We start from the raw sequence: 56482 nt of genomic DNA, 5'->3' as shown, positions 1-56482 counted from the left end.
GTTTTCCATATGGCAAACTATATCATCATGGTTCTCCGATTGGCAAACTATTTCTAGCGACTACGAAAAAGGATCCCAGCGAGGCAATCGGGAGGGAACGGCGCCTGCGAGGATCAGCCGGGGAGGCTGAATCGACGGCAGGCGACGTAATTTCATTCTGTCTGCGAGAGTGGGCTTATTGGAAAACGAAAGCGTGCCGTTTGACGAAATTGGCGAAAGATGTTGGCGTCACATTGAATTCCTGATGGCTCTCCAAGTGCACAATGGCTTGGGGATTACGCAACCGCTCAGTGGCCTGCTCGAAGAGCGCATCTGCAAAATAAGGGGATGCGCCTGCGGCCAGCATTTCCTGGCGACGTTGTTCCGGCGTAATCGGAACGTAGTCGATGGTCCGGCCCGCAACAATGGAAATAAGCGCGGCGATCCGGGACATGGGCAGCGCCTCCGGCCCTGTCATCAAATGGCGACGGCCGTCCTGCCTTGGCGCTTGCAGCACGGCGGCGCTTATCCTGGCGATGTCGAGGACGTCAATGGGAGCGAGCGTAATATCCCCCGCCGCCAGACGCAATTCGCCGCTTTCCATGATGGATCGGGCCTCGCGCAGGTAGACCTGCATGAAGCCGCAAGGCTGCAAATGCGTCCAGCGCAGCCCTGATCGTTCAAGGTAGAGCTCGGCTTGCGCGTGCATCTCCGTGAAACGAAATCTGGAGCGATCGAAGCCCGTTTCATTGCCCGAGAATTTCACGACATGCTCCACCCCGGCGCGCTTGCAGGCGTCGATGAAACTGCATTGGGTCTCCAGCATGCGCTCGTCGCCCGATGAAATCAGCAGGACTTTGTCGATGCCTTCCAACGCCGGACCAAGCGTCTCGGGCCGGGACATGTCGCCTTCGGCAATGTCAACGTTGTCCGGCAAGAGAGACGATGCTTTTGCGCGGTCTCTCACCAGCGCACGAAACGGCACCCGTTGCTTATGCAACTGGTTGACGATATGCGCACCGTTCAGCCCTGCGGCGCCCGTGATCAGGATCATGCGTTGCCCCCCATGGCCGCGTGCCAGGGATCGGTGGCGATGAAACTGGCGCGGGAAGAATGCAACTCCAGGTAGCGCGCGAGATGCGGGGCGCCGGCAATTGCCTGCGCGCCCTCGGAAAACAGGCGCACGGCGGCCAAGGTCGACAGAAGAAGCGCATCGGCGAAGGTAAAGCGCGCAGCGGCGAGGAAAGCTTTCCCAGCCAGGGCGCCGTCAAGCAGGACGATGAACGCCTTCAACTCCGGCAGCGCAGCGTCGACGGTAGCGCGGTCAACCGTTCCATCCGCTGTCTTGGGGAAGAGATTGGCAAACACATATTGCCTGATCAATACCGGATCCATGGCGGTCATGACGATCGACACCCATTGCTCGGCTTCCGCTTCCGCCGCCGGCGCCTCGGGACTTGCCGGCATCATCGGCGCTTGCGGATGAAGGCGATCGAGGTAAGCCACGATTGCCCGGGACTCTCCCAGCCTTACCTGACCGTGACGCAAACCCGGGACTTTTCCCAGGGGATGGATTGCGCTCGCTTCGCCAGAGTGCGGATGGACAGGAAAATGATCGTAGTCGATCGCTTTCTCCGCACATACCATTCTGACTGCGCGCGTAAAGTTGCTTTGCGGGATGCCGTAAATCTCGATTCTGTCCTGGCTCATTCGACTGCACTCCTTCACTGTTGAAAAAAGGAGGAGGCAGCGTCAATCGCAATGGCGGCCTCCCCATTTCCTTAAGACGAATCGCAGCAGGAAAAGGATGCGCATGGTGACCGCCGCGAAAGTGTCAGACCGTTTTTACCGTCACGGCGCGCATGTCGCCAGACGCTATCGGCACCGAAGTATGTTCGTGGACGATAAGCCAGTCCCGCCCCTCTTTCGCCAACGCCACGCTCATCCGGTTTTGTATGGATCGCAATGCCTGGCCGGATGGAGAGAACGCCGTGTAAGTGACCAGCGCGCTGGCTATCGCCAGATCTGCCCCGACCGTCACCTGAATTTGTTCCAAGCCGACCGAGACGGTTTCCTCGCCGAGCGAGGAAAACCAGTTCGCGACCACGCGGCGCCAGGCATCCTTTCCTTCGTGGGACCAGTTTTCCCATGTGTCGAAGATGCGGATGTCATCACTGTAGAGGCGAAGGAATCCCTCGAGGTCCTTGGCCAGAACAGTTGACTGGTAACGTTCAAGAACGTGATGGATTTGCATTTCAGGATGGCTCATCAAGTTTTCTCCGATAGGTAAGCGAAGTCATCTCAGCACATTCGGCAGCGTAGCGCGCATGTCGAAAATCCCGTATCCCCGTGATATGTCCACCCTCCCATTCGATGGTCACGAAGTAGAACGGTGGTGCTTGCGGCATGCCCGGATTGAATACAAGCAGAGCCGGCCGGCCGTCAACCAATCCGGGGAGCAATTTCCAGTCGTTGATACCGGCGTAGTTGCCGAAGTAGCGCGATACTTCCTTGCGACCGCTCATGCGGGTGCGACTGACTAGCTCCAGTGCAACGTCGTCGGCCAGCATGTTGCGCACGGCATCGAAGTCATGGGCATTGAAACGGTCGGCGTAAGCCGCCAGGCGATCCAAGTCCGCATCGTCCAGAGCCGGGCGCTCGCCCGGGTTGTCGACCAGCTCACGCAGACGGCCCCGTCCGCGATGCAGCGCAGCCTTGACCGCGGGAATCGTCAGGCCGGTAATGTCCCCTACTTCCCGCAACGAATAGCCCAGTACATCCATCAGGATGACCACGCCGCGCTGGGCGACGGGAAGGTGCATGAAGGTGCGCAAGGCGGCTGCCGCTGCATGCCGGGAAACGGCCGATGCCGTTTCGTCGACTGCCGATTCCGGATCTTCTTCGGAATGAACGGCTTCTTGCCGGCGGCGTCGGCGCAGGAAATCCATCGCGGCATTGTGCGCAATACGGAAGAGCCAGCTTTCCGCATTGTCGATCGGCGTGCGGCCATATGCCTCGACCGCCTTGATCAGCGCCTCCTGAACGATATCTTCACCGTCGACGGCGGAACCCGCCATGCGTGCGCAATAGCGATGAAGCTTGGGACGCATGTCACCGAGCTTCCGGTCGAACAACAGTCCCGCCTCTTGCTGGTCTGAAATGAAAGCCATGTCTCTTGTTTCCTGACGCTCAGGAATCATCATCCGTCATGCCGTAACTACCGACGACCGTCACGTCGAGTCTCTGTGCGGGCGCAAGCAAACGTGTTCTGATATCCCATTGAAAGGATGCGAACGCCTCCGATTTCGCAAACGGCTCGACACCCTCGGGGGCTTGCAAAAAATGAAAGAATTGCCCGTTCGCTGCGCGCAATGCCATGTAGCGAAGCCTCTCCGGCGCCGCCTTCCGGAGCTCATCGAAGACGTCCCGGATCAGATCGGCATTCTCGTCCGCGCGTTCGGGCCTGGTGCTGTAGCTTATCAATATTTTCTGCATGAAATGACTCCGGGGAAAGTGCCGTGCCTGACGGCGTTGATCTTAGCCCGCTGCGACGTCTTGTCAGCGGCGCCTGGCTCACGCTGATAAGACGTTGCGGAAAGCAAAAAGGATGCGCTGCGCTCATGCTTGCTGCGACATTTTGCCGCAAACCTGCATCGTCAAATCAGAGGATAATGAGAACTATTATTGATTGACCTTGCAGAGTTGCGTTGCTGCACGGACACCAGGCAGCTCATGACTTCCTCCTCAGCCACTGCAGCATCTGCTGCCCTATCCACTACCCTTGCCGATCTCGCCAAGGGTGAGCAAGCCTGCATCCGTTTCCTCGCTGCGCCGCAAGGCGCCGAACAATCTGCGCTGCGTGAACGGCTGGAAGAACTCGGCTTCCTGCCCGGCGAAATCGTGCGTGTTGTGGCGCTGTCGTTTCCGGCAGGCGATCCGATCGCGGTGCGCATCGGCAACACCACCTTTGCGTTGCGCCGCCATGAAGCGGAGTTGATCCACATCGACCGCCTGGCCTGACTCATCCGCCCCAAGACATCCACCATGCAGCATTCCGACACGCTCACGCCCCCACTTAACCTTGCCCTGGTGGGCAATCCCAATTGCGGCAAGACCGCGCTGTTCAATCGCCTCACCGGCGCGCGCCAGAAAGTCGCCAACTACGCCGGCGTGACGGTCGAGCGCAAGGCCGGGCGCTTCGTCTCCGGCAGCGGCGCGGCCTATCGGCTGGTCGACCTGCCCGGCACCTACAGCCTCAGCGCGCTGACGCCGGACGAAGCGGTCACGCGCGCAGTGCTGCTCGGTGAACGCGCGGACGAAGCGCTGCCCGACCTGATCGTGCTGGTGGCCGACGCCAGCAAGCTGCGCCTGAACCTCAAACTGGCCATCGAAGTGCTGCGGCTGCAACGCCCTGCCATCCTGGCGCTCAACATGGGCGACGTCGCCCGCAAACGTGGCGTCAACGTCGACGCCGCCCGGCTCAGCGCCGAGCTCGACATTCCCGTGGTTGAAACCGTCGCTGTGCAGCAGCAAGGCGCGAGCGCCCTGGCCGATGCCGTCGATGCCTGGCGCAACCGCCATCCGGACAGCAATCCCGATGCCTGGATTTCACGCCGCTTCGGCGATGCGGCCACGCCGATGAGCGCGACCGAACGCCAGCAAGCCGTGCGCAACATTCTCGACGCCACCGTCACCGAACGTGCGCAGGCGCGCACCGCCGAAGACCGCATCGACGCCTGGGTGCTGCATCCGGTGTTCGGTTATGTGCTGTTGCTGGTGCTGCTGTTCACGATTTTCCAGGCGGTGTTCAGCTGGTCTGCGCTGCCGATGGACATGATCAAGAGCGGCGTCGACGGCATCGGCGCGCTGGTCACGCAGTACATGCCGGAAGGATTGCTGCGCAGCCTGATCGTCGACGGCATCATCTCCGGCGTCGGCAGCGTGCTGGTGTTCCTGCCGCAGATCCTGGTGCTGTTCTTCTTCATCCTGCTGCTGGAAGATTCGGGCTACCTGCCGCGCGCCGCCTTCCTGCTCGACCAGCTGATGGGCAGCGTCGGCTTGTCGGGACGCGCCTTCATCCCGCTGCTGTCAAGTTTCGCCTGCGCGATTCCCGGCGTGATGGCCACGCGCACCATCCAGAATCCGCGCGACCGCCTCGCCACCATCATGATCGCGCCGCTGATGACCTGCTCGGCGCGGCTGCCTGTATATGCGCTGATCATCGGCGCCTTCATTCCGGATCGCGCGGTCGGGATTTTCAATTTGCAGGGGCTGGTGCTGTTCGGCTTGTACGTGCTCGGCATCGTCTCGGCGATGGCGGTGGCTTACGTGTTCAAGCGCGTGATCGCCAAAGGCCGGCAGCAACCGCTGTTGCTGGAGTTGCCCAACTACCACGTGCCGCACTTGCGCAACCTGGCGCTGGGCATGTGGGAACGCGCGCGCATTTTCATCACGCGCGTGGGCACCATCATCCTGGCGCTGATGGTGATCCTGTGGTTCCTGTCGACCTTCCCCGGTGCGCCGGACGGCGCCGTCGGCCCGGCCATCCAGTACAGCCTGGCGGGACGCATTGGCAGTTTCCTCGAACCGCTGTTCGCGCCGATCGGCTTCAACTGGCAGATCGCCATCGCGCTGATCCCGGGTCTGGCCGCGCGTGAAGTCGCGGTCGGCGCGCTCGGCACCGTGTATGCGCTGTCGGCCAGCGGCGACCAGCTGGCCTCTGCACTGGAGCCGATGCTGACGCAGACCTGGAGCCTGCCGACGGCGCTGTCGCTGCTGATCTGGTATGTGTTTGCACCGCAATGCATCTCGACGCTGTCGATCGTCAAGCGCGAAACCAATTCGTGGAAACCAGCGCTGGCGATGGCCGGCTACATGTTCGCGCTGGCCTATCTGGCTTCGCTGGCGACGTTCCGGCTGGCCACGGCCTTCCTGTAAAAACGAGGACCATCATGCAAAACCTCATCGTCGCTGCCATCGTGTTGACTGCCTGCTGGCATGTGCTGCAGCGCTATCTGCCGAAATCGGTGAAGCACGGCATGGCGACTGCCGTTGCTGCATGGTGCCGGGATCGCGGCTGGCACGGCATGGCTGCGCGGATGCAAGCGACGGAGCATGCGCCGGCGACCGGCTGCGACAGTTGCAGCGCGTGCGCGGGTGCTGAAGAAAAGGGAAAAGACAAAAAAGGAAATCAGGCCGTCCAGAAAATCTCAGTGGACAGCCTGAAGCGCAGTCTGCGCCGTTAGGTTTCTACAGCAGAATGCAAGCGGCAAGGAGCGCCGCAACAACATCAATCGCCGTCATCGCAACGACGCCGATGCGACGCTGCATGAAGGCGCCCAGCGCCCAGAACGCCGCCAGCAAGGCGCAGCACAGTTCCAGCAGGCGCGCGTAGGAAAGATCGTCCGACACCCACATGCATGCCGCACTGGCCGCCAGCAACAGGCTGAATTGAAGCACCGCCAGCATACCCGCGCCGCGCGACAACTTCGGATCATAGCGCTCGCGCGCCGCTTCCAGATCGAACGCCGGCCCGTCCGCCGTCACCCCGGCCGGCAGCCAGCCGGGCGGCTTGAACCACAGCTTGAGCTTGTCCTGCCAGCGCGGCAGGCGCGCCGCGGTTTGCGCCAGCTGCCAGTAACCGCTGGTCACTGCCCACAACGGATCCCAACTCTTGAGCGGCGTGCGCGTGCCGTAGACGCAGGCTTCTTTCTCTTCCGCGAAGGTGCCGAACATCCGGTCCCAGATCACCAGCATGCCGCCGTAATTCTTGTCGAGGTACTGGTCGTTGACTGCATGGTGCACGCGATGGTTGGACGGCGAGGAGAATATTTTGTCGAACCAGCCTAGTTTGCCGACGTGTTCGGTATGAATCCAGAACTGATACACCAGCACGATCAGGCCGGCGATGGCGAACTGCTCGGGCGGCACGCCCAGCACCGCCATCGGCAGGTAGAACAGCCAGCCGATGAGGATCACCGTGCTCTCCTGGCGCAGCGCCGTCGACAGGTTGAAATCCTGGCTCTGGTGATGCACCGCGTGCGCGGCCCACATCACGGCGTTCTCATGGCCCATGCGATGCAGCCAGTAGTCGAAGAAATCGAACAGCAGGATCGCCGCAATCCAGCCGGCCGCACCATGCCAGAAGCGCGCATGCGGCGCGATTGCCACGAAGCGATAGGCGAAGGTGTAAAAACCGATCTGGAACAATTGCGTGACCAATCCCACCAACTGGCCGATCAGGCCCTGGCTCAGGCTGCTGATGGCGTCGTTGAGGCGATAGGTATTGCGCCCGCGGAAATAGCCGTAGGCGAGCTCCGCACAGATCAGCACAAGGAACAGCGGGATGATGTAGACGACGAGTTGTTCCATGGGATATTTCTGATGATTTCAGGCTGCAGCGTCACGGCGAATGACATGTCAATGCGCGTGGGTGCTGGCGTTCAGCGCATCTTGCAGCGCACAACGAATTGTACGGCAGATAGCGAAAACGCGTCGGGGATGCCTTGCGGAAATAGCGCGTGGAGACAGCTGGAAATGAAAAACGAGCATGCCCCCTGAGATCATGCCCGCAATGCCGACGCGAATTTTCCCGTGAGAAATATTTTGAATTTATGCAGGCTGCAGCGCATCCCGATACGCGTACAACGCGGGCGTGCCACCAGTCATTACAAACAAAATATTAGCGCCCGGTTGGTAACGCCCTGCCCTGATCGCCGCCAGCATGCCGGCGAAAGCCTTGCCCGAATACACCGGGTCGACCAGGATGCCTTCGGTGCGCGCCACGGCCAGCAAGGCTTCCCGCATGGCGTCGGTGGCGATGCCGTAACCCGGACCGCGCTGGCTGCCGTCGACCAGGATGTCGGTGTCGGCAATAATGCTGTCGTCTCCCAGCAGCGCCAGCGTCTCGCGCACCAGCGTCAGCGTGGTGGCCTGCGCAGTTGCCGCTTCCGCCAGGGTGCTGTAGGCCTGCACCAGCGTCGCCGGTTTGCCGGCGTGCACCAGCCCGGCGGCCAGGCCGGCGTGGGTTGCGGAACTGCCATTGGGCACCACGATGCCGTCGAACTGCACGCCCAGCGCGTCGCCCTGTTGCAGCAACTCTTCCGCGCAAGCGACATAACCGAGGCTGCCCACCGCAGTCGAGCCGCCGGTCGGGATCAGGTAGGGCTTGCGGCCGGCTGCGATCAGTTCGGCGACGCGTTCGCGCGCACGTACGATCGGCGCCACGCCATCAGGCGCGATCTCGACACGTGCGCCAAAAATGTCGTTGAGCAGCACGTTGCCGCCCAGCGCATATTCTTCGTTGGTGCGCGGCACCAGGCGACCGAGCACGATCTCGCAATGCAAGCCGGCTTTTGCCGCCGCAGCGGCAGTCAGGCGCGCGTGATTCGATTGCAGGCCGCCGACGGTGACCAGCGTGTCGGCGCCTTCGGCCAGTGCGGCGCCGATCAGGAACTCCAGCTTGCGCAGCTTGTTGCCGCCGCCGCCCAGCGACATCAGGTCGTCGCGCTTGACGAAGATGTTGACGGCCGCCGTTTCCGGCAACAGGCGGCGCAGATTCTCCAGCTTTTCCACTGGCGTGGCCTGGTCGAGCAATCGGTAGCGCGGAAAACGATCAAGTGAAGACGTTTGGTTCAGGGCCATGGATTCCTCATTGGTCTGGTTTGTTCTGATTGTGCAAATTCCAAGTACGCCGATAATACGACGCCCGGTATATTCATGCCGCCGGCCTCCGGTGGCCGGACGGCAATTGGTTTACCATCCGGACTATTCCATCAAGAAAATATCTCCGTACAGGACCCTCGCATGAAAACCGGCACCAGACGCCCCTTCGACGATCTCCAGATCGGCAGCATCGAGTTGTTCTGCCTGGCTGCGGAACTGAGCAGTTTCAGCGCCGCCGCCGTGGCCGCCAGCGTGACGCCGGCGGCAGTCAGCCGCTCGGTCTCGCGCCTGGAAGAGCGCCTGGGCGTGCGCTTGTTCGTACGCACCACGCGCCAGATCCGCCTGACAGAAGAAGGCCAGCTGTATTTCGAGCAATGCCGCGACGCGCTATCCACGTTGATCGACGCCGAACGCCGCGTCAGCGGATTACATGGCAAACCGGCCGGCACGCTGCGCATCAGCCTGCCGACGCCGTATGCGCATTACCGCGTGTTGCCGATCCTGCCGGAATTCCGTACACGCTATCCCGACGTCGCCGTCGAAACCCACATCAGCAACCGCAACGTCGATTTCGCCGATGACGCCTACGACCTGTCGGTGCGCGGCAAGGCGCCGGATGACTCGAACCTGATCGCACGCACGCTGGAGGATGCCGAACTCGTCATCGTCGCCAGCCCGGACTACCTGCACCGGGCCGGTACGCCGCGCACCATCGACGAACTGCATGCGCACGAGTGCATCCAGTTCGATCTGCCGAGCAACGGCCGCCGCCTGCCGTGGACGCTGCGCCAGGACGGCGCCGACATCGACGTGCCCACCAGCGGCAACTACGGCTGCGCCGAAGACGTGCTCGGCGGCGTCACGCTGGCGCGCGCCGGGGCCGGACTGTTCCAGACCTATCGCTTCGTGGTCGCGGAAGACTTGCGCGCCGGCGCCCTGGTCGAGGTCCTGACCGGAAACGGCGGCGTCACCCGCCCCTTCGTGATGCTGTATCCGCATGCGCGCCACATGTCTTCACGCGTGCGCGCCTTCGTCGATTTCCTGATGGAAAAACTGCAGCGCTAGGGTGAACGTCCTTACCAGCGACCGGAACTGGCGCCGCCATCAACCGGCAGAATCGCACCGGTGGTGAAGTTGGAATCGGTCAGGTATTGCACCGCGCCGATGATGTCGTCCACCTGGCCGATCTGACCGGTCGGCTGCAGGGCCTTCAGGAAATCATGGCTGCCCGGGGCATGCAACGGCGTCTCGATGATGCCGGGCGCGACCGCGTTGACTTTGACGTTGTGCGCCGCCAGTTCCAGCGCGAGTGCACGCGTGGCCTGGTTGAGGCCGCCCTTGATCAGCACGGGCAACAGCGCCGGCACGGTGGTAGTCGGCTGCATGGCGATGCTGGCGGTGATGTTGATGATGTGGCCGCTGCGATGCTCGACCATGTGGCGCACCGCTTGCTGGGTGATGTAGAAGAAGCCCTTCAGGTTGGTGCTGACGATGCTGTCGACGTCCTGTTCGGTGTAGTCGATGGTCGGCTTGGCGATGAAGATGCCGGCGTTGTTGATCAGCACGTCGACCTTGCCGAAACGGTCCAGCGCTTCCGAAAAGATTTCCTCCGCGGTCGCCGGCAGCGCGATGTCGCCCGCCACGCCGAAGAAGTTGCCGGCGTTCTCGAACTGGGCGGCCGCAGCCTGCAGACGCTCTTCGGTGCGCGCATTGCCGACGACGTAGTCGCCGCGCTTCAGATAGGCTTGCGCCAGGGCGAAGCCGATGCCGCTGGAAGCGCCGGTGATGACGATGGTTTTGGGTTGATAAGACATGATGTTTCCTTCAAGAGTGATGGACCGCAAATAGTGCAAATAAGCATGGTGTCGGCGTGCGGATCGGGGTGATCTCGCGTTGCCTTGGAATGCACTATAGGGATTCACGCTCTGGGGAAAAAGCGGCCGGGCCGCATTTGACTTGATACATGGTGGAACAGATGGCGATGCGCCGGCCGCGTTGCACGGACCGGCGCATTTGCTGTCGCCGTCAGCCAGGTTGGCGCGGAATCGTCACCGTGAAGACGGTCTTGTCGCCCGCGCCGGACTGCACGTCGATGTCGCCCTGATGGGCCTGCACGATCTGCTGCACGATGTAGAGACCGAGTCCCAGCCCTTCATTCTGTCCGCCACGCGGTGCGCCGCTGCGGAACGGATCAAAGATGTTGGGCAGCACCTCCGGCGGAATGCCGCCGGCGTTGGCCACGGAGAACATCGCCTGCTCCGGCTCGCGGCCGTCCAGCACCACCTGCACCGTTTCACCAGGCTTGCCATGGCGGATGGCATTGCCCAGCAGATTTGCCGCCACCTGGCCCAGGCGATCGGGATCCCAGTGACCGGCCGGATCACCCTGGATCTGCAACTCGATGCTGCTTTCGGGAAACGCCGCCTGGTGCTCCTGCACCACGCGCTGCATGACCTCATCCAGGCTGACCGGTTGGCGTGTCAGCGGAATGCCGCCCGCCAGGCGCGCACGCGCCAGGTCGAGCATACCGTCGATCAGGCGCCCCATGCGCTTGCCGCTGTTGATGATCTGCGCACTGGCCTTCTGGGCGACCTCTTCCTTGTATGCGCGCTGGATCAGCGACGCTGCGGTCAGCACCGCACCAAGCGGATTGCGCAGGTCGTGGCCGAGGATGGCGACGAACATTTCATTGAGGCGCAGGGTCTCGGTGCGTTCGCGCAACTCCAGCGCCAGCTGCTGCTTCTGGCGATACAGCTGGAAAAACACTTCGGCCTTGTTGCGCAGGATATGCGGCTCGATCGGTTTGTAGAGGAAGTCCACCGCGCCGCTTTCATAGCCCTTGAACATGCGACGCTCATCGCGCGCACCGGCGGTGACGAAGATCAGCGGTACGTTGCGCGTGCGCTCGCTGCCACGGATCAGCTCGGCCAGTTCGAAGCCGTCCATGTCCGGCATCTGCACGTCGATGAAGGCCAGTGCGACGTCATGCACCAGCAGGTATTCCAGCGCTTCGAAACCGGAGCGCGCCTGCAGCAGCTCGACGTCGTCGCGTTGGAGCAGCGCCGACAAGGCCAGCAGGTTTTCGTCGAGATCGTCGACCAGGAGAAACTTCACGCGGGGCAGCATGGTTTCCTTGTTTTGATTGTTCATTTTTTCTTTTTCCCTTACAGGGTTCCCAGTAACGCGGCAATCTGCTCCAGCGTCAATACGTAATCCACTGCTCCACGCTCCAGCGCCAGTTCCGGCATGTACGGCACCTGCGCGGTCTCCGGTTGCTGCACGATGCTCATGCCCCCGGCCGCGCGAATCGCCTGCAGGCCGGCGGCGCCGTCCTGGTTGCCGCCGGTGAGCACGATACCGAGCAGGCGCTCGCCGTATTCATCGGCTGCAGACTCGAACAGCACGTCAATCGCCGGCCGCGAAAAATTGACCAGTTCATCCGACGACAGCGCCAACTGCGGACCTTCGTCGACCAGCAAATGATAATCGGGTGGCGCGAAGTATATCGTGCCGGCTTCGACCGGCTCCTTGTCGGATGCCTCGCGCACCGTCATCCTGCACTTGGGCGCGAAGATGTCGACCAGCAGGCTAGGCCGTTCACGCGGCAAATGCAACACCACGAACACCGCCGCCTGTGCGCCGCGCTGCAACGCCGGCAACAGATGCGACAGCGCTTCCACACCACCCGCCGAGGTGCCGATCACGACCGCGTCGACGCGGCCTGCAAGCGAAGCGATGGTGCTCATAGCGCGTTCTTCTTCTGAAAAATACGGTCCTCACGGACCACGTCATCGAAGGCCGCCGCATGCTCCGAAAAACGCAGCGACTCCTTCGATCCGAGGCCGAGGAAACCCTTGCGGCACAGCGATTCACGGAACAGCCCCAGCGCGCGCTCCTGCAACTGACGATTGAAGTAGATCAGCACGTTGCGGCACGACACCAGATGCATTTCCGCAAATACGCTGTCGGTCGCCAGACTATGGTCGGAAAACACGATGTACTGGCGCAGCGACTTGTCGAACACCGCCCGGCCGTATGCCGCCGTGTAGTAATCCGACAGCGAGGTGCGGGCGCCGGACTTCTGATGGTTGCTGGTGAAGCCGGCGATGCGGTCGAGTTCATAGACGCCGGCCTCGGCCTTCTGCAGCGCGGTCGGGTTGATGTCAGTCGCATAGATCAGCGAGCGCTCCAGCAAACCCTCCTCGCGCAGCAGGATCGCCAGCGAATACACTTCTTCGCCGGCGCTGCAACCGGCGACCCAGATCTTCAGCGACGGATAGGTACGTAGCAGCGGCACCACCTTTTCGCGCAGCGAACGGAAATAGCTCGGATCGCGGAACATCTCGCTGACCTGCACTGTCAGGTATTCCATCAGCGCAGGAAACACCTCCGGATCGTTAAGCACCTTGTCCTGCAGCTGCGACAGCGTCTCGCAACGGAAGCGGCTCATCGCCGTCACCAGCCGGCGCTTGAGTGAAGCCCCTGCATAACCGCGAAAATCGCAGTGGTACTTGAGGTAGATGGCGTCCAGCAGCAGCTGCATCTCGATATCGAAGTGGCGTGTCGGCATCCGGTGCTCAGCAATCAATTTTCGTGGCGTTCACAAGGTTCACGCGCTTCATTTCGGCATCCACACGCGCACCAGCGACAGCAGCTTCTCAACGTCGAGCGGCTTGGCGATGTAGTCGTTGGCGCCGGCGGCCAGGCATTTTTCCTGGTCGTCCTTCATGGCCTTGGCGGTCAGCGCGATGATCGGCAGCTTCTTCCATTCGGGCTGGCGACGGATCTCGCGCATCGCGGTCATGCCGTCCATCTCGGGCATCATGATGTCCATCAGCACCAGGTCGATATGCTGCGCGCCCGGCGTCAGGCTGCGCTTGAGCGCTTCCAGCGCCTCGATGCCGTTGCGCGCGATCTCGACCTTCATGCCCTTCGGCTCGAGCACGCTGGACAGCGCGAAGATGTTGCGCACGTCGTCCTCCACCACCAGCACGCGGCGTCCCTGAAATACCGATTCGCGATCGCGCGCCACCTTGAGCAGGCGCTGGCTTTCCGGCGGCAGCGTGGTTTCGACCTGATGCAGGAACAGCGTCACCTCGTCGAGCAGGCGCTCGGGCGAACGTGCATCCTTGATGATGATGGAACGCGAGAAGCGGCGCAGGCCCTGCTCTTCCTCTCCGGTCAGCGAACGACCGGTGTAGACGATCACCGGCGGGAAGGCGACGTCTTCCTGTTCGGCCATCTTTTCCAAGAGCTCATAGCCGCTCAGGTCCGGCAGGTTGAGATCCATCACCATGCAGTCGAAGGTGGTGGTGCGCAATTGTTCGAGCGCCTGGGCGGCCGTCTCGACGCCGATGATGTTGACGTCGTCGTTGCCCAGCAACTGACGGATGCTGTCGCGCTGGCGCGCATCGTCCTCGACCACCAGCACGTGATGCAGGCTTTGCGAGAACTTGGCTTCGAGCTTGCGGAAAGCGTCGATCAGCTGTTCGCGCTGAACCGGCTTCAGCGCGTAGCCGACGGCGCCGCGCTCCATGGCTTCCTGGATGTAGTCGGCGACCGACACCACATGCACCGGGATATGGCGCGTGCGCGGATTGCGCTTGATCTGGTCGAGCACGCCGAGGCCGGAGAAATCGGGCAGGTTCATGTCGAGCAGGATTGCGCTCGGGTGATACAGGTCGGCCGCGGCCACGCCTTCGTTGGCGGAATGCGTGATGATGCACTGGAAGCCCATTTCATGCGCCAGGTCGCGCAGGATCAGCGCGAACGCGGTGTCGTCCTCGACCACCAGGATCAGGCGCGAAGCCGGCTTGAGACGGTTGCGGTCGTCATCGATGGCGATCGGATGCAGGCCTTGCGCCGCACGCGACGGCGCCTGCACATCGGGCGCCGCCGTGGCGGCCAGCGAAGCGCGCGCGGCCGAGATCACCGACGAAGCATGGGCGCCATGTCCGACCGGGGGCATCGCCGCGACGTTGGCGTCGCCCGGCGTCGGCAACGTCAGGTTGGAGGCCTCCGGCGAATACGCCAACGGCAGCGTCAGCGTGAAGATGCTGCCTTCGCCCAGACGGCTCTGCACCTGGATGTCGCCGCCGAGGATGCGCGCCAGGTCGCGCGAAATCGACAGGCCGAGGCCGGTGCCGCCATATTTTCGATGCGTGCTGCCGTCGGCCTGGCGGAACGCCTCGAAGATGAAATGCTGCTGGTCGTCGGCGATGCCGATGCCGGTGTCGCGCACCGAGAACGCCACGCGGCCCTCCGCATTCGGATAAATCGTCAGCGTGACCTCGCCCTTGTCGGTGAACTTCACCGCGTTGGACAACAGGTTCTTGAGGATCTGGCCGAGACGCTGCGCATCGGTGACGATGCGTTCCGGCGTGCCGGCTTCGACAATGGTGCGGAACGACAGGCCTTTCTGCTGCGCAGTCGGCAGGAAAGTTGCGGCCAATTCATCCGTCAGCTTCTCCATCCGCACCTGCTCGGAAATGATCTCGATCTTGCCCGCTTCCATCTTCGACAGGTCGAGGATGTCGTTGATCAGCGCCAGCAGATCGTTGCCCGCCGAGGAAATGGTCTGGGCAAAACGCACCTGTTCTTCGGTCAGGTTGCCGGCCTTGTTGTCGGCCAGCAGCTTGGCCAGAATCAGCGTCGAGTTGAGCGGCGTGCGCAGCTCGTGGCTCATGTTGGCGAGGAACTCGCTCTTGTACTGGTTGGAGCGTTCCAGTTCGGATGCCTTCTCCACCAGCACGGTCTGCGCCTTGGAGAGGTCGTCCTTCTGCGCTTCCAGCTGTTGCGCCTGCTCTTCCAGCTGGGCGTTGGTCTCTTCCAGTTCGCTCTGCTGGGTTTCCAGGCGTGCCTGCGAAGCCTTGAGCGCCTGGCTCTGTTCTTCCAGCTCCTCGTTGTTGACGCGCAGCTCTTCTTCCTGCGTTTGCAGTTCTTCCGCCTGGCGCTGGGTTTCTTCCAGCAGCTCTTCCAGTCGCGTGCGGTCCTTGGACGAGCGCACGGAAACGGCGATCAGCTCGGCGGTGCGCTCCAGCAACTCCAGTTCGGCAGCGTGCAGCGGACGGAAGAAGCCGAGTTCGATCACCGCCTGCACTACGCCGTCGACGCTGGCCGGCGCAATCAGCAGCTCGCGCGGCTTGCTGGCGCCAAGGCTGGAAATCACCGGCAGGTAACCATCCGGCACGTCGCGTATGTGCATCGTGCGATTGATCTTGGCGGCCTGCCCGAGCAGGCCGTCGCCCGGTTGCAGCAAGGCATGGCCGGAGCGCTCGCCGATGGCGTAGGAGCCGAACCGGCGGAACGCGTCGGCGTCGTTGTGGATGTAAATCGCACCCACCTGCGCGCCCAGGTATTCGGCCAGAAAAGCCAGCGCGTTGTCGCCCAGCACGTCGAGCCGCTGCTCGCCCTGCAGACGGCCGGCCAGTCCGATCTGTCCGGCACGGATCCACACCTGGCGCTCGCGCGCGCGGTAATCGCGCGACGTCATCACCGCAGCCGCAACGATCAGCACCAGCAGTACGCCCGAGCCGATCCAGGTCACTGCGGAGGCGAACACCACCGCATCGCGCCACTCTTCCTGGCGGCTGGCCAGCAGGTTGCGTTCATGCAGCTCCATCTCATCGGTGATCGCGCGCAGACGATCCATCGCCACCTTGCCGCGGTTGGTGCGCACCACCGCCAGTGCCGCTTCCGCACCGAGCGAGCGGCGCAACTCAATGCTTTCGGCCAGCTCGTCCATCTTGTCCTTCGCCATGGCTGCGGCGGCATCCAGCCGCTGGACCTGTTCAGGATTGTCGCTGATCAGACTGCGCAGGCGTTTCACCTGTCCCGGCAACGCCGCCTTGGCGTTGGTGTACGGTAGCAGGTAGGTTTCGGTATTGGTCAGCAGGAAGCCGCGCTGGCCCGTCTCGGCATCCTTGAGCACGGACACCAGCGCCTGCAGCTGCTCCCGCACTTCGATGGTGTGCGACACCAGTTCGGCGGTACTGGCGCGCACTTCCTGGGCGCGATAAGAGAAGAAAGAGATCAGGATCACCGCAAAGATCGCGACAGCGAAACCGATCAGCGGTCCCGGCGGCAGCGGCGGACCGGAAATGGCGCCGCCGGCGCGTGTTGGTTTTGCATCGATGCGTTGATCAGCTGGCATGGGAAAACCTGGCACGTTGTGCTCCGTTACGTAATTTGTGGGGCAAGGAAAGGGCAAGACGATTGCCGGACGTTCGGCCCGGCAACGCGACATATGTTCTTTTTCTTATAGGAGAAATCGCGCAAAAATTATACTTGAATCCCTCTGTACGCAGGGACTGCACAGCAGTTCTTGCGCCACCCTTTTAATGTTGCCTTTTAGGCATCATCAAACTGAATCAACGTACTGCCTCCAGTGCGAAATCGATGAAGGCGCGAACTTTGGCCGGCGGCCGGTGACGCGAAGGATGCAGCGCATAGAGCGGAAAGCGTTCGTCGGGCCAGTCCGGGAAGATTTCCACCAAATGCCCCTGCTTCAGCACATTCTGCGCGCCCAGCGCCAGGATCTGGGCGATGCCGGCGCCGGCGCTGCATGCCAGCAGCATGGTGCCGGAATCGTTGAGGACGAGCCGGCCCGGCGGATTGACCTCGACTACTTTGCGTCCCTTGTGGAACACCCATTCATACGGCCGGCCGGTGGTCGGGTCGCGAAAATGGATGCACTGGTGGTTGATCAGCTCGGACGGATGCGACGGTTTGCCGTGCTTTGCCAGGTAAGCCGGCGACGCCACCGTGAGGATGCGCGTCTCCAGCAGCTTGCGCGCCACCGTGGTCGAGGTCGGCGGTTTGCCGAAACGGATGGCGACGTCGATGCCGTCGGCGACCAGGTCGCCGAGATGTTCGCGCGTGGTCAGCTCCAGCGTCAGGTCGGGATATTTTTCGAGGAAGGCGCCGAGATGTTCGGCCAGCAGCAGCCGCGAGAAGAAGGGATCGAGGTCCACGCGCAGCCGGCCGCGTACGGCGCTGGCCGAGCCGGAGGCGTCGATGGCGGCTTCTTCGATGCCCGCCAGCAGCGGCGCGACCTGTTCGTAAAAGCGCCGGCCTTCGTCGGTCAGGTTCATCGAGCGCGTGGTGCGGTCCAGCAGGCGCACTCCCACGCGCACTTCCAATCGGGCGATGGCGCGGCTGACACCGGAGTCCGACATGTTGAGCGCCTCGGCCGCGCGCGCAAACGTGCCGCGCTCGATCACCGCCGCCAGCACGCTGACGCCGGCCAGCAGGCGTCCGTCAAAGGACATGGCTTGCTTCCGGCCGATCAGCCGCGCGCAGGAATCGCCAGTCCCTTGATCACCGCAGGACGGGCGACGAAGGCGTCGAGTGTGCGCTTGATGTTCTTGAAATCCTGGAAGCCGACCAGCTCGCCTGCTTCATAGAAACCGATCAGGTTGCGCACCCACGGAAAGATCGCAATATCGGCGATGCCGTAGTCGCCCATCACCCATTCGCGGTCCGCCAGGCGCTGGTCGAGCACGCCGAGCAGGCGACGGGATTCGGCGACGTAACGGTCGCGTGGACGCTTGTCTTCGTATTCCTTGCCGGCGAAGCGGTGGAAGAAGCCGAGCTGGCCGAACATCGGACCGATGCCGCCCATCTGGAACATCACCCATTGGATGGCTTCGTAACGCGCGGCCGGATCCTGCGGCAGGAACTTGCCCGTCTTCTCGGCCAGGTAAAGCAGGATCGCACCCGATTCGAACAGCGCCAGCGGCTTACCGCCCGGACCGTCGGGATCGATGATGGCCGGGATCTTGTTATTCGGATTGAGCGACAGGAATTCCGGCGACATCTGGTCGTTGGTGTCGAAACTGACCAGGTGAGGCTCATAGGCCAGGCCGGTCTCTTCCAGCATGATCGAGGCCTTCACGCCATTGGGCGTCGGCAGCGAATACAGCTGGATGCGCTCGGGATGCTGCGCGGGCCATTTAGCGTTGATGGGGAAATCGGCAATCTTGGAAGCAGCGTTGGAAGAAGCTGACATGAGGTTACTCCATATCTAAAATCGGATCGAAGGCCTGGACGAATTGCTCGAATCCGTCCAGCGGCAGCGGCCGGCAGAAAAAGTAGCCCTGATAGGCGTGACATCCTGCATCGGCCAGGAAATTGCGTTGCGCGTCGGTCTCGACACCCTCGGCGATGACGCCAAGGCCGAGACTTTGCGCGAGTGCGACGATGGTCTTGGCGATGGAGGCATCGTTGGGGTCGATCAGGACATCGCGCACAAACGACTGATCGATTTTAAGCTGATTCAGCGGCAGGCGTTTGAGATAGGACAAAGACGAATAACCGATGCCGAAGTCGTCCAGCGAAAATTCGACGCCCTTAGCCTTGAGCGCATACATCTTCTGGATGATGTCCTCGACGTTGTCGACCAGCAGGCTTTCTGTGAGCTCGAGCTTGAGACGCTTGGGATTGGCGCCGGTGCGTTCGATGATGCTGCAGACGGTCTGGACGAAATCGGCTTCGCGGAATTGCTGCACGCTGACGTTGACGGCGATGCTCAGGTGCGAGGTCTCGGCGCGCAAAGCCCAGCGCGCCAGTTGCGTGCAGGCGGTTTCCATGACCCAGTTGCCGAGCGAGAGGATCAGGCCGGTCTCTTCGGCCAGCGGGATGAATTCCGACGGCGGCACGGTGCCGCGTTGCGGATGCTGCCAACGCACCAGCACTTCGGCGCCGGTCACGCGGCCGCCTTCGACCACTTGCGCCTGATAGTGCAGCACCAGCTGGCCGCCATCGATGGCCTTGCGCAGGCCGGCTTCCAGCGCAGCGCGCTCCAGCACCACGGTCTGCATGGCAGGATCGAAGAAACTCATGGAATTGCGGCCGGTTTCCTTGGACTTGTACATCGCCAGATCGGCTTGCTTGAGCAACTCGTCAATCGAAGCCTGGCGGCCACGGAACACGGTCGCGCCGACGCTGGCGGTGGTGCGGTATTCGATCTCGCCCAATTGATACGGCGAATCGAGCACGCTGAGGATTTTTTCGCCGATGGCCTTGGTCTGGCTGGCCGCTTCCTGCGGATTGCGGTGCAGACTTTCCAGCACCACCACGAATTCGTCACCGCCCACGCGCGCCACCGTATCGTTGGCGCGTACGCTCAGCGCCAGCCGCTGCGCCACCTGCTTGAGCAGCAGGTCGCCCTTGTCGTGGCCAAGCGTGTCGTTGAGTGTCTTGAAGTGATCGAGATCGATGAACAGCAAGGCGCTGCTGGTCTTGTTGCGCGTGCTGGCTGCAATCGCCTGCTTGAGGCGGTCGAGCAGCAGCGTGCGGTTCGGCAGGCGCGTGAGCGCGTCGAAGAAGGCCAGCTCCTTGATGCGCTCTTCGGCGATCTTGCGTTCGGTGATGTCGTGATGGGTGCCGACGTAATGCGTGACCACGCCATCATCGCCCTTCACCGCCGAGATGGTCAGCCATTCGGGATAGACCTGGCCGTTCTTGCGGCGATTCCAGATTTCGCCCTGCCAGCCGCCGGAGTGACGCACGCTTTCCCAGATGGCGCGATGGAAGGCCGGGCTGTGTCGGTCCGAGCGCAGCAGGCGCGGCGTCTTGCCGATGACTTCGTCGGCATCGTAACCGGTGATCTTGGTAAAGGCCTGGTTCACGCGCAGGATCCTGCTGTCGGCGTCGGTGACCATCATGCCTTCGAGCGAATCGAAGGCCACTGCGGCGATGCGCAGTTCGGCCTCGGCCTGCTTGCGCTCGGTAATGTCGCGGCCGCTGGTGCGAAAACCCGTGAACACGCCATTGGCGTCCGTGATGGGCAGCCATGACACCGACAGCCAGAACAGCGAGCCGTCCTTGCGCACGCAGCGGAACTCAAGGTCGTCACCGCGTTCGCCCAGCAAGCCCTTGTCGAGCTCGGGCACCACGCGCGGCAGGTCTTCCAGGTAAATGAACTGCGCTTTGAAGTTCGGCATCGCCATGCATTCCTCGACGGTGTAGCCGGTGTAATGGAATACCGAAGGATTGATCCAGCGCGGCTTGCCGTCCAGGCCCCACCAGACTTCCCAGTTGACGGTGCAGTCGGCGATGGCGCGGAATTGTTCTTCGCTGGTGCGCAATTCACTGGTCATCTTGTTGGCCAGGCGGATCGCGCGGCGCCGGCTCGACATCAGCAGCCAGGCCAGCAACGCCAGCAGCACGCTCAGGCCGACGCCGGTCAGCGCGGTCTGCACTTCGGCGTTGCGGCCGAAGCGCGTGGTGAAGTCGTCAAGCGTGTTCATCGACAGCGTCCAGTTGTGGCCGGCCACCACCAGGTATTCGGTGGCGCTGATCAGGGTTGGTTTCTTCTGGTCGAGTCCGACTGCCGAGTGATACAGCAAGGCGTCGGTCGACGGTTCGACGCCGTCGTAGATCGCGAACGCCACGCCCATCGGCTGTTCGCCGTACAGGCTGGCGACCACATCGCTCATACGGAACGAGGCATGCACCCAGCCGATCAGGCTGGCGCGGCGCTCGGCGATGGTCGATTGAGGCATGCCGCGCGCATAGATTGGCAGGTACATCAGAAAGCTGGGCTGGCCCTGGCCGTCGGCGTCGAGGTCCAGCTTGACCTTGCCGGAGATCGCCGCCATGCCGGAGTCGCGCGCTTTTTCCATGGCGCGCCGGCGATTGGGTTCGGCCCAGGGATCGAAGCCGAAGGTGACGCGATTGCGACCGACGTACGGCTCGCGCATGATGATCGGTGCGTAGTCGGGACGCTCGCCGGCGGGCCGGATGGCGTAATCGGTGAAACCGAGCTCGTGCATGCGCGCGATGTGCGCGGTCTTGTCGGCGCTACTGATCCACTCTTCCGCGCCGATGGCCTGGATGCCGGAAAAATTGGCGTCGAGATTGAGCGACGCGACATACTCATGCAGCGCCGTGCGGTCAAATTTGCCGTTGGCGGTGAACAAACCCTGCACGCCGTGCAGCATCTGTTCATAGCTCGAGACGCGCTGCTCGACGCGGCTGACCGCTTCGCGCAGGGAGAAATCGAATTGCGCGCGCAGCTCTTTCCTCGAGGCGTCGCGCTCGTGATCCCAGGCGACCCAAGTCACGCACAGGCCGGCGACCAGGATGGTCAACGGCAACAGGATTTGCCGTATCCAGTTCACGGCTCGGCCTTGAAGTCGACCATTGATGCCGCCAGCGAGGGTGGGAAATATTTTTCAAAGATGCGGCGGACAGTGCCGTCGGCGCGCATCTCCTCCACCAGCGAGCGCCACTTGTCGCGCTCGCTCGGCGGCAAGGCCTTGTTCGACATGATCAGCCCGTGCGGGATCGAGGGGTCATTGAATTCGATGATCGCGGTGACGTCGCGGATGTGCTTTTCTTCCACCACCGGATAGTCGAACGGCTCCATGATCATTCCCTGGATGCGATTTGCCATCAGTGCCTGGTATAGCGGATCGAGGCCGCCGGCCTGGGTCACGCGATTGGCGCTTGCCAGCTTGTCGACCAGGCGGTTGGCCGAGGCGCTGTAGCGGAAACTGCGGATCACGCCGAGCCGGAAGGTCCCGCTGCGTTCGAATTCGATCAGTTGGCGCATGCCCGCATCCTTGCGCACCAGCAAGTAATACTTGTTGCTGAAGTACCAGGCGAAGGAAGCGAAGCGGCGCCGCTCGGGACTGGCAATGCCTGACAGGCTGAAGTCGAGCGCGCCCGATTCGATCAGCTGCCAGATGCGCGCACGCGACATCAGGCTGACGCCGACCTTGCAGCCGCTGCGGCGAATCAGTTCATCGGCGAAGTCCTTATCGATGCCGGTGTCGGTATCGGCGGAATACAACAGGCCGTGGTCGTGCAGAGCGAGGGTATATGGGCGGGAGCAATCGGGACCGGCTGCCTGGGCAGCGCCCGCGACGCAGGTCATGAACAACATGCTGCATGCACAGACGATGCCGGCGAAGCGTCGGCGGATCACCGTTCCCCCGGCGGTAAGAATGACTGAAATACGGCCCCCTTCATGTGCACCGTGTACTGATTAAGTATTCTTTTGCGCGGCTTGCGGACGATTGTTTTTATTGCCGCAAACCAACAATGCGATGTTGTGCAAATGCGCGTACGAATTTGGTCCTGCTGCCGGTTATTTTCCTGATTCGTCCGGCATGGCGGACGAATGATGTTACCCGACGCCTATTGAAACTGCAACCGAGGAACACAGCCGGGAAAGGGGTGCTGAAGCACGCTTTGAAGTCGGCTTGGAAGTTCGCGTGGACGCTCTATTTGCGGCGCGCCGGAAGCCCGCAGAATGTCAGCGTACAATTTGCATCATCCACCATCATCATCCAAAAGAGGCCGCCATGCACTACGCCCTGTTTTATCGCTTCGTCAAAGACAGCAACACCGCCAAGCAGCCGTTCCGCAGCGAGCATCTCAAGTACGCCTGGGAAGCCAGCGCTCGCGGCGAACTGATCCTCGGCGGGGCGCTGGCCGATCCTGAAGACGAAGCCTTGCTGCTGTTCACCGGCGCTTCGCCGGAAGTCGCCGAGAATTTCGCCAACAAGGATCCCTATGTCCTCAACGGCGTGGTGACGCAATGGCAGGTGCGACCGTGGACCACAGTAGTGGGGAAAACTGCGGCGACGCCGGTACAACCGGTTTGAGGCAAAAAAAAAGAGGACCCCGCGGTCCTCTTTTTTATTGATCTTCAGGGAAGCAAAATACCCTTATCTGCCGACCTGATGTCCGATCACGCCGCCGACTGCAGCGCCGCCGGCGGTGCCAATGCCGCTGCCGCCGGTCAGGACCGCGCCGGCCACCGCGCCGATGCCGGCGCCCACGGCCGTGTTCTTGTCGCGTCGCGACATGTTGCTGCAACCGCTCATCGCCGCCAGCGCGCAGACCGTGATGGAAATGACTGTGATTTTTTGGATTGTTTTCATGATGAGAGTCCCTGTAAAAATAAGGTCGCTGCGTCGGTGGCTACTTTCGCAGCAAGTGGAATGTGGACGGCAGTTCGAGCCGCATTCTCGCCGAATAGTTTCGATCCCTCGATGCCCTTAAACAATCCCTTACAGTTGTTACACACCTCTCGATGAAAGATTGACTATCCGTCAACTACTCCATCCCAAACCCAACGCCTTCTGAATGCCGACGAAACTCCGCGTCAGCGCCGCCTCGGCCTGCGACAGGTTCTGTTGTGCGGCGATTTGCTGGCGGGTAGTGTCCAGCACTTCAATCAGGGTGCCGGTGCCGGCCCGGTAGCGTTGCTGCGCAAGGTCCAGCGCACGGTCGGCCGAGGCCTTGGTGCGCGCTACCGTGGCAACGGTCACGCGGCCGTAACGGAAACGCGACAGTGAATCCTCGGCATCGCGTAAGGCTTCGAGCACCGATTGCCGGTACTTCATCTCGGCCTCGTCGCGTACGCGTTCCGCTTGCGTGACACGCGCCTTGGCGCGCCCGAAGTCGAGGAAATTCCAGCTCAGCATCGGCGCCGCCACTGCCGTGAAATCGTCCAGCTTGGTCAGGTCGGATGGATGCGTGCCGCCCAGACCGATGACGCCGAAGAGTTTCAGGCTGGGATAGCGCGCCGCTTCGGCCTGGCCGATTTTGGCGGTGTCGGCAGCCAGCGTGCGCTCAGCGGCGCGGATGTCGGGACGCCGCCGCAACAGGGTCTGCGGATCGCCCACCGCGACTTGCGCCGGCGGCAGCGGCATCTCGCCAGCCGCTTTTGCCGCGAGCATGTCATCAAGCGTGCCGGGCTCCTGCCCCACCAGCGTCGCCAGTTGATTCAGATAAGACTCGAGATCGGCCTGCAGCGGTACCTGGTCGCTGCGCGTGCCGTCGAGCTGGTTCTGCACACGAATCAGGTCGAGATTGGAGGCCGTGCCACGGTCCAGCCGCTGGCGCGTCAGCGTCGCCATCTGCTCCTGTGCGCGGATCGATTCGTCGGCCAGCTGGATACGGCGCTGACGATCGCGCAGGTTGATGTAAGCATTCGCGACTTCTGCTTCGAGGCTGACCTGGACGTCGGCCAACGACGCCTCCGCGGCCTCGGCGGTGGCGGTGGCGGACTGCACCGCGCGCCGGTGTCCGCCGAACAAGTCGATTTCCCAGGTGGCGTCGAAACCGAGGCTGTACAGGTTCAGGCTGGTGGATGAGCCGGATGAGCCGGATGAGCTCGATGATCCTGAAGAACCCGATGAACCGCCCAGATTGATCGGCGGCAGGCGCGCATGTCCGGCCAGCGCAGAGGCGCCGACGCTAGGGAGTGAATTGGCCTGTTCCAGGTTGAGCGCGGCGCGTGACTGCTGCAGTCGCGCGCGGGCGATGCCGAGATTGGGATTGGCGTCGAGTGCGCGCTGCACGAGGTCATTGAGCACCGGATCGCCGAGCGCCTCCCACCAGCGGTTGACGGGTGCGTCCGCGCTGGCGGTATCCTGGCCGCGTACGAAGTGGCCCGATTGCGCCGCCACGGGAGCGGCATCGGGCGGACCGGAATAATCCGGGCCGAGCGCGCATCCGGCCAGTGCGGCGACGCACGCCAGTGAAACAAGTCGGAAGAGAGGAAGTGTTCGCATGATTTTTTTCAGTGAGCCGCAACCGGTGCGGCGTTGGTCGGCAGAGGCCGCAGGAACAGCACCAGCGGCGTAATGCACAGGATCGCCACGCCCAGCAGCCAGAACAGGTCCGCATAGGTCATCGTCAGCGCCTGCATCTGGATGCTGGAGCCGAGCAGGCGTATGGCGGTGTCTTGCCCGCCCAGCAGATGCGCTTGCGCCGCCATGCTCGACTGCACCAGCTCTGAATTGGCGGAAATGCTTTCTTCCAGGCGGCGACTGTGCAGCCACAAGCGCTGATCCTGGATCACGGCAATGCCGGCCAGCGCCAGCGAGCCGCCCAGATTGCGCGCGGCACTGTAGATACCCGCCGCGTCGCCGGCCTGCGACGCCGGCAGCGAACGGATCGCCGCCTGGTTCAGGAACAGCATCGCCAGCACCGTACCGACGCCGCGCATCAGTTGCGAGGCGACGAACGAACCACCATAGGACAGGGGGCTGAGGTCAGTTTCAAGGAAGGCGCTGGCCGCCAGCAGCAGCAGTCCGAACCCGACCGCCAGCCGGATGTCGACGGTACGCATGAGAAAAGGCGTGAACGGCATCATCAGAATCATCGGCACACCGGACAGCAGTACGATCACCCCCGACTGCAGCGAGTTGTAGCCGGCGATGCCGGCGAGGAATTGCGGGATCACATACGCCGTGCCGTACAGCGCTACCCCGACCGCCATCGCCATCAGCGCCACCGAACCGAACTGTCGATCGCGCAGCAGCCGCAACTGGATCACCGGATGCTTCGCGCGCCACTGGCCGATGGCGAGCAGGATGAATCCGAGCAGCGAAACCGCCGCCAGCCAGCGGATGTCCGGCGAAGAGAACCATTGCTCGCGCTCGCCCTCCTCCAACACCACGGTCAGGCCGCCGAGGCCGAGCGCCATGCCGGCAATGCCGAACCAGTCGGCCTCGGCCAGTTGCTCGAACTTCGGCCGCGCATACGGCACCGCCACCAGCAGCAAGGTGACCAGCGCGATGCCGACGGGCACGTTGATGAAAAAGGAATAGTGCCAGCTGACGTTCTCGGTCAGCCAGCCTCCCAGCACCGGACCGAGCACCGGACCGAGGATCGCGGTGGCGCCGAACAGCGCGTTGCCGACCGGCTGCTGTTCGCGCGGCAGGCGTGTGGCAATGATGGTCATGGCGGTCGGGATCAGCGCGCCGCCGGTGAAGCCCTGGCCGATGCGGCCGACGATCATCATCGGCAGCGTGGTCGACAAACCGCACAGCACCGAGAACAGTGTGAACAGGCTCGCCGCCGCCAGCAACAACGTGCGCAGGCCGAGCAGTTTTTCCAGCCATGAAGACAGCGGGATGATGATGATTTCCGCCACCAGATAAGCGGTGGCGATCCAGGTGCCTTCGGTGCCGCTGGCGCCGATCTCACCCTGAATGGTGGGCAGCGATGAATTGACGATGGAGATGTCCAGCGTCGCCATCAGCGCGCCGAGCGTGCCGGCGGCAACTGCCAGCCAGGCACTGGCATCGGCTTTCTGGCTGGAGGCTGAGCTCAATGCGTGCGCTCCGTCGCGGCGGTATCGACTTCGGCCGTGACCGAGAGGCCTGCGACGAAGACCTTGCGGTCTTCCGCCGAGGCGTCAACAGCGATGCGCACCGGCACGCGCTGGACGATCTTGGTGAAGTTGCCGGTCGCGTTCTGCGGCGGCAGCAGCGAGAATTGTGCGCCGGTGCCGGGGGAGATGCTTTCCACGTGGCCCTTGAATTTTGTGCCCGGCAAGGCATCCATCTTGATCGCCACGGGCTGGCCGTTGCGCATGCTGCCGATCTGGGTTTCCTTGAAGTTGGCGACCACGTAGAAGTCGGTCGGCACCACCGTCATCAAGCGTGTCCCGGCCGACACGAATTGACCGACGCGCACCTGCTTGTCACCGACGCGGCCCGCCACGCTGGCGGTGACCTGGGTGGAGCCGAGATTGACGTTGGCGGCGTCAAACTGCGCCCGCGCCGTCTCGCCTTGGGCTTGCGCCTGGCGTACCTGCGCCTCAATCGAATGCACGCGCAACTGCGCCGCTTCCAGCGCCGCGCGACGCGAGGCCACGGTGGACTTCGCCTGCGCCGCCTGGTTGCGCAAGGTGGTCAGCCGTTCACGCGTTTCGGCGCCGCTGGCGGCCAGCGGCGTGTAGCGCTCCACTTCGGACACGGCAAAGCGCGCATCTTCCTCCGCCGAACTCAGTTGCGCCTGGGCCTGGCTGATGGCGGCCTTCTGCTCCTGAAGCTGCGCCTTGGCGGCGTCTTCGCTGGCGGTGGCGGCATCGATCTGCGCCTTCGACTGCGAGGACTGCGCGGCGTAGTCGCGCGCGTCGATGCGCACCAGCGGCTGGCCGGCCTTGACGTCCTGGTTGTCGATGACGAAGACCTGCTCGACATAGCCGGAAACCTTGGGCGCGACGGTCACGCTGTCGGCATAGACGAAGGCGTCATTGGTGCTCTCCAGATATTTTCCGCGCAGTTCGTAGTAGATGAACCAGGCGACGATGACGATCAGCACAACCACCAGCAGCGAGCGCAGGATCAGCCTGGCGCGCAGGCTCATTTTTTTCTTGGGCTTGTCACTCTTGGGATTTGCCTCTTTCGGATTTGCATCCGGAGGGTTCTGCGTCGCATCGGGGCGATTATCTACCGCGTCGGTCATGTTTGTTTTATCCTGAACTGGTTTCATAAAGCAAAGCCGGCGTCAGTCGGTCAATGCTTGCAAATCGGCTTGCCGAAAAAATTAGTGAGGTACCATATAATATGGCATTAACAAAAAATATGTCCACCACCTTTACAAACGACTACACCGAAGCCGCGGAAGCCCTGCGCGACTTTTACCTGCGCTCGCACCGCGCGCTTGACAAGCGCCTCGCCGGCCAGGGTGCGACCATTGCACGCATCAAGATCATGAGCCTGATCAAACGCGAGGGGAAAGTGCGCTCGACCGATCTTGCCGAAGCGTTCGGCTTCGCGCCGCGCACGATTACGGAAGCCGTGGACGGCCTGGAACGCGAGGGACTTGTCGAGCGAACAACAGACGAGAGCGACCGCCGCGCCAAATTCATTTCTTTGACAGCGTCGGGCAAAAAAGTGCTGCGCGCCTCCGAGCCGGTGCGCAAGCAGTTTGGCGATCAGTTGTTCGAGGCCTTGAGCAGGGAAGAGATTGCGCAGCTGACGCTGCTGCTGGGCAGGCTCAATGCGCGCTTGCTTGAATTGGAAGAAGAGAAGTAATCCGCTGACGCGAAAATCAGCAATCCATCACCGGGGGAATCCGCCGCACTCTGACGAAGACGATCCCCTGGGTGCATTCAAGAACGCGGACAGGCATGCAGATGCCTGCCGCAAAAAAATCAACCGCGCACGGCGGCTTCAATCGCTGCAACGTCGATTTTCCGCATTGTCATCATGGCGTCGAATGCGCGTTTGGCCGCAGCCGGGTCAGAACCCATGACTGCATCCGTGAGCACGCGCGGCGTGATCTGCCACGACAAACCCCACTTGTCCTTGCACCAGCCACAGGCGCTCTCCTGGCCACCGTTGCCGACGATCGCATTCCATAGGCGGTCAGTTTCTTCCTGGTCGTCGGTGGCGACCAGGAAAGAAAAAGCCTCGCTATGCCGGAACGCCGCACCGCCGTTCAGGCCGAGACAGGGAATGCCCAATACCGTGAACTCGACCGTCAGAACGTCGCCCTGTTTGCCGGAAGGATAGTCGCCGGGCGCACGATGGACCGCGCCGACCGCGCTGTCGGGGAAGGTTGCGGCGTAGAACTGCGCGGCCTCCAGCGCGGCGCCGTCGTACCAGAGGCAGAGTGTGGTTTTACTGGTCATGGTGGAGTCTCCTGAATGGGGGCGGATAGATAACTCGGGGCGATCTTGCCGATGATATTTTGCCAAGCTGCCGGCTGGCTGTCCCGTGTGTTTTCGATCCGGCTTCTCAGAAATAGTGCCGACGAATTCGCCTGAAATATCCGCCCTATTCCCTTTTCCCGCCCATTCAACGTCCCTCACATGGTGCTAACCAACTTCGTTAAACCATTCAACCGCATCCGCACCGGCCGGAACGCGGAATCCGCTCTGACCGTCTTGCACGACCTGCCAGACTGCTTCCGCAACATCCACCGAATGCGTCACCGGACCAGAATAATTCTGGAATCCCGACAGCACCGCATTCATCGTCGCGGCGTAATCCTCGGGGAACACTTGCGCCACGCGCGCATGGGCGTTGCTGGCAAAGGCTGTTTCCGGCGCCATGCCTGGCAGCACCACGCCGACGCGTATGTTGAACTCGTTCAGTTCCAGCGCCAGGGATTTGGTGAAGGCGACAACCGCTGCCTTGCTGGCGGTGTAGACAGGCAGCAGCGGCAAGGCCTTCAGCGTCACGGACGAAGCCACATTGACGACAACACCCGACCTGCTTGCCCGGAACTGCGGCAAAAATGCCTGCGTCACCGCCATCGTACCGAAGGTATTCGTTTCAAATACTTCGCGTACCGCATCCATCGAGGTGCTTTCGAACGGCCCCAGCATGCCGACGCCGGCATTGTTCACCAGAACGTCGATGGCCCCGGCTTCTTCGACCAGACGACGGATGCTTTCGGCATCAGTGACGTCCAGCTTCAGGACGCGCAGATGTTCAGACTTCGGCAGTACATCGTCGTTCGGTGTGCGCATGGTGGCGATAACTTTCCAGTTGCGGTCCAGGAAATGTTTGGCGATTTCCAGACCGAAGCCGGAAGAGCAGCCAGTGATCAAAACGGTTTTCATGTGCATCCTTTCATTGTCAGGGGAAGCATGACAATAACTGGCATGAACAAAACCATCTACAATCCAAAGTCCTAGATTTGTTTGCGAGAGTCCAGCATGGTGGATCCCCTGACGTCCGTTGTCACCCTACTCCAGCCCAAGATGTCCTATACCAAAATCGTGACCGGGGCAGGACGTTGGGGAGTGCGCGGCAAACTTGAAGAAGCGCCGTTGTGCTGCTGCGTGGTGTTGGAAGGAAAGATCCGCTATACGGTCGATGAGTCGGAGCTGGTTGCCGAAGCGGGCGATTTCCTGCTGATTCCGTCGATGTCGACATTTTCGGCGAGCAGCTTCGAAGCCCCTCTTGAGAGCGAATGGCAATCCGAACCGGTGGTGCTGGAAAACGGCGAACATCGCAACGGCGCGGTATCGGCCGAGGCCGATGTGCGATCGCTGGTGGGCTTCTGTCAGCTGACGTCGCCGGACGCCGCGTTGCTGTTGACGCTGCTGCCGAAGGTGATCCTCATTCGCGGCGATGCCCGCCTGACGGCGCTGGTGCAGTTAGCCATCGACGAAGCGCGTTCACAGCGCCCGGCGCGGGAAGTGGTGATCGAACGCCTGCTGGAAGTTTTGCTGATTGAGGCATTGCGCTCTTCCAACAACGCGGTGACGTCACCCGGCCTGTTGCGCGGTCTGGCCGATATCCGCCTGGCGAACGCGATCCGGCGCATCCACGAAAGTCCCGAGGAGCCTTGGACCGTCGCGCTTCTGGCGAAAGAATCGGCGCTGTCGCGCTCCTCTTTTTTCCAGCGATTCAGCGCGGCCCTGGGCGTCACACCGATGGACTATCTGCTGTCGTGGCGGATGGCGTTGGCAAAAAGATTTCTTGAGCAGAAAAAAGCGATCACCGAGGTGGCGGCGCTGGTCGGCTACAGTTCATCCAGCACGTTTACGGTCGCCTTCACCCGTCATACGGGCATGCCGCCGGGGCAATATTCGAAATCGCGGAAAAATGCGGGAGCTGGAAATGCCGACGAGGTGCCTGCGATGTCGTGAATTCCGGTCACGGCCACTGGGGGGACTGGTGCTGATGAGAGGAATCGAACCTCCGACCTACTGATTACGAATCAGTTGCTCTACCAACTGAGCTACATCAGCCCAAGCAATATTTTAGCAAACATCGGCTGTTCCAAAATCGGCCGGAAAGACCGCTCGTTTGTCCCAAAGCAGCGAGACTTCATGCTTTCTTCACATGAGTCCAAGCAGCATCTTCGCGTCAACGTTACAATCGCCATCGCACCATGTTGGTGCCTTGTTCGATTACCACTCTTCCCCCATGAATCATTCCGAAACGGCGCGCGGCATCGCTTTGTCGGTGACGGCGTCGCTGCTGTTCGCCCTTCTTTCCGCTTACACCAACTGGCTGACGCCGCTGGACGGGCTCGACATTTTTGCCTGGCGTATCTTGTGGACCTTGCCGCCGGCGCTGTTGCTGATCGTCTGGCGCAAACATGGCGCACAACTGGGCAATGCCGTTCTTGCATTGCTGCGCAGCCCGGTGCAGGCGCTGCTGTTCGTGGCGATGACGGCGATGCTGGGCGTGCAACTGTGGCTGTTCCTGTGGGCGCCGGTGAATGGGCGCGCGCTGGAGGTGTCGCTCGGGTACTTCCTGCTGCCGCTGGCGATGGTGCTGATCGGTCGCTTCTATTATCACGAGCGGCTCGACGTGTGGCAGCACATTGCCGTGGTGTGCGCAGTCATCGGCGTGCTGCACGAGCTGTGGATGACGCGCGCGTTTTCGTGGCCGACGCTGCTGGTGGCGCTGGGGTATCCGCCGTATTTCATGATGCGGCGCCGCCTCAAGCTGGATTCGCTGGTGATCTTCATCATGGAGATTGCCCTGCTCACGCCGGTGGCGCTGTACACGCTGGCGATCAGCCCCAACCTTGCCGGTGTGTGGCAGCGTCCGGACATGTACCTGCTGCTGTTGCCGGGCCTCGGCCTGCTCAGCACGGTGGCGCTGGATTGCTATCTGCGCGCCAGCCGCCTGTTGCCGATGGGCCTGTTCGGCATCCTCGGCTACGTCGAACCGGTGTTGCTGGTGGTGGTGGCGATCATCCTGCTCGATGAAACGCTGAGCGCGGCGCAGCTGTGGACGTATATCCCGATTTGGATGTCGGTGGGCTTCACCGCGATCCACAGCGTGCGGCTGATGCAGCGGCGCTGACGCCGTCATCCTCGTCGTCGCTATTCCGACGCCGCCTTCAGCGCTACGCTGATAGGCGGCGTTGTCGTATGGGTGCAGCATGGTCGTTCTGCCGGCAGCCATATTTATTTGCTGCCGGGACGACGAACCCCACATGGAGAAATCATCATGGCCAATCCATCTACATCTACGACATCCTCACAGCAGCGTGTTGCCATCCTCGCCACCGACGGCTTTGAACAAGCCGAGCTGCTGGAACCGAAGAAGGCGCTCGAAGCCGCCGGCGTCAAAGTCGACGTGATCTCCGCCAAGGCCGGTTCATTGCAAGGCTTCAAGCACGTCGACAAGGGCGAACAGGTCAAGGTCGACAAGACCTTCGACCAGGCGCATCAGGAAGATTACGCCGCCGTGCTGCTGCCGGGCGGCGTGGTCAACGGCGACGCCATGCGGCTGGTGCCGGAAGCGGTCAAGTTCGTGCAGCAGGCCGACGCCGCGCACAAACCCATCGCAGCAATCTGCCACGGCGGCTGGCTGCTGATCTCGGCCGGTCTTGCCAAGGATCGCACGGTGACCAGCTGGCCGAGTTTGCAGGATGACTTCGAGAACGCCGGCGGCAAGTGGGTCGACCGTGAAGTGGTGCAGGACGACAACTTCATTACCTCGCGCAAGCCGGACGACATCCCGGCGTTCAACAAGACCTTGCTGGCGGCGTTGAAGAAAGCCGCTTAGATTTCACCAACGTCAGTGCAATAAAAAAGGGACTTGCATTGCAAGTCCCTTTTTGCTGGTCCGACGATCCGACAAGGAAAACTTATTCCTTGCTTACTCTTTGTTATTCCTTGTGATAACCGGTGACGCGCTCGACTTCGTTCTTCGAACCCAGGAACACCGCGACGCGTTGGTGCAGCTTCTCCGGCTGGATGTCGAGAATGCGCTGGTCGCCGTTGGTGGCGGCGCCGCCGGCCTGCTCGACGATGAAGGCCATCGGGTTGGCTTCGTACATCAGGCGCAGCTTGCCTGGCTTGTCCGGTTCACGCGCATCGGCCGGGTACATGAAGACGCCGCCGCGGTTGAGGATACGATGCACGTCGGCGACCATGGAGGCGATCCAGCGCATGTTGAAGTCCTTGCCGCGCGGACCAGTGGAGCCGGCCAGCATTTCGTCGACGTAGCGCTTGACCGGCGGATACCAGTGACGCGCGTTGGAGGCGTTGATGGCGAATTCCTTGGTGTCGGCGGGAATCTGCATGTCGCGCTGGGTCAACACCCAGGCGCCCATTTCGCGGTCCAGCGTGAAGCAGTGCACGCCATCGCCGGTGGTCAGCACCAGCACGGTTTGCGGGCCGTAGACGGCGTAGCCGGCGGCGACTTGCTTGGTGCCCGGTTGCAGGAAGTCTTTTTCCGACGGCGTGGTCATGCCGTCGGGCGCCTTCAGCACCGAGAAGATGGTGCCGATGGAAACGTTGACGTCGATGTTGCTGGAGCCGTCCAGCGGATCGAACATCAGCAGGTATTCGCCTTTGGGATAGCGGTTGGGAATCGGATGGATGGTTTCCATTTCTTCCGACGCCATGCCGGCCAGGTGGCCGCCCCATTCATTGGCTTCAAGCAGGATTTCATTGGAGATCACGTCCAGCTTCTTCTGCACTTCGCCTTGCACGTTTTCGCTGCCGGCGCTGCCCAGTACTTCACCGAGCGCGCCCTTGCCGACGGCGTGGCTGATGCTCTTGCAGGCGCGGCCGACGACTTCGATCAGCAGGCGCAGTTCGGACGGGATCTTGTTGTGCAGGCGCTGCTGCTCGATCAGATGCTGGGTAAGGCTGATGCGTTTGGTCATGATGCTCTCTCTAAAAATCAATTCAAAATCATTGCTGCCGGCATCAGTTCGCCAGCGACTTGGTGATCACCTCGGCGACATCGCGCGACAGTTTGGGCGTGTCAGCGACCTGGCGCAAGGCGTTGCGCATTCTTTCCTGCAGCGCCGGCGAATATTTGCGCCAGCGGTCCAGGCTGCGCGCCAGGCGTGCGGCGACTTGCGGATTGCTGGCGTTGAGCGCGATGACTTGCTCGGCCCAGAACGTGTAACCGCTGCCGTCGAGCGCATGGAAGGCCGAAGGATTGCCGTTGCAGAAGCTGAAAATCAGGCTGCGCGCGCGGTTCGGGTTCTTCAGCGAGAAGGCCGGATGCTGCGCCAGCGTGCGCACGGTCTCGACATCGGCGGTGCGTGCAGTCGCCTGCAGCGTGAACCACTTGTCGATGACCAGCGCTTCCTGTTCAAACTCGCTGTAGAAATCTTCCAAGGCCTTGCCCTTGCCGTCGGCGCCGCTGTTGGTCAGGGCGGCGAGCGCAGCGAGGCGGTCGGTCATGTTGTTGGCGTTGTCGCATTGCTGCTGCGCCAGCGTGTGGGCCTGTTCGTCGTCGAGCTCGGCCAGGTAGGACAGCACCACGTTCTTGAGCGCGCGCTTGCCGGAAGCGGCGGCGTCAGGGCTGTAGGCGCCGGTGTCGTGATTGTCACGATACGCCTTGAGCAGGTCGGCGCTCAACTCCCTGGCCAGCGTGCGGCGCAGGAACTGGCGCGCGGCGTGGATGGCTTGCGGGTCGATGACTTCCATCTGCTCGGCGATCATGGTTTCCGACGGCAGCGTCAACACCAGTTCGCGGAACGCCGGGTCGAGCGTGGCGTCGTTGAGGGTGGCTCGCAAAGCATCCGTCAGCGCGCTGTCATGCTGCAGGCTGTTCAGCACGGAGTCGACCGAGACCACGTGACCCGACTGGCGTGCGGCCTGCACCGCGATAGTCAGGCTGAGCAGACGGCGCGTGGCGAGACGCTGGCCGGCTTCCCAGCGGTTGAACGGATCGCTGTCGTGCGCCATCAGGAAGGCCAGCTCGGCGTCGCTGTAGTTGTATTCCAGCACCACCGGCGCGGAGAAGCCGCGCAGGATCGACGGCACCGGTTTTTCGGCGACGTTGGTGAAGGTGAAGGTTTGTTTTGCCTGCGTCAGTTCCAGCACGCGTGTGGTGGTTGGTGCGCTGGCCGACTTCGCGGCTTTGTCGCCGGCCAGCGTCAACGCCAGGTCGCGTCCCTTGCGGTCGAGCAGGCCGACGGCGACGGGGATGTGGAACGGCAGCTTTTTCTTTTGCCCCGGCGTCGACGGGCAGGATTGCTCCAGCGTCAGTTCCAGCGTCTTGGCCTTGGCGTCATAGCGTACCGAAGCGGCCACGCGCGGCGTGCCGGACTGGCTGTACCAGCGTTCGAACTGCTTCAGGTCGCGCTTGTTGGCGTCCGCCATGGCGGCGCGGAAATCGTCGCAAGTCACGGCCTGGCCGTCGTGGCGCTGGAAGTACAGGTCCATGCCCTTGCGGAAGCCGTCGCGGCCGAGCAGCGTCTGGTACATGCGCACGACTTCGGCGCCTTTTTCGTAGACGGTGACGGTGTAGAAATTGTTGATCTCGACAAAGGAGTCGGGACGCACCGGATGCGCCATCGGGCCGGCGTCTTCCGGGAACTGCGCCTGGCGCAGCACGCGCACGTCGTCGATGCGCTTGACAGCGCGGCCGCTGTCGCTGCCGATCATGTCGGCGGAGAACTCTTGGTCGCGGAAGACGGTCAGGCCTTCCTTCAGCGACAGCTGGAACCAGTCGCGGCAGGTGACGCGGTTGCCGGTCCAGTTGTGGAAATATTCATGGCCGACCACGGCTTCGATGTTGGCATAGTCGACATCGGTGGCGATGCGCGGATTGGCCAGCACGAACTTGGTGTTGAAGATGTTGAGGCCCTTGTTCTCCATCGCGCCCATGTTGAAGTCGCCGACGGCGACGATCATGAAGCGGTCCAGGTCGAGCTCCAGGCCGAAGCGCTCTTCATCCCAGCGGATGCTGTTCTTGAGCGAATCCATGGCGTGCTGGGTCTTGTCGAGGTTGCCCTCTTCCACCCACACCTGCAGCAACACTTCGCGACCCGATTGCAGCCGGTACTTTTCTTCCTGGCAGACCAGCTTGCCGGCCACCAGCGCGAACAGGTAGGACGGCTTCTTGAACGGGTCTTCCCACTTGGCGTAATGACGGCCGCCGGGCAGCTCGCCCTCTTCGACCAGATTGCCGTTCGACAGCAGCACCGGATATTGCTTCTTGTCGGCGCGCAGCATCACGGTGTACTTGCCCATGACGTCGGGACGATCGGGGAAATAGGTGATCTTGCGGAAGCCTTCGGCTTCGCATTGCGTGAAGAAATTGCCGTTGGACACATACAGGCCCATGAGCGAGGTATTGCGCTGCGGCTGCGTGGTGGTTTCGATTTCCAGCGTGACCTTGGCGGGCGCGCCGGCGATGCGCAGGATGCCGCCCTGGATGCGGTAGTCGCGCGCAGTCAGGGTCTTGCCGTTCAGGCGCAGGTGCACCAGTTCGAGTTCTTCGCCGTAGAGTTCGATATCCTTGCCGGTGGCGGCCGGGTTGCGCTGCATCACGATGCGGGTGGCGACGCGGGTCAGTTCAGGCTCGAGGTCGAAACCCATTTCGACGGTGTCGACAAAATAGGTCGGTGCGGCGTAATCTTTGCGGTAAATCGTCGGAGGCGTATCGGTGCGCATGGAGGAGATCCCGGGAAAGGTGCAATAGAATGCATTTAGGAACAAAACACGATTTTACCAATCAACCGATTGGATAGGCAGAAAAGGGACAGATTAGTGGCCCAACAGTTCACCGAAGCCTTCGCCCCACCTGCCTCGTCATTACCGGAGAACCACCATGAAACGCTTGCTCGGCATCATCTTCACTGCAAGCAGCATCCTGCTCGCAGGCTGCGCCAGCACCATCACCAGCGACGTCACCGCCTTCCACGCCTGGCCCAACGACCTGCCGGACAAGTCCTATGTCTTCACGCCCACCAAAGATCAGGAAGGCAGCCTCGAATACCGCAATTACGAACAACTGGTGCGCGCCGAGCTGCAGCGCCTGGGCTTCACCGACGCGCCCGGCAGCAAGGCGACGCTCAAGGTGGCGTTCAGCTACGGCATGCAGGCCGGCACCGTGGTGGTGACCCAGCCGGCCTACGATCCGTTCTGGTACGGCCCCGGCTATCCGGGATGGCGCGGACGCCCGTTCGGCCCATGGGGTCCGGGACCGTTCTACGATCCGTTCTGGGGGCCGCCGATGCAGACCACAGCCTTCCCGGTGTTCCAACGCCGTCTGTACCTGGCCATCACGCGCGCCGACAGCGACCGCAAGCTGTATGAAGTCACGGTCGACAGCGAAGGCCGCGAAGCGACGCTGCCGATGGCCATGCCGTACATGGTGCACAGCGCGTTTTCGGAATTCCCGGGACCCAGCGGCGTCTCTCGCCATGTGGTGCTGAAACTGGACAAGCGTGCACCTGCCGCGCCGACAGCAACCACCTCCACCACCGTCAAACCCGCCGCACCCGCCCAATAAGCAGCGGCGAAAATGAAAATCCCGGTCTTGCCACCTGAGCAAGACCGGGATTTTTTATGCCCTCTTCCTGTATTTCTGTATTTCTGTATTTCTGTCTTTCTACCTTCCTGATCAGGAATACAGCGCTTCGCTGCCGAAGGTGATCGCCACGATCAGCAGCACCGCCAGGATCAGCACCACCAGCAGCCGCCCGAACTTGGGCGAGCCGTCGGTGCCGGAGGGCTGCTCATCGGGATGGTTCATCGGACTCTTGCCGGGATCGGAGGTAGTCACGACCGGTCCTCAAGGAATCAGGATGGTGGAGCCGGTGGTCTTGCGACCTTCCAGATCGGCGTGCGCCTGGCCGACGTCCTTCAGCGCATAACGCTGGTTGATGTCGATGTTGACCTTCTTGGCTTCGACCATGGCGAACAAGTCGTTGGCGGTGGCGTTGAGCGCCTCGCGCGTGGCGACATAATTGCCCAGCGACGGCCGCGTCAGGAACAGCGAACCGCGCGAAGCCAGCTCGCTCACGCCGAACGGCGACACCGGACCGGAAGCGCTGCCGAAGCTGACCATCATGCCGCGCGGCGACAGGCAGTCGAGCGAACCGAGGAAGGTGTCCTTGCCGATCGAGTCGTACACCACCGGCACGCCTTTGCCGCCGGTGAGCTCCTTGACGCGCTCGACGAAATTCTCGGTCTTGTAATTGATGACGTGGGTGCAGCCGGCAGCGCTGGCCAGCGCGGCTTTCTCGTCGGTGCTGACGGTACCGATCACGGTCACGCCCAGCGCCCTGGCCCATTGGCAGGCGATCAGGCCGATGCCGCCGGCGGCGGCGTGCAGCAGGATGGTCTCGCCGCCCTTCAGCGGATAGGTCTGGCGCAGCAGGTATTGCACGGTCATGCCTTGCAGCATCATTGCTGCGGCGGTGTCGAAGCTGATCGAGTCGGGCAGCTTGACCAGGATGTCGGCGGGCATCACGCGCGCTTCGGCATAGGCGCCGTTGGGGCGGCCGGCATAGGCCACGCGATCGCCGACCTTGAAATCGACTACACCGGCGCCGACCGCCTCGATGGTGCCTGCACCTTCCTGGCCGAGGCCGCTCGGCAGCGGTTGCGGGTACAGGCCGATGCGGAAATAGACGTCAATGAAATTCAAGCCGACGGCGGCATGGCGGATGCGGACTTCGCCGGGGCCGGGATCACCGACTTCGACGTCGACGTATTCCATGACTTCGGGTCCGCCGGTCTTGAACATTCTGATTGCTTTTGTCATTTCGGTCTCCTGGATGGCATTGAAAAACTGGGTGTTAAGTCTTTTTACGCGAGAGCAAATAAATCCCCGACAGCACCAGCGCGGTGCCGGTCAACTGAATCGCCGTGATCGGTTCGTCCAGCAGCATGGCGCCGAGGAACAGCGTCGACACCGGCCCCACCAGCCCGGCCTGCGCCGCGCTCGGCGCGCCGATGCGCGACACCGCGACCATCGTCAGGCACACCGGCAGCACCGTGCAGAACACCGCGTTGATCAGCGACAGCTGGTACACCTCGACCGGCTGCACCAGCGCGGAGGCTGGGCGCAGGATGAAGAACTGGATGATGCAGGCCACCGACGACACGCACATGGCGTAGGCCACCAGACGCATGGCGCCGACGCGGCGCACCAGCTCGCCGGAAAAGATCAGGTACAGCGCATAGCTGATCGCCGCGCCCAGCACCAGCACGCTGCCCAGCACGACGTTGTTGCCGCCGGTGTTGATGTCGTGCTGCAGCACCAGCGCGGTGCCGAGGTAAGACACCAGCAGCGCGCCCCACTCGATCAGGCCGACCTTGCGCTTGTAGAAGGTGAAGGAAATCAGCAGCACGAAGGACGGCGTCAGGAACAGGATCAGCCGCTCCAGCCCGGCCGAGATGTATTGCAGCCCGAGGAAATCGAGGAAGCTCGACAGGTAGTAGCCTATCAAGCCAAGGAAGACAATTTTGGCGTAATCGCGCGCGGCCAGCGGCGGCGAGTTGCGCGCCTGCCAGAACGCCAGCACCGCAAACATCGGCAGCGAAAACATCATGCGCAGGCTGATCACCATCACCGCATCGACGTGGTAGCGGTACATCAGCTTGGCGACGATGGCCTTGGCGGAAAAGAAAATGGCGCCGACGACGGCGAGCAGCAGACCGGCCAGATAGGCACGGCGCGGGGAAATGGAGGGGGAAAGCGTGGTGGAAGACATCCCGTGATTGTAAACGCTACGGGCCTGCTCTGCCCGGTGGCGGCCTGGTCATTTCCGGATCAGCCCGGCCGCGCGACCTGCAGCGGCGCAATCAGCGCATCAAGCTCCGCCTGGCCGAACTTGGGCGTCACCGCGCCGTCAGTCCCGAGTACGCCCTCGGCCAGCACCGACTTGCGCTCCTGCAATTCCAGAATGCGTTCTTCGATGCTGCCTTCGATGATGAGCTTGTAGACCAGCACCGCCTGGTCCTGGCCAATGCGGTGGGCGCGGGCGATGGCTTGTTCTTCGACGGCGGGATTCCACCATGGGTCCACCAGGATGACGGTGTCGGCGGCGGTCAGATTGAGGCCGATGCCGCCGGCCTTGAGACTGACCAGCATGATGGGCACGTCCTTGCGCTGGAATTGCGCCACCACCTCGCCGCGCGCCGCCGACGGCGTCTTGCCGGTCAGCGACAGCCAGGGCAATTCCAGCGCATCGAGTTCGGTCTCGATCAGTTCCAGCATTTCGGTGAACTGCGAAAACACCAGCACACGCCGGCCCTCCGCCGCCAGCGACGGCAGCATGTCGCGCAGCATCTCGATCTTGGCGCGCTCGATGGTTTTCGGCGTCTTGCCACCCTTGAGCAGGAACGGGTCGCAGCACACCTGGCGCAGCTTGAGCAGCGCATCCATGATGGTCACGTGCGAGCCGGTGAAGCCGCGCCGCTCCAGCGCGCGACGCACCTGTTTGTCGGCGGCGGCGCGCACGCTTTCGTAGAGATCGCGCTGGCGACCCTGCAATTGCAGCAGCTTGATCGCCACGGTCTTGGGCGGCAGCTCGGCGGCGACGTTTTCCTTGCGGCGGCGCAGGATGAACGGCCGCACGCGCTGCGCCAGCAATTGCGCACGCAGGGTTTCGCCGTTTTCCTCGATCGGCTTGCGCCACAGCCGCGCGAAGGTGGATGCCTCGCCGAGGAAGCCCGGCATCAGGAAATTGAATTGCGCCCACAACTCACCGAGATGGTTTTCCAACGGCGTGCCGGTCATGCAGACGCGATGGCGTGCACACAGGCGTCGTACTGCGCTGGCGCTGCGGGCGGCGGCGTTCTTGACGGTCTGCGCCTCGTCGAGGATAAGCAGGTGGAACTGCTGGCGCGCCAGCGCGTCGAGGTCGCGCCACACCAGTGGATAAGTGGTCAGCACGATGTCGAATCCGGCCATGCGCGCAAAGTCGTCCTCGCGCTGCGGCCCTTGCAGGGCCAGCACACGCAGGTCCGGCGCCATGCGCCTGGCTTCGGCCTGCCAGTTGAACACCAGCGAGGTCGGCAACACCACCAGCGCCGGGCAATCAAGCCGGCCGGATTGCTTTTCGATCAGGATGTGCGCCAGCATCTGCGCGGTCTTGCCCAGGCCCATGTCGTCTGCGAGGATACCGGCCAGATGATGCTCTCGCAGATATTGCAGCCAGGCGACGCCGTGGAGCTGATACGGCCGCAAGGTCACTCCCATGCCGGCAGGCGCAGCTACCGGCGGCGGCTCGCCGGCAGCGCGCAGGCGCAACGCCAGTTCGCGCAGGCCGGCGTCGCTATGCAGATGGAAGGCGCTGCTGTACGCGGCGCCGTCTTCGCCGAGGCGGCGGCACATGTCGTCAAGGCGGCCGGCGTCCCACGCTGAAATGCGCAGCGCCCCGTCCTTGCGGCGTACGTCGGTCAGCAGGTCGAGCATCGCGGACACGATCACCTTGAGCGGCGCTGCCATTGCATCGACACGCTTGCCGCCCGGCGCGCGCAATGAGATCAGGGAGATATCGTCGATGGCGGCGATCTTCTGGACGTCGGTCCAGCGTGCGTCGCGGCGCAGCAGGTCGGCCAGCATCGGCGTGAGATCGAAGAACTGGCCTTCGATCTCCACGCCCATGGTCAGCAGCCACCAGGCGGCGCGACCAAGGTCAGCAAACCCGCCGAAGTCGCCGATGATTTTGGTGCGGCCCTGATGCAGCGTGCTCGCGACTTCCTTGCCGACCATCGCGCCCGATTCGGGACTGACGATGACGCGCCAGGCCTCGACCGGCACGCTTTCATGGGCGAAGCCGGGACGCACCACGATGCTCCAGCCTTGCTGCTGCAACTCCGGCACGCGGTCGGCCCAGAAATCGCCGAAATTGTTTTCCAGCAGCAGCGACCACAACTGCGCATGCTGCGTCGCCATGTCCTCCGCGCGCCATTGCAAGGCGTCCGCCGGCAGCGGCAGCAGACCCGCGGCCTGGATCGCTTCGAGCGCATCGGCTTCGGCGTGCAGGTTGCGCCGCATGACGACTTGCCTGCCTTGCGGAGTAAAGAGGAGTTGGGTGGCGGCGGCGCTCTGGTCCATCAGGCTGGCCGGAGCTTCGGTTTCCCAGTACAGGCCGACGCCGGCCTGGTAGGTCCAGTCGACCTGCGCCACCGTGACGTTGCCGCCGCGCGGTCCGAACAGGCCGCCCGGACGCAGCCCGAGCACGCCGTCGCCGCGCGTGAAGGTCTGCAGCGTCAGGCGCGGACGAAAACGCCCGAGCACTTCGCGCTCATCGGGATTGCCGGCTGAGGACTGCGCCTGCGGAACCGCCATCGGTCAGCGCTTCTTGAGCAGCGACCCGAGCACGCCGCGAATGATTTCACGACCGACCTGCGAGCCGATGCTGCGCGCCGCGGACTTGACCATCGCTTCGACGGGCGACTCGCGACGGCTCTTGCCTCCGGCGCTGTTGCCGAAGAAGCCGCCGGCGGCGTCCTTGAGCAGGTCGCCAAGGCCGCCTCCGCCGCCCGATGATTCCGGCTCGGTCGGGACTGTAGAAGGCGCACCGGCCGGCGCATTGCCCGGTTGCTGCGCGGCGCGGCCCTTGAGTTTTTCGTAGGCCGATTCGCGGTCGACGGCTTTTTCGTAGACGCCGGCCACCACGGACGAGGCAATGAAGGCCTTGCGCTCGTCGTCGGCGATCGGGCCGATCTGCGAACCCGGCATCAAAATGTAAGCGCGCTCGACGATGTTGGGACGACCCTTTTCGTCGAGGAAGGACACCAGCGCTTCGCCCACGCCCAGTTCGGTGATGGCGGTCGCGGTATTCAATTGCGGATTGGCGCGGAAGGTCTCGGCGGCGGCCTGGACGGCCTTCTGGTCGCGCGGCGTGTAGGCGCGCAAGGCATGCTGCACGCGGTTGCCGAGCTGGCCCAGCACGGTGTCGGGAATATCCAGCGGATTTTGCGTGACGAAGAACACGCCGACGCCCTTGGAGCGAATCAGGCGCACCACCTGCTCGATCTTTTGCAGCAGCGGCTTGGGCGCTTCGTCGAACAACAGGTGCGCCTCGTCGAAGAAGAACACCAGCTTGGGCTTGTCGAGGTCGCCGACTTCGGGCAGGTGCTCGAACAGCTCGGACAGCATCCACAGCAGGAAAGTCGAATACAGCCGCGGCGCGTTGAGCAGCTTGTCGGCGGCGAGAATGTTGATCACCCCTTTGCCCTTGGCGTCGGTCTGCATCCAGTCTTCGATGTTGAGCATGGGCTCGCCGAAGAACTTGTCGCCGCCCTGCTCCTCGATGCCGATCAGGCCGCGCTGGATGGCGCCGATGCTGGCGGCGGAGATGTTGCCGTATTCGGTCTTGAAGGTGGCGGCGTTGTCGCCGACGTGCTGCAGCATGGCGCGCAGGTCCTTGGTGTCGAGCAGCAACAGGCCGTTGTCGTCGGCGATCTTGAAGACCAGTTGCAGTACGCCTTCCTGGGTGTCGTTCAGATTGAGCATGCGCGCAATCATCAGCGGCCCCATGTCGGAAATGGTCGCACGCACCGGATGGCCCTTTTCGCCGAAGACGTCCCAGAAGGTGACCGGCAAGGCTTCCCAGACCGGCTCATCCATGCCGAGCGAGCTCAGGCGCTCCTTGCCCTTGGCCGACAGCACGCCGGCTTTGGACAGCCCGGACAGGTCGCCCTTGACGTCGGCCATAAACACCGGCACGCCAATGTCCGAGAGCGCCTGCGCCACCACTTGCAGGGTCACGGTCTTGCCGGTGCCGGTGGCGCCGGTGATGCAACCGTGGCGGTTGACCAGATTGGGCAGCAGGGCCAGTTCCTGAGTCTGATTTTTGGCGATGAAAAGTGGCTTGATCATGATAGAAAATCAATAAGAGAGAAGGCCGGTGATGGGCTTGGAGGTCGGGCGATATGGTAAAATCCTCGGTCGATTATAACTAGAACCCCCTTCGTCAATTCGCGATATTCACGCGAAGTTCAGGCAGAGTCCGCCGAATTTCGCGCCCATCCGGACGGAGCGCGTTCCATCAAGGCAGGAAAGATTCATCATGGCTGGACACAGCAAATGGGCCAATATTCAGCATCGTAAAGGCCGTCAGGACGAAAAGCGCGGCAAGATCTGGACGCGCCTCATCAAGGAAATCACCGTGGCGGCCCGCATGGGCGGCGGCGACGTGGACGCCAACCCGCGCCTGCGTCTGGCCGTCGACAAGGCCGCCGACGCCAACATGCCCAAGGACAACGTCACCCGCGCCATCCAGCGCGGCAACGGCACCCTGGACGGCGTCAACTACGAAGAAGTCCGCTACGAGGGCTACGGCATCAACGGCGCCGCCATCATCGTCGACTGCATGACCGACAACCGCATCCGCACCGTGGCCGACGTGCGCCACGCGTTTTCCAAGTACGGCGGCAACATGGGCACCGAAGGTTCGGTGTCGTTCATGTTCAAGCACTGCGGCCAGTTGCTGTACGCGCCCGGCGTGAGCGAAGACGCCATCATGGAAGCCGCGCTCGAAGCCGGCGCCGATGACGTCCTCACCGACGACGAAGGCGGCATCGAAGTGTTGACGCCGCCGCACGACTTCAGCGCCGTCAAGGCCGCGATGGAAAAAGCCGGCTTCAAGGCCGAGATGGCCGAAATCATCATGAAGCCCGCGACCGAAACCGTCTTCACCGGCGACGACGCCGTCAAGATGCAAAAACTGCTGGATGCACTGGAAAACCTCGACGACGTGCAAGAGATTTACAGCAACGCCGTTATTGAAAATTAAAGCCGCCGGCCAACCATTCTTACCTAGTCCCTATCATGAAAATTCTCGTTGTTGGCTCCGGTGGTCGTGAACACGCACTGGCCTGGAAAATCGCTCAATCGCCGCGCATCCAAACCGTCTACGTTGCCCCGGGCAACGGCGGCACCGCGCTCGACGAGCGCCTGCAGAACGTGGCGATCACCGATCTGAACGAACTCGCCGACTTCGTCGAAAAAGAACACGTCGCGCTGACCGTGGTCGGTCCGGAAGTCCCGCTGGCCGCCGGCATCGTCAACCTGTTCCGCGCCCGTGGCCTGAAGATCTTCGGCCCCACCAAGGAAGCCGCGCAACTGGAAAGCTCGAAGGATTTCTCCAAGTCCTTCATGAAGCGCCATGCGATCCCGACCGCTGAATACCAGACCTTCTCCGACGTCAAGGCGGCCCACGACTACGTCGACCAGAAGGGCGCACCGATCGTCATCAAGGCCGACGGCCTGGCCGCCGGCAAGGGTGTGGTCGTTGCGCTGACATTGGAAGAAGCGCACGGCGCGGTCGACATGATGCTGTCGGACAACAAGCTCGGCGACGCCGGCGCGCGCGTCGTGATCGAAGAATTCCTGGCCGGCGAAGAAGCCAGCTTCATCGTCATGGTGGACGGCAAGAACATTCTGCCGCTGGCCACCAGCCAGGACCACAAACGCCTGCAAGACAACGACCAGGGTCCGAACACCGGCGGCATGGGTGCGTACTCCCCTGCCCCGATCGTGACGCCGGCGCTGCACGCGCGCGTGATGCGCGAAATCATCGTGCCGACCGTGCAAGGCATGGCCAAGGACGGCATCCCGTTCTCCGGCTTCCTGTATGCCGGCCTGATGATCGACGACAAGGGCAATCCGAAGACGCTGGAATTCAACTGCCGCATGGGCGATCCTGAGACACAGCCGATCATGGCGCGCCTCAAGACCGACCTGCTGGCCGTGATGGAACATGCCGTCAACGGTACGCTCGACACCATCGAACTGGAATGGGACCGCCGCACCGCGCTGGGCGTGGTGATGGCTGCCGCCGGCTATCCGGATGCGCCGCGCAAGGGCGACCTGATCACCGACATTCCGGCGGAAACCGACGATTGCGTCACCTTCCATGCAGGCACCACCTTGACCGGCGACAAGCTGACCACTTCGGGCGGCCGCGTGCTGTGCGTGGTCGGTCTGGGCGACAGCGTCAAGGTAGCGCAGAAACAGGCCTACGCCGTCACCGACCTGATCCATTTCGAAGGCGCGCAACTGCGCCGCGACATCGGCTGGCGCGCGATCAAGCGCTGATTACGGCATCCGGAATCGTGAAAAACCTCGCAAACTTTGGGTTTTGCGAGGTTTTTTGCTTTGAAACTGCCCGTTTTCCATAAAATAGCTAAAAATCTGCAACAAAAACGGCCCGTAAGCACCTAATCCCGGTCAACAACGCATTCAACACAGGAAAACCGCATGCAACAACACCTGCTCAACCTCGACAACCTGATTAATCTCTATCTGGTGCCGTTCGGCCTCAAGGTCCTGGCGGCGCTGGTCATCTGGTTCGTCGGCGGCATGCTGATCGGCACCTTCGCCAAGGTGGTGCGGCGCGTGCTGACCGCGCGCCAGCTCGAACCAACACTGGTGAACTACGCCATTTCGGCGATCCACGTGGTCTTGCGCGTACTGCTGGTGATGGGCATCCTGGAAGTGTGCGGCGTGCCGACCACCTCGTTCGCGGCCATGATCGGCGCGGTCGGTGTGGCGCTGGGCGTGGCCTGGTCGGGCCTGCTGTCGAATTTCGCGGCCGGCATCTTCCTGGTGGTGCTGCGTCCGTTCAAGGTCGGCGACTACATCACGGCGGCGGGCCAGACCGGCACCGTCACTGACATTGGCCTGGTCACCACGACCATGCTGACCGACAACAATCTGCGTGTGATCATCGGCAACAACAAGTTGTTCTCCGACATCATCACCAATTACAACGTCCAGCCGACCCGACGTGTCGACTTGCGCTGCCAGATCGCCTATGGCGTCGATCCGGCCGAGGCCATCACGCGCCTGAGTACAAAAGTGGCGCAGATCCCGAATGTGCTGGTCGATCCGGCGCCAGCCGTGGTGATCCAGGAATTCAACACCACCGGCACCCTGCTGGCAGTGCGCCTGTTCGCCCCGACACCGAATTTCGGCCAGGTCTACAACGACACCAACCGCGCCATCGCGCAAACCTGCGCAGAAGCGGGTTGGCCGGCGCCTGCCACATATCAGGTCAGTGTTGCCAATCCGAATCCGTCTGAGCCGGCGGCATCCGTCCCGCCAAGCGCCACCTAAACCCACCAAAAGCCTGCTCCGAAGCCGCCTAAACGGCTTCGGGCTACCCGCTGACGGCTCCGTCAGGGTACAATCGCGGGGGTAATTTTTCTTGCGTGCACCAAGAGCGCCTTTGCGGCTGCCCCCACGCCCCCTAGCAGCGACGATACTCCGTGACAGCAACCGCCACCGCCTCAACCATTAAAGCCTATCTGCAAGACCTCCAGCAACGCATTGTCGCGGCGCTGGAAGGAGTTGACGGCAAAACCTTCCTCACCGATTCCTGGGAACGCCCTGAAGGCGGCGGCGGGACTTCGCGCATCATCGAAGAAGGCAATGTATTTGAACGCGGCGGCGTCGGTTTTTCGCACGTGATGGGCAAGAACCTGCCTCCGTCAGCGGCGGCCAACCGTCCGGAAATCGCCGGTCGCGAATGGGAAGCCATGGGCGTGTCGCTGGTGCTGCATCCGCGCAATCCCTATGCGCCGACGGTGCACATGAATGTGCGCTTCTTCGTCGCCAAAGCGGACGGCCAGAACCAGGAGCCGGTCTGGTGGTTCGGCGGCGGCATGGACCTGACGCCGTATTACGGCTTCGCGGAAGACGCGACCCATTTCCACCGCAGCTGCCGCGATGCGCTGGCGCCGTTCGGTAACGAACTGCATCCGCGCTTCAAGAAGTGGTGCGACGACTATTTTTACCTGAAGCATCGCAAGGAAGCGCGCGGCGTCGGCGGGATTTTCTTTGATGATTTCAACGCGCTGCCGCTGGACGACAGTTTTGCGCTGATGCGCAGCGTCGGCGACAGCTTTACCGGCGCCTACCTGCCGATCCTGGAGCAGCGCAAGGACACGCCTTACGGCGAACGTGAACGGGATTTCCAGGCCTATCGGCGCGGACGTTATGTCGAGTTCAACCTGGTGTTCGACCGCGGCACGCTGTTCGGCCTGCAATCGGGCGGACGCACCGAATCGATCCTGATGTCGATGCCGCCGGTGGTGAAGTGGCGCTATAACTGGCAGCCGCAAGACGGCAGCCCGGAAGCGCAGCTGTACAGCGACTTCCTGCCGCACAAGGAATGGATTTGATGGTCACAGCCCCCTTGCCCGTGCAAGCCACGCGCTGTATCGCCATTCTGGGCGGCAGCTTCGATCCCGTGCACAACGGCCACGTCGCGCTGGGCGATCATTTCGTCGAGCTGCTGCAGCCGGACGAGCTGCGCGTGATTCCGGCCGGCAACCCGTGGCAGAAGCACGGTTTGCAGGCGACGGCGGCGCAACGCGTGGAAATGGTCGGGCTGGCGTTCAGCCATGAACACGTTCCTGTGGTGATTGACCAACAGGAAATTCGCCGCACGACGGCAACTTACACCATCGATACCTTGCAGGCCTTGCGCGCCGAGCTCGGTCCCGAGGTCTCCATCGTTTTCCTGATGGGCGCAGACCAATTGCAGCATCTGGATACCTGGCAAGGCTGGCAACAGCTGTTCGATTACGCCCACCTGTGCGCCGCTTCGCGCCCGGGCTTCGGTATCGACGCTGCGCAGGTGCCGGATATTGTCATGCAGGAATTTACACGCCGTGCCGGCACTGAAAAGGAAATACGCACCACCTCGCACGGCAAAGCCTATCTGGCATCCAGTCTCGACGTCGACATTTCATCGACCGAGATCCGTTCCTTGCTGCAACGCGGCGAAAGACCGGAGTCGCTGATCCCGGCGAGGGTGCTAGACTATATCGAACAACATCATCTCTATCAAAACTAATGGATATCAAAAAACTGCAAACCGCCGTCGTCGACGCGCTGGAAGACGTCAAAGCTCAGGACATCAAGATCTATGACACCACTCACCTGACCAGCCTGTTCGACCGCGTGGCGATCGCCTCCGGCACTTCGAACCGCCAGACCAAGGCGCTGGCCGCTTCGGTGCGCGACAAGGTCAAGGCCAAGGGCGGCAATGTCGTCAGCGTCGAAGGCGAAGACACCGGCGAATGGGTGCTGGTCGATCTGGGCGACATGATCGTCCATATCATGCAGCCGGCCATCCGCGCCTACTACCGCCTGGAAGAAATCTGGGGCGACAAGGAAGTGAAGATGGGTGCTGCCAAGCGCGTCGCCTCCAGCGCCGCCGCCAAGAAGGCATCCGAAGACGAAAAGCCGGCCAAGATCCGCCGCACCCGCGAGCAAGCCGAAGCGGTTGAAGCCAGCCAGGCCATCGACGACGACGCACCGAAGAAACCGGCACGCAAGCCGCGCGCCACCTCGGTCACCACCGACGCCAAGCCGGCGCCGAAGACCACCCGTACGCCACGCGCCTCGACCACGCTCAGCGCAGCCAAGAACAAGGCTGCCGCCGGCACCGGCACGGCGGTCAAGCGCAAGGCCCCGGCTAAAAAAGCAGTCGGCACCACCGTCAAGGTCGCCATGCCGAAAAGCGCCGTGGCGTCGAAGAAAGCGGCCGCGGCCAAGCGTCCGGCACGTCCAAAAGCCAAGGCCTGACCCCGGTAGTGTGAGCCATGCAGCTCATCATTGCCGCCGTCGGCCACAAAATGCCGGGCTGGATCGAATCGGGATTTAATGAATACGCCAAGAGGATGCCGGCCGAATGCCGGGTCCTGTTGAAAGAAATCAAACCGATCGAACGCTCCGGCAGCAGGACCGCAGAAACCGTGATGTCGCAGGAACGCAGCAAGATCGAAGCAGCGCTGCCGAAAGGCGCGCGCGTCGTGGCGCTGGACGAGCACGGCAAGGACATCACCTCGATGCAGCTGTCGCAGTTGCTGGTGCAATGGCAGCAGGACGGCCGCGACGTCGCCTTCGTCATCGGCGGCGCCGACGGGCTCGATCCAGGCCTCAAGGCCAATGCCGACATGCTGGTGCGCATCTCCAGCCTGACGCTGCCGCACGGCATGGTGCGCGTGCTGCTGGCGGAACAGTTGTACCGCGCCTGGTCGATTACGCAGAATCATCCGTATCACCGCGTATAGGAAACCGATCAGGTAAGAAAAACAAGCAAGCACAACGCCTTCAACGATTCGAAGATGTTGTACGGATAAATACTGAGAAGTGTTGCTTCATGAAACTTGCTGACAAAAAAATCTACCTCGCCTCCAAGAGTCCCCGCCGGCGCGAACTGCTGCGCCAGATCGGCATCGATTTCGAATTGCTGCTCAACGACAAGGAAGTCGACGAGCAAGTTCTGCCGAACGAGAAGCCGGCCGACTACGTCGCCCGCGTCACCCACGACAAACTCCTCAGCGCACGCCAGACCATGCTGTACCGGCAATTGCCGATGCGCCCCATCCTGTCGGCCGACACCACCGTGGTGGTGGACGACCTGATCCTTGGCAAACCGGTCGATGTCAGGGAAGCCGTCGAGATGATCACGCGCCTGTCCGGCCGCACGCACCAGGTGCTGACCAGCGTCGCGGTGGCCTTCCAGGAACAGATGTGGCAGATCACGCAATATTCCGACGTCGCCTTCGAAGCGCTGACCGACGACATGATCCGCGCCTACTGCTCGACCCAGGAGCCGTTCGACAAGGCCGGCGGCTACGGCATCCAAGGCCTGGCGTCAGTGTTCATCAAGGACATCGCCGGCAGTCATTCCGGCATCATGGGCCTGCCGCTGTTCGAGACCGCGCAATTGCTGCAGAAGACCGGCATGCGCATCTTGCCGCAAGCCACATTGTGAGCTGCAGCGGACGGCTTCCCTATCCGTCCGCGCCAGCCCTTTCCAGCATTCACCATTTTTAGGGTCACCAGACCATGAACGAAGACATCCTGATCAACATCACGCCGCAGGAGACGCGCGTGGCGCTCATCCTGCAAGGCGCGGTGCAAGAGCTGCACATCGAGCGCACGCTGTCGCGCGGCCTGGCCGGCAACGTCTACCTCGGCAAAGTCGTGCGCGTGCTGCCCGGCATGCAATCGGCCTTCATCGACATCGGCCTCGAACGCGCCGCCTTCCTGCATGTCGCCGACATCTGGGAAGCCAAGCCGCATGATGGACAGCACGGCCAGCATGGCCAGAGCGCGCCGCAGGTCCCGATCGAAAAACTGCTGTTCGACGGCCAGACCATCACCGTGCAGGTGATCAAGGATCCGATCGGCACCAAGGGCGCGCGCCTGTCGACGCAGATCTCGATTGCCGGCCGCATGCTGGTCTACCTGCCGCAGGACAAGCACATCGGCATTTCGCAGCGCATCGAGAACGAAGCCGAACGCGAACTGCTGCGCAGCAAAGTGCAGAGCCTGCTGCCGCCGGAAGAAAAAGGCGGCTTCATCATCCGCACCATGGCCGAAGACGCCTCCGACGCCGACCTGCAGATGGATGTCGAATACCTGCGCAAGACCTGGGCCAGCATCATTGCCCAGACCAAGACCAAACCCGCGCCGACGCTGATGTACCAGGACCTGAGCCTGGCCCAGCGCGTGCTGCGCGATTTCGTCAGCGACGACACCTCGAACATCCAGGTCGACTCGCGCGAGAACTTCCAGATGCTGCAGGAGTTCGGCACGCTCTACACGCCATCGGTGCTGCCCAAGCTGATGCACTACCGCGGCGAACGCCCGCTGTTCGACCTGTACGGCGTGGAAGAAGAAATCGAACGCGCACTGGGACGCCGCGTCGACCTCAAGTCGGGCGGCTACCTGATCGTCGACCAGACCGAAGCGATGACCACCATCGACGTCAATACCGGCAGCTTCGTCAACGGCCGCAACTTCGACGACACCATCTTCAAGACCAACTTGGAAGCCGCGCACGCGATCGCACGCCAGCTGCGCTTGCGCAATCTGGGCGGCATCATCATCCTCGACTTCATCGACATGGAAAACCTCGAGCACCGCAGCGCCGTGCTCTTGGAACTGAACAAGGCCTTGCACCGCGACCGCACCAAGATTTCGGTGTCCAATTTTTCGGCTCTGGGGCTGGTGGAAATGACCCGCAAGCGCACGCGCGAATCGCTGGCGCATATCCTGTGCGAGACCTGCCCGGCCTGCAAAGGCAAGGGCCAGGTCAAGACCTCGCGTACGGTCTGCTACGAAATCCTGCGCGAGGTGCTGCGCGAAGCCAAGCAGTTCAACCCACGCGAATTCCGCATCCTTGCCGCACAGGTGGTGGTCGACATGTTCCTCGAAGAAGAATCGCAACACCTGGCCATGCTCGGCGACTTCATCAAGAAGCCGATTTCATTGCAGGTGCAGACCGATTATCAGCAGGAGCAGTACGACATCATCCTGATGTAAGAGGCGTGCCAGAAGGATGGCCCGAATCAGGCGTGGAATGGCCGATAACAACACATGACAGCGGTTGTTCCTGCGCTCATCCTTGCCCATAATCAGCGTCGTTGCGGAGATCCTCGATCTCACCTCCGCACCTTGATTATGTCCAGACAGCGCCGCCATGATGCCATCCGTTACTGTAGCCTCCTCTCTTCCCGATCTTCTTTCCCCCGGTCTCGACGTCGTCTTCTGCGGCATCAATCCGGGCCTGCGCGCAGCAGCGAGCGGGCACCATTTCATGGGCAGGAGCAATCGTTTCTGGAAGACCGTGCATCTGTCCGGTTTCACGCCCGGGCTCATCGATCCGCTTGACGATCGCAACATTCTGGATCATCGCTGCGGCCTGACGACTGTGGTCGAGCGGCCGACTGCGCGGGCCGATGAGTTGGTGCGAGATGAGTTCATTCGTTCCGCCGAAACACTGCGCAAGAAGATCGAACAGATCAGACCGAAGTGCCTGGCGTTCTTGGGCAAGCCTGCGTATCAGGCCATTACGGGACAGCCCAAAGTCGGTTGGGGAAAACAGTCGGAAAGGTTCGGCGGCACGATGGTGTGGCTCTTGCCGAATCCCAGCGGACTGAATCGCGGATTCAGCCAGGAGATGCTGGTGCAGGCTTACCGGGAGTTGCGCGAGGAACTTGCGAAGAGCGAGCGGCAAACAGCAGCCTGCGCGATTGCCTAGCCCTTGCCGAAGCGCCGCTTGATCGGCGACGCGCTCGACACAACCATCATCAGGCGCGCAGTCTTGGCGCCGATGTTGCGCCCCATGTGCGGCTTTTCGCAGTTGAAATGCAGGCAATCGCCGCGCTCCAGAATCAGCACGTCGTCGCCGATATGGAATTCCAGTTTACCGTCGAGCATGTACAGCACCTCTTCGCCTTCATGCGACACCAGCACCGGCTGGGCTTCCTGGTTGGCGGGAAATTCCAGTTCGAACGCCGCCAGCTGCTGCCCCGGCAAGTCGCCGCAGGAGCGATGGAAGGTATACCCGGCCGCCGACAACGGCGCCTCGTCGTTGCGCGCCTTGGCCTTGGACAGGACATAGTCGGGCGGCGGCGGCACTGTTTCGGTGGACGTCTGGAACAGGTCCTGCAGAGACAAGCCGAGGTACTTCGATATCGAGATCAGGTTGGCGATCGAGGCGCTGGCTTCACCGCGCTCCAGCTTTGACAGGAAGCCGGTGGAGAGCGCCGTCTCGTCGCTCAGGACTTGCAAGGTGATGTTCTTCGCACGCCGGCATTCGCGGATGCGGCTGCCGATCTGTATCGCTACAAGTTCTGGATTATCCATGCTTTTTTTGGTGAGAGACGCAGGCCTGCGCCTGTTTCCGGCATTGTACCCGTCCTCATGCGCAGCAAAGACAAACGGCCGCATGCGTCCATGCGACCGTTTTTACTGCAGGTGAGTACGGGGATTTTTTCCGCTCAGATGTCCGTGCGCTCCAAGGCGACTTCAATGCGTTTTTTCATGTTGAAGCGCTTGTCGTAGATCGGCCGGCCGCCCGTGGTCGGTCCCGGATACTGCACGATGAGAATCACGCCGCCATGCTCCGTATGCAATTCTTCTTCGCAATGCGGGTCACCGTGGCACAGCATGGTGCCGGGCGTGCACACCCTGCCGCCGATGGTGAACTCGCCCTCGAGGATGTACCAGACCTGGGCGAAATCGTGGCGGTGCCACGGATGATGCGCACCCGGCGCCAGCCGCAGCAGGCCGGCGTTCGGCGCCGTCGGATTTTCTTCACTCGGGTGGAACAGCATCTTGCCGGTTTCGCCAGGCCAGCGAATGGTTTCCCATTCCATCTCGTCGACGTGCCGTACCTGCGGCGGCGGATCTTTCTGTTCGGATTTTTTTGCAACTTCAGACATCGTCATCTCCTTGGTTAATTCTGATTAATGCTGATCATTTCTTGACCAGCGGGCAATCGGTCTGTGCCAGCGGCTTGAAGATCTTGTCGCCCGGGATGGTGGAAAGCACCTTGTAGTAATCCCATGGCGCTTTCGATTCCGACGGCTTCTTGACTTCGACCAGGAACATGTCGTGCACCATCTGGCCGTCTTCACGCAAATGGCCGTTTTGCGCAAACATGTCGTCGACCGGCAGCTCGCGCATCTTCTTCATGACCTCGGCGGCGTTGTCGGTGTTGGCCGCCTTGACCGCTTTGAGGTAATGCAGCACGGAGGAATACACGCCCGCCTGGGTCATGGTCGGCATGGCCTTGCGGCGCTGGTAGAAGCGCTTGGCCCACTCGCGCGTACGCTCGTTGCGATCCCAGTAGAACGCCGTGATGAAACGCAAACCCTGCGCCGCCTTGAGACCCATGCCGTGGATATCGGTCAGGAACACCGCCGGCGCCGCCAGCGCCTGGTTGGTCGTGACCCCGAACTCGCCGGCCTGCTTGATTGCCGTCGTCATGTCGGCGCCGGCGCTGGCCAGGCCGATGATCTTGGCTTTGGAGGCCTGCGCCTGCAGCAGGAAGGAGCTCATGTCGGAGGCATTGAGCGGATGGCGCGCCTCGCCGACCACGGTGCCGCCGGCGGCCTTGATCGCCGCCTTCATGTCGCTCGCGAAGGCATGGCCGAACGCATAATCGACCGTTAGCAGGAACCAGGTGTTGTAGCCTTGCTCGGTCAGTACCTTGGCCAGGCCGTAGCCGTTGGTGTAACTGTTGTAGACCCATTGCGCCGAGGTCGCGGTGCACGACTTGCCGGTGAAATCGGACGACGCCGCCGCGATCATGGCGATCTTGCCGCGCTCGGCGGCCAGCCCCTGCACCGAGAACGCCACCGACGAATTCGAGAAATCGGCGATCATGTCGACGCCATCCTTGTCGAACCAGCCGCGCGCGATCACCGCGCCGACGTCGGCCTTGTTCTGGTGGTTGCCCGACACCAGCTCGATCTTTTTGCCGGCGACCGTGCCGCCCATTTCCTCGATGGCCATCTTGGCCGCCTCGACCGAGCCCAATCCGGCCAGGTCGGCGTACAAACCCGACTGATCGTTGAGGATGCCGATCTTCACCACGTCGCCGGAAAAAACACCGGGCGCCGCATGGGCGCCGGCGAAGGTGCCCGCCAGCAACGCGGCCAGTCCGGTGCGCTTCAATCCCGTCGTCCAGCGGCGAGCTTGCCGCCACCGGCGCGGCTGTGCCGCCGTTTGCATCTGTGTATCCATGTCTTTCGTCTCCTGTTTTATTGTCTTGCCTGCATTGTTTTGTGTGATGCCGTGTTTACTATAGTGCAAATATTTTATTCATACAATGAACAATTTTAATTTTCTTTTTGCATGAAACATGACGCCAAAAAGGACGAAACGACAGCCGCCGGACGCGCAGAAGAGCAGCGCCACGGAAGTGCGCAGGAGGAGTACTACAGAGGAAAGGAAAGAAAAGAGAGGAAGAAAGGACGGAAGAAAAACCGCGCGTTGAAACTCAGCGCTCCATCAATGCATTGATGCCGTCCTTGATTTCTTCCAGCAAGGCATACGCCAGCCGCGACGGCGGACGCGCCTTGGGAAAGATGGCCCAGACGTTGACCATGATCTGCGGCCGGAACGGCACGATGACCACCGCTGGATCGTGGCGCAAGGTGCTGGCGGAGAACCAGTCCACCACCGTCACGCCGGCACCGGCGCGCACCAGCAGGCAGGCGGTTTCCGAATAGCGTACTTCGACCGCCGCGCGGTGCGGCACGCCCGCGTGGCTGAAGGCCGCGCGCACCATCGGACTCAGGCGCGCCGAGCTTTCCAGTGCGATCAGCGGATGCGCACGCAGGTCTTCCGGCGAGATGGTCGCCTTGCCCGCCAGCGCGTGGCCGGCGGGCAGCACGCAGACCATTTCGATGTCGGTCATCAGCACCATCTTGAGGCTGTCGCTGAGCTCAGGCTCGAGCGCGATCGCCAGGCCGAAATCGGCGGCCTGGGCGTCGACGCTCTCGATCACCTTGTGCGAATCGATGACGTCGCACAAGACCTTGACCTTGGGCCGCTCGACCAGGAAGCGCTGGATCGCGCCGGGCAGCACAGTGTGGCCGAGCTGCGGCGTGGCCGTCACGCGGATGCGGCCGACA

54 protein-coding genes and 1 tRNA gene (2 of these 55 running past the window's edge) are annotated in these 56482 nt (G+C 62.3%); 20 read left to right on the top strand and 35 right to left on the bottom strand.

From position 1 onward, the window contains the following. From ACIROW_RS09995 to ACIROW_RS09970, 6 genes are all read right to left on the bottom strand, one after another. Nucleotides 1-9, bottom strand: the 5' portion of a protein-coding gene (locus ACIROW_RS09995) for a helix-turn-helix transcriptional regulator (RefSeq protein ID WP_116436730.1). 336 nt of this gene lie to the left of the window's left edge; the window shows 9 of its 345 coding nt (coding positions 1-9); it begins with the start codon at nt 7-9; its stop codon lies beyond the left edge, outside the window. 166 nt (nt 10-175) lie between these two features. Next, nucleotides 176-1033, bottom strand: a complete 858-nt coding sequence (locus tag ACIROW_RS09990; protein ID WP_402274751.1) for an SDR family oxidoreductase — start codon at nt 1031-1033, stop codon at nt 176-178. Continuing rightward, nucleotides 1030-1689 carry a glutathione S-transferase family protein gene (locus ACIROW_RS09985; protein ID WP_402274749.1) on the bottom strand — a complete coding sequence of 220 codons (660 nt, stop codon included), beginning with the start codon at nt 1687-1689 and terminating at the stop codon, nt 1030-1032. The genes ACIROW_RS09990 and ACIROW_RS09985 overlap by 4 nt, the downstream gene beginning before the upstream one ends. A 124-nt stretch (nt 1690-1813) precedes the next feature. After that, nucleotides 1814-2248 (bottom strand): YybH family protein, encoded by a 435-nt coding sequence (locus ACIROW_RS09980; RefSeq protein WP_402274747.1) that lies wholly within the window; start codon nt 2246-2248, stop codon nt 1814-1816. Continuing rightward, nucleotides 2235-3149, bottom strand: a complete 915-nt coding sequence (locus tag ACIROW_RS09975; protein ID WP_402274744.1) for a sigma-70 family RNA polymerase sigma factor — start codon at nt 3147-3149, stop codon at nt 2235-2237. Before ACIROW_RS09975 ends, ACIROW_RS09980 begins: the two co-directional genes overlap by 14 nt. A 19-nt stretch (nt 3150-3168) precedes the next feature. After that, on the bottom strand, nt 3169-3474 hold the full coding sequence (locus ACIROW_RS09970; RefSeq protein WP_402274742.1) for a hypothetical protein: 306 nt from the start codon (nt 3472-3474) through the stop codon (nt 3169-3171). Nucleotides 3475-3711: 237 nt separating this feature from the next. Between ACIROW_RS09970 and ACIROW_RS09965 the strand changes: the two genes are divergently transcribed. Genes ACIROW_RS09965 through ACIROW_RS09955 form a run of 3 tightly spaced genes read left to right on the top strand, consistent with a single transcriptional unit; the run spans nt 3712 to nt 6224 of the window. After that, nucleotides 3712-3999: a ferrous iron transport protein A gene (locus ACIROW_RS09965; RefSeq protein WP_402274739.1), complete on the top strand. Its 288-nt coding sequence runs from the start codon at nt 3712-3714 to the stop codon at nt 3997-3999. Between the two features lie 24 nt (nt 4000-4023). Further along, nucleotides 4024-5916, top strand: a complete 1893-nt coding sequence (gene feoB, locus ACIROW_RS09960; protein WP_402274736.1) for a ferrous iron transport protein B — start codon at nt 4024-4026, stop codon at nt 5914-5916. A gap of 14 nt (nt 5917-5930) precedes the next feature. Beyond that, nucleotides 5931-6224, top strand: coding sequence for a DUF6587 family protein (locus ACIROW_RS09955; protein WP_402274734.1), 294 nt, complete (start codon nt 5931-5933; stop codon nt 6222-6224). 4 nt (nt 6225-6228) lie between these two features. Here ACIROW_RS09955 and ACIROW_RS09950 read toward each other — a convergent pair whose 3' ends face one another. Further along, a complete protein-coding gene (locus ACIROW_RS09950; RefSeq protein WP_402274733.1) occupies nt 6229-7350 on the bottom strand; it encodes a sterol desaturase family protein in 1122 nt (373 codons plus the stop codon). A 240-nt stretch (nt 7351-7590) separates the two neighbouring features. Beyond that, the gene (locus tag ACIROW_RS09945) at nt 7591-8622 is read right to left on the bottom strand and encodes a D-cysteine desulfhydrase family protein (RefSeq protein ID WP_402274731.1); all 1032 of its coding nucleotides are present in this window, start codon (nt 8620-8622) and stop codon (nt 7591-7593) included. A 162-nt stretch (nt 8623-8784) separates the two neighbouring features. Between ACIROW_RS09945 and ACIROW_RS09940 the strand changes: the two genes are divergently transcribed. Then, entirely contained in the window at nt 8785-9708 is a 924-nt protein-coding gene (locus ACIROW_RS09940) for a LysR substrate-binding domain-containing protein (RefSeq protein WP_402274728.1), read from the top strand. 11 nt (nt 9709-9719) lie between these two features. Here the strand turns inward: ACIROW_RS09940 and ACIROW_RS09935 are convergent, their stop codons facing one another. The 9 genes from ACIROW_RS09935 to ACIROW_RS09895 form a co-directional block, all read right to left on the bottom strand. Beyond that, entirely contained in the window at nt 9720-10457 is a 738-nt protein-coding gene (locus ACIROW_RS09935) for an SDR family NAD(P)-dependent oxidoreductase (RefSeq protein ID WP_402274726.1), read from the bottom strand. Between the two features lie 211 nt (nt 10458-10668). Further along, entirely contained in the window at nt 10669-11793 is a 1125-nt protein-coding gene (locus tag ACIROW_RS09930) for an ATP-binding protein (protein WP_402274723.1), read from the bottom strand. Between the two features lie 14 nt (nt 11794-11807). Continuing rightward, nucleotides 11808-12389, bottom strand: coding sequence for a chemotaxis protein CheB (locus tag ACIROW_RS09925; RefSeq protein ID WP_402274721.1), 582 nt, complete (start codon nt 12387-12389; stop codon nt 11808-11810). Then, nucleotides 12386-13213, bottom strand: coding sequence for a CheR family methyltransferase (locus ACIROW_RS09920; RefSeq protein WP_402274718.1), 828 nt, complete (start codon nt 13211-13213; stop codon nt 12386-12388). The genes ACIROW_RS09925 and ACIROW_RS09920 overlap by 4 nt, the downstream gene beginning before the upstream one ends. 48 nt (nt 13214-13261) lie before the next feature. Continuing rightward, nucleotides 13262-16795, bottom strand: coding sequence for a response regulator (locus ACIROW_RS09915; protein WP_402274716.1), 3534 nt, complete (start codon nt 16793-16795; stop codon nt 13262-13264). A 217-nt stretch (nt 16796-17012) separates the two neighbouring features. After that, complete coding sequence (locus tag ACIROW_RS09910) at nt 17013-17912, bottom strand: LysR family transcriptional regulator (RefSeq protein WP_402274713.1); 900 nt, start codon at nt 17910-17912, stop codon at nt 17013-17015. Between the two features lie 17 nt (nt 17913-17929). After that, nucleotides 17930-18652, bottom strand: a complete 723-nt coding sequence (locus ACIROW_RS09905) for a glutathione S-transferase N-terminal domain-containing protein (RefSeq protein ID WP_402274711.1) — start codon at nt 18650-18652, stop codon at nt 17930-17932. Nucleotides 18653-18656: 4 nt separating this feature from the next. Then, nucleotides 18657-21767 (bottom strand): EAL domain-containing protein, encoded by a 3111-nt coding sequence (locus tag ACIROW_RS09900; protein ID WP_402274709.1) that lies wholly within the window; start codon nt 21765-21767, stop codon nt 18657-18659. After that, nucleotides 21764-22534, bottom strand: a complete 771-nt coding sequence (locus ACIROW_RS09895) for a substrate-binding periplasmic protein (protein WP_402274707.1) — start codon at nt 22532-22534, stop codon at nt 21764-21766. Before ACIROW_RS09895 ends, ACIROW_RS09900 begins: the two co-directional genes overlap by 4 nt. A gap of 421 nt (nt 22535-22955) precedes the next feature. On the opposite strand from ACIROW_RS09895, the gene ACIROW_RS09890 reads away from it, so the two are divergent. Next, nucleotides 22956-23258, top strand: coding sequence for a YciI-like protein (locus ACIROW_RS09890; RefSeq protein ID WP_402274705.1), 303 nt, complete (start codon nt 22956-22958; stop codon nt 23256-23258). A 63-nt stretch (nt 23259-23321) separates the two neighbouring features. Here the strand turns inward: ACIROW_RS09890 and ACIROW_RS09885 are convergent, their stop codons facing one another. From ACIROW_RS09885 to ACIROW_RS09870, 4 genes are all read right to left on the bottom strand, one after another. Further along, nucleotides 23322-23537 (bottom strand): glycine zipper 2TM domain-containing protein, encoded by a 216-nt coding sequence (locus ACIROW_RS09885; RefSeq protein WP_116436751.1) that lies wholly within the window; start codon nt 23535-23537, stop codon nt 23322-23324. Between the two features lie 171 nt (nt 23538-23708). Continuing rightward, complete coding sequence (locus tag ACIROW_RS09880; protein WP_402274702.1) at nt 23709-25175, bottom strand: efflux transporter outer membrane subunit; 1467 nt, start codon at nt 25173-25175, stop codon at nt 23709-23711. A gap of 8 nt (nt 25176-25183) precedes the next feature. After that, nucleotides 25184-26722, bottom strand: a complete 1539-nt coding sequence (locus tag ACIROW_RS09875; protein ID WP_402274699.1) for a DHA2 family efflux MFS transporter permease subunit — start codon at nt 26720-26722, stop codon at nt 25184-25186. Beyond that, a complete protein-coding gene (locus ACIROW_RS09870; protein ID WP_402274697.1) occupies nt 26719-27861 on the bottom strand; it encodes an HlyD family secretion protein in 1143 nt (380 codons plus the stop codon). Before ACIROW_RS09870 ends, ACIROW_RS09875 begins: the two co-directional genes overlap by 4 nt. Before the next feature lie 119 nt (nt 27862-27980). Here ACIROW_RS09870 and ACIROW_RS09865 point away from each other — a divergent pair, with 119 nt between their 5' ends. Beyond that, nucleotides 27981-28433, top strand: coding sequence for a MarR family winged helix-turn-helix transcriptional regulator (locus ACIROW_RS09865; RefSeq protein WP_402274977.1), 453 nt, complete (start codon nt 27981-27983; stop codon nt 28431-28433). A gap of 119 nt (nt 28434-28552) precedes the next feature. Here ACIROW_RS09865 and ACIROW_RS09860 read toward each other — a convergent pair whose 3' ends face one another. Together ACIROW_RS09860 and ACIROW_RS09855 are read right to left on the bottom strand one after the other, a co-directional pair. Then, nucleotides 28553-29032: a VOC family protein gene (locus tag ACIROW_RS09860; protein ID WP_402274695.1), complete on the bottom strand. Its 480-nt coding sequence runs from the start codon at nt 29030-29032 to the stop codon at nt 28553-28555. Nucleotides 29033-29218: 186 nt separating this feature from the next. Then, on the bottom strand, nt 29219-29968 hold the full coding sequence (locus ACIROW_RS09855; protein WP_402274693.1) for an SDR family oxidoreductase: 750 nt from the start codon (nt 29966-29968) through the stop codon (nt 29219-29221). A gap of 96 nt (nt 29969-30064) precedes the next feature. Between ACIROW_RS09855 and ACIROW_RS09850 the strand changes: the two genes are divergently transcribed. Beyond that, the gene (locus tag ACIROW_RS09850; RefSeq protein ID WP_402274691.1) at nt 30065-31003 is read left to right on the top strand and encodes a cupin domain-containing protein; all 939 of its coding nucleotides are present in this window, start codon (nt 30065-30067) and stop codon (nt 31001-31003) included. A gap of 26 nt (nt 31004-31029) precedes the next feature. Here ACIROW_RS09850 and ACIROW_RS09845 read toward each other — a convergent pair. After that, nucleotides 31030-31105, bottom strand: a tRNA-Thr gene (locus ACIROW_RS09845). Nucleotides 31106-31283: 178 nt separating this feature from the next. On the opposite strand from ACIROW_RS09845, the gene rarD reads away from it, so the two are divergent. Together rarD and ACIROW_RS09835 are read left to right on the top strand one after the other, a co-directional pair. Continuing rightward, a complete protein-coding gene (gene rarD, locus ACIROW_RS09840) occupies nt 31284-32174 on the top strand; it encodes an EamA family transporter RarD (RefSeq protein WP_402274689.1) in 891 nt (296 codons plus the stop codon). 147 nt (nt 32175-32321) lie between these two features. Next, nucleotides 32322-32882, top strand: a complete 561-nt coding sequence (locus tag ACIROW_RS09835) for a type 1 glutamine amidotransferase domain-containing protein (protein ID WP_402274687.1) — start codon at nt 32322-32324, stop codon at nt 32880-32882. A gap of 103 nt (nt 32883-32985) precedes the next feature. On the opposite strand, the gene ACIROW_RS09830 is transcribed toward ACIROW_RS09835, so the two are convergent. Beyond that, nucleotides 32986-33990: a class 1 fructose-bisphosphatase gene (locus ACIROW_RS09830; RefSeq protein ID WP_402274685.1), complete on the bottom strand. Its 1005-nt coding sequence runs from the start codon at nt 33988-33990 to the stop codon at nt 32986-32988. A 43-nt stretch (nt 33991-34033) separates the two neighbouring features. Then, entirely contained in the window at nt 34034-36739 is a 2706-nt protein-coding gene (pepN, locus tag ACIROW_RS09825; RefSeq protein WP_402274683.1) for an aminopeptidase N, read from the bottom strand. Nucleotides 36740-36896: 157 nt separating this feature from the next. Here pepN and ACIROW_RS09820 point away from each other — a divergent pair, with 157 nt between their 5' ends. Continuing rightward, nucleotides 36897-37580: a DUF4136 domain-containing protein gene (locus ACIROW_RS09820; protein WP_402274681.1), complete on the top strand. Its 684-nt coding sequence runs from the start codon at nt 36897-36899 to the stop codon at nt 37578-37580. 111 nt (nt 37581-37691) lie between these two features. On the opposite strand, the gene ACIROW_RS09815 is transcribed toward ACIROW_RS09820, so the two are convergent. Genes ACIROW_RS09815 through ACIROW_RS09795 form a run of 5 tightly spaced genes read right to left on the bottom strand, consistent with a single transcriptional unit; the run spans nt 37692 to nt 43910 of the window. Next, the gene (locus ACIROW_RS09815) at nt 37692-37853 is read right to left on the bottom strand and encodes a hypothetical protein (RefSeq protein ID WP_158559763.1); all 162 of its coding nucleotides are present in this window, start codon (nt 37851-37853) and stop codon (nt 37692-37694) included. Nucleotides 37854-37862: 9 nt separating this feature from the next. Next, the gene (locus tag ACIROW_RS09810; protein WP_402274678.1) at nt 37863-38837 is read right to left on the bottom strand and encodes a quinone oxidoreductase family protein; all 975 of its coding nucleotides are present in this window, start codon (nt 38835-38837) and stop codon (nt 37863-37865) included. Nucleotides 38838-38871: 34 nt separating this feature from the next. Further along, a complete protein-coding gene (locus tag ACIROW_RS09805; protein WP_402274676.1) occupies nt 38872-39789 on the bottom strand; it encodes a DMT family transporter in 918 nt (305 codons plus the stop codon). A 59-nt stretch (nt 39790-39848) separates the two neighbouring features. Next, complete coding sequence (locus ACIROW_RS09800; RefSeq protein WP_402274673.1) at nt 39849-42374, bottom strand: DEAD/DEAH box helicase; 2526 nt, start codon at nt 42372-42374, stop codon at nt 39849-39851. 3 nt (nt 42375-42377) lie between these two features. Then, the gene (locus ACIROW_RS09795; protein ID WP_402274671.1) at nt 42378-43910 is read right to left on the bottom strand and encodes a helicase HerA-like C-terminal domain-containing protein; all 1533 of its coding nucleotides are present in this window, start codon (nt 43908-43910) and stop codon (nt 42378-42380) included. A gap of 190 nt (nt 43911-44100) precedes the next feature. Here ACIROW_RS09795 and ACIROW_RS09790 point away from each other — a divergent pair, with 190 nt between their 5' ends. The 10 genes from ACIROW_RS09790 to mug all read left to right on the top strand — a co-directional run bounded on the left by ACIROW_RS09790 (nt 44101) and on the right by mug (nt 53097). Continuing rightward, nucleotides 44101-44826, top strand: coding sequence for a YebC/PmpR family DNA-binding transcriptional regulator (locus ACIROW_RS09790; RefSeq protein ID WP_402274668.1), 726 nt, complete (start codon nt 44101-44103; stop codon nt 44824-44826). 35 nt (nt 44827-44861) lie between these two features. Continuing rightward, nucleotides 44862-46130 carry a phosphoribosylamine--glycine ligase gene (gene purD, locus ACIROW_RS09785; RefSeq protein WP_402274666.1) on the top strand — a complete coding sequence of 423 codons (1269 nt, stop codon included), beginning with the start codon at nt 44862-44864 and terminating at the stop codon, nt 46128-46130. A 162-nt stretch (nt 46131-46292) separates the two neighbouring features. Further along, complete coding sequence (locus tag ACIROW_RS09780) at nt 46293-47150, top strand: mechanosensitive ion channel family protein (protein WP_402274663.1); 858 nt, start codon at nt 46293-46295, stop codon at nt 47148-47150. A gap of 152 nt (nt 47151-47302) precedes the next feature. Next, nucleotides 47303-48217 (top strand): oxygen-dependent coproporphyrinogen oxidase, encoded by a 915-nt coding sequence (hemF, locus tag ACIROW_RS09775; protein WP_402274661.1) that lies wholly within the window; start codon nt 47303-47305, stop codon nt 48215-48217. Further along, nucleotides 48217-48894 carry a nicotinate-nucleotide adenylyltransferase gene (locus ACIROW_RS09770; RefSeq protein ID WP_402274659.1) on the top strand — a complete coding sequence of 226 codons (678 nt, stop codon included), beginning with the start codon at nt 48217-48219 and terminating at the stop codon, nt 48892-48894. Before hemF ends, ACIROW_RS09770 begins: the two co-directional genes overlap by 1 nt. Then, a complete protein-coding gene (gene rsfS, locus ACIROW_RS09765) occupies nt 48894-49628 on the top strand; it encodes a ribosome silencing factor (protein WP_402274657.1) in 735 nt (244 codons plus the stop codon). Before ACIROW_RS09770 ends, rsfS begins: the two co-directional genes overlap by 1 nt. Before the next feature lie 17 nt (nt 49629-49645). Beyond that, the gene (gene rlmH, locus ACIROW_RS09760; RefSeq protein ID WP_402274655.1) at nt 49646-50116 is read left to right on the top strand and encodes a 23S rRNA (pseudouridine(1915)-N(3))-methyltransferase RlmH; all 471 of its coding nucleotides are present in this window, start codon (nt 49646-49648) and stop codon (nt 50114-50116) included. A gap of 89 nt (nt 50117-50205) precedes the next feature. Then, on the top strand, nt 50206-50823 hold the full coding sequence (locus ACIROW_RS09755; protein ID WP_402274653.1) for a Maf family protein: 618 nt from the start codon (nt 50206-50208) through the stop codon (nt 50821-50823). Nucleotides 50824-50897: 74 nt separating this feature from the next. Further along, the gene (gene rng / locus ACIROW_RS09750) at nt 50898-52379 is read left to right on the top strand and encodes a ribonuclease G (RefSeq protein ID WP_402274651.1); all 1482 of its coding nucleotides are present in this window, start codon (nt 50898-50900) and stop codon (nt 52377-52379) included. Nucleotides 52380-52539: 160 nt separating this feature from the next. Beyond that, nucleotides 52540-53097 (top strand): G/U mismatch-specific DNA glycosylase, encoded by a 558-nt coding sequence (gene mug, locus ACIROW_RS09745; RefSeq protein ID WP_402274974.1) that lies wholly within the window; start codon nt 52540-52542, stop codon nt 53095-53097. Here the strand turns inward: mug and ACIROW_RS09740 are convergent. The 4 genes from ACIROW_RS09740 to ACIROW_RS09725 form a co-directional block, all read right to left on the bottom strand. Beyond that, nucleotides 53094-53705: a helix-turn-helix domain-containing protein gene (locus tag ACIROW_RS09740; protein WP_402274649.1), complete on the bottom strand. Its 612-nt coding sequence runs from the start codon at nt 53703-53705 to the stop codon at nt 53094-53096. The two genes, mug and ACIROW_RS09740, sit on opposite strands and share 4 nt — an antisense overlap. Before the next feature lie 134 nt (nt 53706-53839). Then, nucleotides 53840-54283, bottom strand: a complete 444-nt coding sequence (locus ACIROW_RS09735; protein ID WP_402274646.1) for a cupin domain-containing protein — start codon at nt 54281-54283, stop codon at nt 53840-53842. A 34-nt stretch (nt 54284-54317) separates the two neighbouring features. Next, entirely contained in the window at nt 54318-55577 is a 1260-nt protein-coding gene (locus ACIROW_RS09730; RefSeq protein ID WP_402274972.1) for an ABC transporter substrate-binding protein, read from the bottom strand. A 268-nt stretch (nt 55578-55845) separates the two neighbouring features. After that, on the bottom strand, nt 55846-56482 hold the 3' portion of the coding sequence (locus ACIROW_RS09725) for a LysR family transcriptional regulator (RefSeq protein ID WP_402274644.1). 266 nt of this gene lie beyond the right edge of the window; 637 of the gene's 903 nt are visible here — the last part of the coding sequence; the start codon falls outside the window, past its right edge; its stop codon occupies nt 55846-55848.

Origin of the sequence: Herbaspirillum sp. NPDC101397 (assembly GCF_044767325.1) — a bacterium.
GTDB lineage: Bacteria > Pseudomonadota > Gammaproteobacteria > Burkholderiales > Burkholderiaceae_D > Herbaspirillum.
This window is presented reverse-complemented; position numbering and strand designations above follow the sequence as displayed.

Coding starts and splice junctions, on each gene's coding strand:
- ACIROW_RS09990 (WP_402274751.1), bottom strand. CDS start 1,033: ATGATCCTGATCACGGGCGCCGCAGGGCTGAACGGTGCGCATATCGTC.
- ACIROW_RS09985 (WP_402274749.1), bottom strand. CDS start 1,689: ATGAGCCAGGACAGAATCGAGATTTACGGCATCCCGCAAAGCAACTTT.
- ACIROW_RS09980 (WP_402274747.1), bottom strand. CDS start 2,248: ATGAGCCATCCTGAAATGCAAATCCATCACGTTCTTGAACGTTACCAG.
- ACIROW_RS09975 (WP_402274744.1), bottom strand. CDS start 3,149: ATGGCTTTCATTTCAGACCAGCAAGAGGCGGGACTGTTGTTCGACCGG.
- ACIROW_RS09970 (WP_402274742.1), bottom strand. CDS start 3,474: ATGCAGAAAATATTGATAAGCTACAGCACCAGGCCCGAACGCGCGGAC.
- ACIROW_RS09965 (WP_402274739.1), top strand. CDS start 3,712: ATGACTTCCTCCTCAGCCACTGCAGCATCTGCTGCCCTATCCACTACC.
- feoB (WP_402274736.1), top strand. CDS start 4,024: ATGCAGCATTCCGACACGCTCACGCCCCCACTTAACCTTGCCCTGGTG.
- ACIROW_RS09955 (WP_402274734.1), top strand. CDS start 5,931: ATGCAAAACCTCATCGTCGCTGCCATCGTGTTGACTGCCTGCTGGCAT.
- ACIROW_RS09950 (WP_402274733.1), bottom strand. CDS start 7,350: ATGGAACAACTCGTCGTCTACATCATCCCGCTGTTCCTTGTGCTGATC.
- ACIROW_RS09945 (WP_402274731.1), bottom strand. CDS start 8,622: ATGGCCCTGAACCAAACGTCTTCACTTGATCGTTTTCCGCGCTACCGA.
- ACIROW_RS09940 (WP_402274728.1), top strand. CDS start 8,785: ATGAAAACCGGCACCAGACGCCCCTTCGACGATCTCCAGATCGGCAGC.
- ACIROW_RS09935 (WP_402274726.1), bottom strand. CDS start 10,457: ATGTCTTATCAACCCAAAACCATCGTCATCACCGGCGCTTCCAGCGGC.
- ACIROW_RS09930 (WP_402274723.1), bottom strand. CDS start 11,793: ATGAACAATCAAAACAAGGAAACCATGCTGCCCCGCGTGAAGTTTCTC.
- ACIROW_RS09925 (WP_402274721.1), bottom strand. CDS start 12,389: ATGAGCACCATCGCTTCGCTTGCAGGCCGCGTCGACGCGGTCGTGATC.
- ACIROW_RS09920 (WP_402274718.1), bottom strand. CDS start 13,213: ATGCCGACACGCCACTTCGATATCGAGATGCAGCTGCTGCTGGACGCC.
- ACIROW_RS09915 (WP_402274716.1), bottom strand. CDS start 16,795: ATGCCAGCTGATCAACGCATCGATGCAAAACCAACACGCGCCGGCGGC.
- ACIROW_RS09910 (WP_402274713.1), bottom strand. CDS start 17,912: ATGTCCTTTGACGGACGCCTGCTGGCCGGCGTCAGCGTGCTGGCGGCG.
- ACIROW_RS09905 (WP_402274711.1), bottom strand. CDS start 18,652: ATGTCAGCTTCTTCCAACGCTGCTTCCAAGATTGCCGATTTCCCCATC.
- ACIROW_RS09895 (WP_402274707.1), bottom strand. CDS start 22,534: ATGTTGTTCATGACCTGCGTCGCGGGCGCTGCCCAGGCAGCCGGTCCC.
- ACIROW_RS09890 (WP_402274705.1), top strand. CDS start 22,956: ATGCACTACGCCCTGTTTTATCGCTTCGTCAAAGACAGCAACACCGCC.
- ACIROW_RS09885 (WP_116436751.1), bottom strand. CDS start 23,537: ATGAAAACAATCCAAAAAATCACAGTCATTTCCATCACGGTCTGCGCG.
- ACIROW_RS09880 (WP_402274702.1), bottom strand. CDS start 25,175: ATGCGAACACTTCCTCTCTTCCGACTTGTTTCACTGGCGTGCGTCGCC.
- ACIROW_RS09870 (WP_402274697.1), bottom strand. CDS start 27,861: ATGACCGACGCGGTAGATAATCGCCCCGATGCGACGCAGAACCCTCCG.
- ACIROW_RS09865 (WP_402274977.1), top strand. CDS start 27,981: ATGTCCACCACCTTTACAAACGACTACACCGAAGCCGCGGAAGCCCTG.
- ACIROW_RS09860 (WP_402274695.1), bottom strand. CDS start 29,032: ATGACCAGTAAAACCACACTCTGCCTCTGGTACGACGGCGCCGCGCTG.
- ACIROW_RS09855 (WP_402274693.1), bottom strand. CDS start 29,968: ATGAAAACCGTTTTGATCACTGGCTGCTCTTCCGGCTTCGGTCTGGAA.
- ACIROW_RS09850 (WP_402274691.1), top strand. CDS start 30,065: ATGGTGGATCCCCTGACGTCCGTTGTCACCCTACTCCAGCCCAAGATG.
- rarD (WP_402274689.1), top strand. CDS start 31,284: ATGAATCATTCCGAAACGGCGCGCGGCATCGCTTTGTCGGTGACGGCG.
- ACIROW_RS09835 (WP_402274687.1), top strand. CDS start 32,322: ATGGCCAATCCATCTACATCTACGACATCCTCACAGCAGCGTGTTGCC.
- ACIROW_RS09830 (WP_402274685.1), bottom strand. CDS start 33,990: ATGACCAAACGCATCAGCCTTACCCAGCATCTGATCGAGCAGCAGCGC.
- pepN (WP_402274683.1), bottom strand. CDS start 36,739: ATGCGCACCGATACGCCTCCGACGATTTACCGCAAAGATTACGCCGCA.
- ACIROW_RS09820 (WP_402274681.1), top strand. CDS start 36,897: ATGAAACGCTTGCTCGGCATCATCTTCACTGCAAGCAGCATCCTGCTC.
- ACIROW_RS09810 (WP_402274678.1), bottom strand. CDS start 38,837: ATGACAAAAGCAATCAGAATGTTCAAGACCGGCGGACCCGAAGTCATG.
- ACIROW_RS09805 (WP_402274676.1), bottom strand. CDS start 39,789: ATGTCTTCCACCACGCTTTCCCCCTCCATTTCCCCGCGCCGTGCCTAT.
- ACIROW_RS09800 (WP_402274673.1), bottom strand. CDS start 42,374: ATGGCGGTTCCGCAGGCGCAGTCCTCAGCCGGCAATCCCGATGAGCGC.
- ACIROW_RS09795 (WP_402274671.1), bottom strand. CDS start 43,910: ATGATCAAGCCACTTTTCATCGCCAAAAATCAGACTCAGGAACTGGCC.
- ACIROW_RS09790 (WP_402274668.1), top strand. CDS start 44,101: ATGGCTGGACACAGCAAATGGGCCAATATTCAGCATCGTAAAGGCCGT.
- purD (WP_402274666.1), top strand. CDS start 44,862: ATGAAAATTCTCGTTGTTGGCTCCGGTGGTCGTGAACACGCACTGGCC.
- ACIROW_RS09780 (WP_402274663.1), top strand. CDS start 46,293: ATGCAACAACACCTGCTCAACCTCGACAACCTGATTAATCTCTATCTG.
- ACIROW_RS09770 (WP_402274659.1), top strand. CDS start 48,217: ATGGTCACAGCCCCCTTGCCCGTGCAAGCCACGCGCTGTATCGCCATT.
- rsfS (WP_402274657.1), top strand. CDS start 48,894: ATGGATATCAAAAAACTGCAAACCGCCGTCGTCGACGCGCTGGAAGAC.
- rlmH (WP_402274655.1), top strand. CDS start 49,646: ATGCAGCTCATCATTGCCGCCGTCGGCCACAAAATGCCGGGCTGGATC.
- ACIROW_RS09755 (WP_402274653.1), top strand. CDS start 50,206: ATGAAACTTGCTGACAAAAAAATCTACCTCGCCTCCAAGAGTCCCCGC.
- rng (WP_402274651.1), top strand. CDS start 50,898: ATGAACGAAGACATCCTGATCAACATCACGCCGCAGGAGACGCGCGTG.
- mug (WP_402274974.1), top strand. CDS start 52,540: ATGCCATCCGTTACTGTAGCCTCCTCTCTTCCCGATCTTCTTTCCCCC.
- ACIROW_RS09740 (WP_402274649.1), bottom strand. CDS start 53,705: ATGGATAATCCAGAACTTGTAGCGATACAGATCGGCAGCCGCATCCGC.
- ACIROW_RS09735 (WP_402274646.1), bottom strand. CDS start 54,283: ATGTCTGAAGTTGCAAAAAAATCCGAACAGAAAGATCCGCCGCCGCAG.
- ACIROW_RS09730 (WP_402274972.1), bottom strand. CDS start 55,577: ATGCAAACGGCGGCACAGCCGCGCCGGTGGCGGCAAGCTCGCCGCTGG.